Below are 44,005 nucleotides of genomic sequence, written 5' to 3'. Positions count from 1 at the left end.
GGTGGTCCAGAGAAAGTGGAAGGCATTTTACAAGATGTTTCTTGTGACTTCGTTACATTAATTGTAAAAGAAGAAGTTATATTAATTGCAATAAAGCATATTAAAAGTGTTAACTATAATGCATTAGCATGCGGAGAGAGCGATGAGAGCGAAGATAGTAATAGTAAGGAAAGTAGTAGCGATAATTCAGGTCGAGCTCGCGCACAAAGACAGTCAAGTAGAGGAAGATAATAAGAAAGGAGGATACAAATTTGGAAAGTATATTATGCTGTGAGCAAATTAAATGCTTAGTCGGTGAGACTGTAAAAGTAAATCTTCGTGGACCAGAGAGTCGAGTGGGGGTACTTGTATCGTTAGGGAGAGATTACCTTACATTACAACTTCCTCTTGGTGAATTAGTATATTACCAATTGAAACATGTGAAGAGTCTAGCTAAGAAAGTGAAAGAAAGTAAATGTGGCGATTCCTATGTTTCATGTTTCTGCTCTGATGATGATACTTTTGTCGATGTATTACGTGACTTGAAGTATAAGTGGGTAAAGATTAATCGTGGCGGTCCAGAATGTGTGGAAGGATTATTAAGTGAAGTGCATGAAGAATGTATTACACTAGTAAACTGCGATGAAGTCATTTATATCATTAATTATCATATTAAGAGTGTGAGTCAAGTAGTGAAATGTAAAAAGAATGAAGATGAATAATGTTTAATAAATAAGAGGGGCATTATGAGGGAAAGAGAAGAACAATTTCTTATTTCGATAGTATGAAAAGGAATTACTTACTATTAAGACAAAACATTGCCCTGATTATTTTTTTTGAAACGGAAGATAGGAAAGCTGATATTCATAGGAAGGAGGATATAGATGAATGAGTTGAATAAAAGTATTGGAGAAAATATATATGTTAAATTAATCGGTGAAAAAAGATTTAAAGGTGTATTAATTGATGTAGGAAATGATATCGTTGTTCTTTACAATGGACAAGATTACGTATATATATCTTTATATCATGTACAATACTATAAATTTTTAAGACCATATGACGAAGAAATATCAAAACCAGATGTTGATTCTGTAATTAAGAGGGAATCACCTTCAATTTCTTTGAGAAAAGTATTAAGTACTTCTAAAGGTATTTTTACAGAAGTTTATGTAGCAGGAAATGCTCCAATACATGGTTATGTTACAAGTGTGATGAACGATTATATTGTTTTTTATAGTCCGGTTTATAAAACGGTATATATATCTTTAAAGCATTTAAAATGGTTAATTCCGTATAAAGAAAACCAAGTACCGTATGCCCTCAATAAAAATGAACTCCCCGTAAATCCGTTAAATATTACGTTAGCTAGAACGTTTGAAGAACAGCTTATTAAAATGACAGGGAAAATTATGGTGTTCGATTTAGGTGAGGAGTCCAATAAAATTGGAAAAATGGCGAAAATTGATGAAGGTCATATTGAAATATCAAAAGCACGTGATGCAAAAATGTATGTGAATATTCAACATGTAAAATCCGTCCATTGTCCGTAGATTAGTTGGAAGGGCTGGCTTTTTCTTTTATATGCAGAAGAAAAGGTCGAGCCTATTTATTTAGTTTAATTTGGATATGAGGGGAAAAATGAATTGAATATAAATATATTATAGTGCGATCTTTTAAAAATAATTTTGCACTACTTTATAAAGAAATATGTACGAGCTATCTTTTTATGTATTCAATTTATTTTTTGAGGAGGAGCTGCTCAACTAATTTATTAAAGGGGTTTTGTTTGTGGAGCAGTTTCCGAATTCGTTATCAATTACATTGCTTGGTAGTGCTGGTGGAGCAGCAAAAGCAGTTTTAGCAATTTTAAATCAAGCGATAGCAAATGAAAAAGATCCAATTTATGAAGTATTAAAGAATGCCAAATTTCATTTGGTGGATATAAAACAAAAAGATAGGACTTATTATGATGAGTTGTTTTCGAATTTGAAAGGTCGCTTATATTTATATGAAATAAACCTTCAAAATGTAGTGGAATTTAAACAACATTTAAAAGAAAAAAGAACGAGTGTTGTGATTGATGTTTCAGGAGCAGATACAATTAGAGTATTAAGCTGCTGTAATGAACTAGGAATTTGTTATATTAATTCAGCCTTGGAAAATGAGGCCGTAGATCAGGACGATAGCTTAATCGGCTTTCAGCTTACGGAAAGATATACAAGGTTTGAGAAGGAGAAAGAGAAATTTACAAATACAAAAGCGATTATAGGTTCAGGTATGAATCCAGGTGTTGTTCAATGGATGGTTGTTGAACTTATGAAGGAACGACCAAATGAAAGGCCAAGAGCATGTTATATTGTAGAACATGACACGTCGTTTTTGAATGATATAGCGCTTATAAAGCCACATACACTTTATGCTTCATGGGCAGTAGAGCGATTTTTAGATGAAGCAATCTGGAGTTATCCGATGTATATGAGTCAACATCGTCCTCTTTACTTTTATGAAGATGTATATGCTTCAGAGTATAAAGTGAAGTTGGGAGAAAAAGAATTCTATGGTTGTTTAATGCCACATGAGGAAGTATTAATTTTAGGGAAAAACTTTAATATGGAAGTTGGTTTTCTTTACCGAATTAATGAGTATACAACAAATATAATTAGACAGAATTTAGACCAAGTAGAAGATTTATGGAACTGGAATCGTAAAGTGTTTAATCCAGCGGAAGAAGAGGTTGCTGGAGAGGACTTGGTCGGTGTGTTACTCGTTTATGAAAATAGTGAGACATATATGTATAATGTGATGAATAGTAGCCAAGTTTTTCGTAAATATAAAACGAATGCAACGTATTTTCAGGTAGGGTGCGGGATTTATGCGGGCTTGTCCAGTTTACTTTTAGATCGCTTTGAACAAGGTGCTTATTACGTCGAGGAGTTGTTATTAAATACAGAAAGTAAGTACGGTGAGTATTTAAATTTATATATGAAGGATTTTGTAATGGGGCATAATAATTTTACTGATGGATTGTTACATGACAGGGTAAGATGGGTGTAATTTGTTACCAAAAGGAAGGAGAGATCTCCTTCCTTTTAGTATTATAAGGTTAAATATTGCCCTGAAAGCAATTTCATACTTATACTTTAAGGAGATAACAATGAAAGTTTTTTGTATCGATCAAGGGGAGTTTTTATATGAACAAATACAAGAGCTTGATTTATGAAGAAAGAAGAGCCTTAAAGGTATTTATATTATTATTCTATATTATATTCTTTTTATATGACGCTATATATTATTTTGTGTATCCTGCTATGAATATTAGTGGAACAGCGGTAGGTTGGCCAGAAGGTAGTCTTGGGATAGGTGTGCCTATATTTGTAATAGCAATATTTCCTATTTCTATATACCTTCAAAAAAGAGGGTATGTATATTCTGTAAAATATTTATTTTTATTTGGGTACATGTTTATCAATCTTGTTAATAATTTAATGATTTATTTGCGAACGGATAGACCTTTTGAACATGGTAGTATGGTAGAAATGTTATTAATTTTATTTGCCCCAGTTTTCGTGAATAGAAAATACTTTTATTTAGTTTCCTTTAGTGTAATTGGAAAGTACGTATTTTTCACATTGCTATTACAAGATTTAAAAGTGGTAATTCCACTTGTTTTATGTGTATTCTATTTCATTATTTCACATTCTTTATTAAAACGATTTCAATCTTATGTAAGAACAGTGGTTGAAATGATGAACAATATGAAAGAGACGGAAAATTTAGCTGTGATTGGAACTATGTCTACAACAATTGCCCATGAAATTCGAAATCCGTTAACAGCGTTAAAAGGGTTTACGCAAATGCAAAAAGAAAGAAATCCAGCTGATACGATGAGCTACGACATTATGTTACAAGAAATTGAAAGGGTTAATGGATTTGTTAGTGAATTGATGTTGTTAGGAAAACCAAAGCCAACAAATTATGAAAGGTGTAATATACGAGACATCCTTCTATATGTTGTGCATCTAATGGAAAGTTATGCAATGCAATATAGAGTTAAATGTCATTTACAAGTAGATGGGAATTTACCGGCTATAAACGGTGATGATAAGCAATTAAAACAAGTGTTATTAAATATCATTAAAAATGGAATAGAATCAATGCCAGAGGGCGGAGAAATTCATATCCGTGCATATCAAAAAACGCAAGGACATTTGTGTATTTCTGTTGAAGACCAAGGATTTGGTATAGAGAATGAAAAGTTGGAAAAAATCGGCAAGGCATTTTACACAACAAAGGAGACTGGTACAGGACTTGGATTAATGATTACATATAAAATTATTAAGGAACATCAAGGGAGTATCACAATCCAAAGTAGTCTAGGAGTAGGAACGAAAGTAGAAATTTTTCTGCCGACCGTTTAATGTATTGGGAGAAAAGATTTTTCAGAAAAGTGTTCTTGTTGTGTAAATATAAACATTTTATAAAATGTTTCAAGAAGGGTTTTTTTTATAAAATACTTCGTTTATAATGGAGGAAAATATCGACATGAGATTGATTACTCATGTAACGGTTCAGTAGTGTTATGAAAAGATAAGAAGGGGTGCACGCGCATCCTTTTTTCTATGCAGATATTATGAAAGAGGTGGTATGATGGAATTAACATTAAATTCGACTGTATGTTTACACACGATTCAATTTCGAAAAGAGCAAAAGAATTATATTGTAAAAGATACAATTACAGGAGAAAAATATGAAATGCCGCCACTTTGGATTGATGCATTGGCAATGATGCGTGACGGTTTTTTATTGGGAGAAATTGAGGAGAAATTAAAAGAAGAGTATCCATCTGAAGAAGTGAATATGTTAGCATTCACGAGGCAACTGTTAGAACTAGAACTTGTTGAAATGGTAGATGGAGAAGAGATAGCTTGCACAAAGAAGAAAGAGATAGATTGTTTAGCTTGGGTGCGTCCCCGTGTGGAACAATTCTTTCTTAATTTAAATAGAAAATATAGAAGCAAAGACCAGTAGTGGCCTTTGCTTTTTTTAATCCCGCTATTTGCCGGGCAGTAAGACCCCCACCTCAAAATTCAGCGGAAGCAAAGAAGTTAGGTGTGGGATGAACAAAACCCCCACTGATTAAAGGTTCACTTTATAGGTTGTGTTTAAAATATAACAGCAAATGCTCTTGCGAAAGCACCGTCACTATTTTTAATTTTTAAAGGTGCGGATGAGAAAAAGAAACGTTTTGTTTCGATAGCATCTAGATTTGTTAAGTTTTCAATTAAGTAAATATTATTCCCTAGTAATATGTGATGAATCGGTGATGTTTCTGTTGTGACTTCATCAGGAGAAATGAAATCTAAACCGATAGATTTTACTTTTAATTGAACTAATTCTTCAGCTAATTCTTCAGAAAGATAAAATGCTTCTTTCTCATAAGCTTCTGTATTCCATTTGGTGGATAGATTAGAATGAAAAATAACAATATCACCTTCTTTTATGTCAGTATTATGCAATACTGCCTTAGGTAATTTTCGCTCTTGAATATGTGTTACATCTATAAGAACAGCTTCACCTACAAATTGATCCAGCGGTAATTGATCGATGGTCGTTGCGCCTGAAATAAAATGCGCAGGAGCATCACAATGCGTGCCAACATGAACGACAGAATGAAAATCTGTAACTTGATAGCCTGATTCTTCAACACTTGTAACAGCTTCTAGTTGTATTTTAGGTGTTCCAGGAAATTGAGACATATTATTTTCAAATGTTTGCGATAAATCAATTACTTTCATTTTACATACCTCCAATATATATTTTTCAAATAATAAAAAGCTCACCCTTCAATATCAAGAAAGGTGAGCTTTACATGCTAGTTGAGTTTTATCTTCCAAAATGCAATGCATTTTGCAGGAATTAGCACCTATTCAGTTTGTATAAACTGAGGTTGCTGGGCTTCAAAGGGCCGGTCCCTCTGCCTCTCTTGATAAAGAAGTATTCAGTTTTTTTGAAAACGGAATTTTCCGATAGTTAAATTGTAATTCATTTCCTTTTTTCGTGCAATACAAAATAGGTATTCACCCAAATAAAGCTGCTCGCATATTGTAGGTTATGTAAATAGAATGCTGCGAAGGAGTGAGTGCAGTGACAGGAAATGTATTAAATTATTATGCTGGTGGTAATACAGCTAGGGGATTTCACAATTTATACGAAGAGAATTTAAAAGGATTAGACAGATTATTTATCTTAAAGGGTGGCCCAGGAACGGGAAAATCTTCTTTAATAAAGGCAATAGGTCGTGAATGGATTGAAAAAGGATATGATATTGAATTGTTACATTGTTCTTCTGATAATAAATCGGTTGATGGTGTAATTATCCCAAAATTAAAAGTAGGAATTGTTGATGGGACATCGCCGCATGTTATTGAGCCAAAAATGCCAGGAGTTGTTGAAGAGTATATAAATTTAGGAATTGCTTGGGACTCAGATAAACTAAGAAAGCAGAAGTTAGAAATTGAAAGATTTGTTTCAGAAGCAAGCAAAGCTTTTCAGTCTGCTTACGCACGTTTTAAAGAGGCATTGGTTATACATGATGAGTGGGAGAAGATATATATTGATAATATAGATTTTAATAAAGCAAATGAACTAACCAATCAGCTAATCCAGAAATTATTTGCAGATAAAAGCGGGAGACAATCGCTTGTAAAACATCGTTTTTTAGGAGCTGCTACACCGAAAGGAGCAGTTGATTTTGTTCCTAATTTAACAGAAGGGTTACCACATCGTTATTTTATAAAAGGGCGCCCAGGCTCTGGAAAATCAACGATGCTCAAAAAGTTAGCTAAGGCAGCTGAGGAAAAAGGGTTTGAAGTTGAAGTATATCATTGCGGATTTGACCCGAATAGTCTTGATATGGTTATCGTAAGAGAATTAGGATTTGCAATTTTTGATAGCACCGCACCACATGAATATTTTCCAAGTCGCGAGGGTGATGAAATTATTGATATGTATGCCCTTATTGTTACGCCAGGGACGGATGAGAAATATGCGAAGGAAATTCGTGATGTCTCCATTCAGTATAAAGCAAAAATGAATGAGGCGATGTCTTTCTTAGCGAAAGCAAAATCGGTTCGTGATAAATTAGAACGAATTTATATTGCTGCTATGGATTTTTCAATAGTAGATGCATATAAAGAGGAGATTCAAAAAGAGTTTGAACGAATTGCTGCTACTGTAATTGAAAAGCAACAATAGACGTTTTATTAGGCTGTCAGTAATTTCTGACAGTTTTTTTAGTATGTAGTAAAATTAATAGTGTATTGTCGAATTTCCAAGGAAATAATCAAAAAATGGAGTTGTTATGAAATGAGAGAGAAAATCGAGTTGGAGTTAGAAAGAATTGAAAAAGAGAATGATGTGAAAATTTTATTTGCGGTGGAATCAGGGAGTCGTGCTTGGGGGTTTCCATCGAAAGATAGCGATTATGATGTTAGGTTTATTTATATACATCCAGTAGAATGGTATTTATCAATTCATGATAAACGAGATGTAATTGAATATCCAATTAGCGATGATTTAGATATAAGTGGTTGGGATATTAAAAAGGCATTGCAACTATTCGCGAAGTCGAATCCTGCTTTACTTGAGTGGATTCGATCACCAATTTTTTATTCGAAAAACTCTAATTTTCCAGAACTACTTCAACAGATGAGTGAGAAGAATTTTGATCCAAAAGCAACGATATATCATTATTTACATATGGCGTCGAAAAATTATCGTGAATTTTTGCAAGGTGAGAATGTAAAGCTGAAAAAGTACTTTTATGTATTACGTCCCATTTTAGCTTGTAAGTGGCTAGAAGAGAAAACGACTTTACCTCCTGTAGAATTTGACCGATTGATTACAGAATTATCATTAGAACGTAGCGTATTAGATGAAATTGAAAAGTTGTTAATAAAGAAAAAAGCAGGTACTGAATTAGATGTTGGATTGAAAATTAAGGTGCTAAATCAATTTTTAGAAGAACAAATTCATTACTATCAGGAATATGTAAAAGGAATTGAAAAGGGATCAGGAATCGATATTGAGAGTTTAAATACATTGTTTCGAGATATGTTGTTTGAAGCATATGAAAAAGAGCACAAGTAAGTTTGTGCCCTTTTTATTTTGTAGGAATGAAGAAAACAGATATAGCTGCGATAAGACCTGCAAAGGAGAATAAGTAAAAATTCCATGCTAAGTCATATTGCATTGTCATAATAATACCGACAAGAATTGGGCCAGCAATTGCACCAACTCGGCCAAGCCCCAGTCCCCAGCCTAAGGAGGTAGCTCGGATATGTGATGGGAAGTATTGTGTTACATATGCATTTAATATTTGAGTAATACCGACTGATCCAATACCAGCAAGGCCAATTAAAAGATAAATGATTGTAACAGATGGTTTGATTGTTAATAGTCCGATACATATAGCTGCCATAAGATAAGAGATGCTAATAACAATTTTTGCTCCTATACGATCAGCAATTGCTCCAGCGAATAATGCGCCGATAGCTGCGGTAATATTTAGCATAAGTAGAAATGACAGACTAGACCCAAGAGGATATCCTGCCTGGCGCATCATCTGTGGTAACCAAGTGTTTAAACCGTATATTAAAAACATTCCCATTATATAAGTAATCCAAAAAAGTAGCGTTGCTTTTATGTATTCTTTTGAGAATAACGTAGTAAATCCATTTTTCTTTTGTATAGTAGATGGAGCTTGATGAGTTTTATTTTTCACATGAAATTCAATTGGAAAACGATTAAGAATTTGGTTCACTTCTTCTTGGCGATTACGTGATAATAAAAATTGAATGGACTCAGGTAAATAGCGAATAATGAAAGGAATGAGGAGTAGTGGAATCATTCCGATACCAAACATAATTCTCCATCCGAAATCTTCTAACATAAATATAGACAAAATAGCACCTAACACGATACCTAAAGGATAGCCAGTAAACATAAGAGCATAAATAAAAGATTGCCTTTTTTTGGGTGAATATTCAACAGTAAGTGCTGAAGCTGTTGGGATAACACCGCCTAATCCGATTCCTCCTATAAATCGAGATAATCCAAATAACTCAGGAGAAGGAGCGATAGCCGCTAAACCCATTGTGATAGAAAAAAGTGCTAAACAGCATATAAGCGTCCATTTACGTCCAATTAGATCTGTAATCGTTCCAACTAGAATAGCCCCAATAAACATCCCAAATAAAGCATAGCTTGCAATTGTGCCAGCGTGCGATGGTGATAGCGCCCAGCTTTTGTCTTCTAGGAGCTTTGGTAGAACGGCACCGTAAATACCTAAATCATATCCATCAGCTAAAATGGCTAGCCAACAAATAAAAACAACAAGTTTTGTAATAGAGCTTGAAAAGATAGTTTCTGTAGATTCTAGATGAGGTGGAGCTGAAGGTTGCATAATATTCCCCCACTTTTTAATTTGTAGATGAATATATTATTTCATTTAATGTTAATATTTTCCTCCCTGTGTTGAAATTTATCTGAAAAGGTTTTATAACAAATAAAGAAGTTCAACAGTAATTATGTTGAACTTCTTTATTTGTTCACTCATTATCAACTCGTTTTAACGGTTGATCTGCTGGACCTTCAAGAACGTCTCCTTCAATTGAAAAACGAGAACCATGGCAAGGACAATCCCAGGTACAATCACCATTATTCCATTCAACTTCACAGCCGAGATGTGTACAAGTTGTATCGACGATATGTAATTTTCCTTCTTTGTCCTTATAAGCACCTGCTCGTTTACCGTTAACATGTACGACAGATCCTTCACCAACTTCGAGATCTTCTGGCTTACGTAATGCGGTTTCGATCTTTCCTTCAATTAAATGTTTCGCAACATCAATGTTCTGGGAGAGGAACGTTTTTATATCTGGATTTGCATGGAAGCGTGATGGTGCATACAGTTCTTTATAGGGACTGTGGACTTTTAGGATGGAGTCCTTCAGTAGCTGAGCGGCAGCAGTTCCAGTTGTCATTCCCCATTTGCGATATCCAGTTGCAACAAATATATTTGGATTTCTTTCGTTAATATGTCCGATATAAGGAAGCTTATCTAGAGTGATTAAATCTTGTGCTGACCATCTATAAGGAACCTCGTCTATTCCAAAAGTTGCTTCAGCAAAAGAATAGAGTGCTTCATAATGAAGCATCGTATTTATTCCTTGTCCTGTTTTATGACTTTCTCCGCCAATTAAAATTAATTTCTCTCCATTGTTTGTTATATAGCGTAAGGAGCGCTTTGGATCATCAATACTTAAATACATGCCACCTGGATAATCTGTTTTGGCTTTTATTGCAAGAGCGTAGGAGCGTTCTGCGTACATTCGCGTAAAGAAAAAGCTATTCGCATCATAAAAAGGAAAATGTGAACAAGAGACAACATATTCACAAGTGATATGATGGCCCTCTTTTGTAATTATTTGTGGATAATCTCCCTTTTCCACATCCATAGCTGTTGTTTGTTCGTAGACCTTTCCACCCATCTCCACAAACTTTTCTAAAAGTGTTTTTAAATAAAGAAGGGGATGGAATTGTGCTTGATTTTTCATGACAAGTGCAGATTGTACTGGAATAGGAATCGATAGAGATTGAACATAATCACAAGGTATATTTAATTTTTGATAAGCTTCATATTCTTTCGATAAATTTCTTAATCCGTTATCAGTAGTTGTATATAAATATGAATCTTCATTTGAGAAATTACAGTCGATTTTATATGTTTGAACAGTTTCGTTTATGAATTGTAGAGCCTGATTATTTGATTCATAGTAAAGCCCGGCCTTTTCTACACCGAAGTGATTTATTAATTCATCATAAATAAGATCATGTTGTGCTGTTACTTTCGCTGTTGTATGCCCAGTCGTCCCGTTTAAAATACGACCAGAATCAATTAAAACAACATCGATGCCTTCTTTTGCAAGTAAATAGGCAGTAGTAATACCTGTAATACCAGCACCGATAATAGCAACTTTCGCCTTTATATTTTCGGATAAACGAGGGAAAGTAGGAAACTGAGTAGATTCAATCCAATAAGATAGCGGCAGTTGTGGAAATGTATCACTTGTCATTGCTGAAACCTCCTGATTTTAGAACAATTTTCCTTTTAATATTTCCATATTATATGAAATTCATGTGTGTTGTTTTAGAAGAAGTCTATTTTTATTAAAAGAGGTTATAAATTATTTTGATATAATTAATTAGGTGGGGCATTATGAAGAAGTAGGATTTATATAAAACTAAATTCAAGTGATTCTGTTTGTTGATTACATAGAGATTTATTGAATGAGATAGGGTCTATGGCGTTTAAGAAAATGTCTATAGATAGTGGATAAATCCTTATGTAATATATACATTTTCTTTAGTGAAATAAAGTATGATTATAAAAATATAACCAACTTTTATTACTAGGTCATAAAAGTTGTTGACAATATAGAAATTCTATTGTTATGATTCATCATGTGGAAAGGTTGATAGAGAGTAAAAAGAGAAATGTTTTTCATTGATAATAAAAGCGAAAAATAAGTGACGATAGAGTGAGTATATTTTCCTTATAATACATGCTTTTTGGATCATTTAGTAAAATCAATCTGGAAGCAAGAATTGATATATGTAAGTTGCGCAAGGCGCGGCATAAGAAAGGGGCAAAAGGATGAAGGAGCTTCATACATTTGGGTGGTATGCAGCACGTGTATCACCACATTTGCCGAAAAAAGCATTTAAACCAGTGCCTACTCGTTTATTTGGTGGATTGGCTTATTTGCTTGTGGCATTGTCGGGATTAATATCGATTGGTGTATTTGAATTGAATGTGTGGGCGAATCTAGGAATTGCGATTGTTCTTGGATTATGTTTTGCTTCACTAGGATTTTTAGGGCATGAAATTTTACATGGAACTGTTGTAAGAAAGGCATGGCTTCGTGACTTCTTAGGAGCGATTGCATTTATGCCATTATCAACAGGGCCAAAGCTTTGGAGAAAGTGGCATAATGCAACGCATCATGTTCATACACAGCATGAAGAGAATGATCCGGATGCATGGCCGACACTTGAGAAACTTAAGAAGAGTAAGTTTTTGAGTTGGGTATATCGTATGCCTCTACATGTACGTTCATTCTTTAGTTTTCTGTCACTAACAATTCAATTTACATTGCATTCGACTCGAATGTTCTTTCATTTTATAAAAGAGTTCAAGTCATCCAATCAAAAATCTGTATGGCTTCAACTTCTTTTGCCTTGGACAGTTTGGATTAGTTTATTATTTATTATGGGACCTGGAAAATGGTTATTTGCATATGTCATTCCGTTGTTAATTGCTAACTTTATTGTAATGGCATATATCGCAACAAATCACCGCTTAAATCCAATTGTTCCAGTAAATGATCCGTTAGCAAACTGCTTATCAGTAACAGTGCCGCGCTGGGTAGACGTTTTGCATTTCAATTTCTCATATCATACAGAACATCATCTGTTCCCTGCTATGAGCTCTAAATACTATCCGTTAGTAAAAGAGAAGATTAAAGAAATGTGGCCGGAACGTTATCACGAAATGCCGATGACAAAAGCATTGGCAGCACTTTGGAATACACCACGTGTGTATTATCACGGAAGTGAATTAGTTGATCCGCATAGAGAGCATTTCTACGGTTCTTTAGGAAATGGCTTAGACCCTCATAATATTTCATATCGTGAGGAACATATAGAAGAAAAAGAGAGTATTAAAAAAATAAATCAGTAAAAATTAATATATTTTTGCAGTGAAAAAGCAAGCCATCTCAGGCTTGCTTTTTCTTATAAAGAAACTTCCTTTTTGTTCTTTTTATTGACTTGGAAGGAGTTAGTTTCTTTTCGTTGTAATCGTTTTTCTAAAAGATTAACAAAATAAGTAAATAGAAGAACAAGTACGAGATAGTATGCACCAACGATTATGTAAGTATCTAATTGTTGGAAGTTACCTGCTGCAATTGATAAACCCGATCCCCATAATTCGGACATTCCTACATAAGCAACAAGTGAAGAATCTTTTAATCCGATAATAAATTGGTTTCCTAGAGGAGGAAGAGACAGACGAAATGCTTGTGGTAATATAATTCGTCGCATAGCTAAAGGATAAGGCATGCCTAAAGAGCGAGCTGCTTCTAATTGTCCTCGGTCAACGGATTGAATAGATCCACGGAAAATTTCCGTAATATATGCACCGTTATGAATTGCTAAAGCGATTGCTCCTGCCCAAAAAGGGGTGAAAACAACAACAGATGTAATTCCAAAATAGAGAATGGCAATTTGAACAATTAAAGGTGTACCACGAATAATAGCAATGTAGACATGAGCGATACTATTTAAAACTTTATTGTTAGAGATTCGAAAGAAAGCGAATAATAATCCAATTAATGAACCGAGTACTAGGGAAGTTAATGTTAATTGTAATGTGACAATAGTAGCTTTTAAGAGTGTGGGATAGGAAGAGATAAAAATTTCAAACATGCGTTTCACCTCATATTGTATAGATTTTAGTAGAGAATGAAATGCCCCACATAAAATGAACACTTAATCAGTGGGGCACTGTTTATGAATCTTTTGAATGGCTAACTTACTTACTTCGTTTTTTCCTCTTCACCAAGAATATTACGTCCGAACCATTTTTTACTGATCTTATCATACGTACCATCTTTAATGATTTCATCTAACGCTTTATTTACTTTCTCAACCATTTCTTTATTATCTTTGCGAATAGCAATTCCCATTTCATCAAGATTTAATGGTTTTCCGGCTTCTTTTATATTCGATTTTCCTTCTTTTATCATACGTAGACCAACCATTTGATCCGTAATTACTGCGTCAACACGCCCAGGCTCTAAATCCATAAGAGCAGTAATATCACTGTCATATTCTGTGATTTGATCTGTATATTTTGCAACAAGATTTTTAAAGGTACTAGCTTTTACAACACCAATTTTCTTACCTTTTAAATCTTCTGGAGAAGAGATAGCGGTATTCTTTTTAGCTACAAAAATTTGGGCGCCAGAGCGATAGTACGGATTTGAGAAACTAACAGCTTTTAAGCGCTCCTCTGTAATTGCCATACTACCCAGTATTACATCATATTTCTTCGCTTGAAGACCTTGAATTAGCGTTTCCCATGGGTTTGTAACTGGCGTAGCCTTCATGTTCATCTTTTTAGCAAGAGCTTCACCGATTTCTACATCAAAACCGACAAGTTTGCCGTCATTTTCTTTATAGTTAAAAGGTTTGTATAATCCACTCATCGCATAGCGAAATTCTTTTTCACCATTTGATGAAGTAGTAGAACTTTCTTTGCTACAAGCTCCTAGTATGAAGGATGTACATAGTGTAATGCTCGCAACAATGGTTAATAGTTTTCTTTTCATAAAACCCCTCCTATATATTGATCATACGGATGTTTTTCAGTATGTTATTGAAATATTTTATTTGGATGATTAGTTGTGCACCGTATGAATGTATTCCTTTTCGTTTGAAACAGAAGTTACATTATAAAACGTTACGTAAAAATTGTTTTGCTCGTTCATGTGATGGAGCTGAAAAGAATTGTGCTGGCGGAGCATCTTCTACAATCTTTCCATCGTCCATAAAGATGACGCGATCAGCTACATCTTTTGCGAAATTCATTTCATGAGTAACAATAACCATTGTCATCCCTTCTTCAGCAAGTTCTTTCATAACTTGCAATACTTCTCCAACAAGTTCAGGGTCTAAAGCTGAGGTAGGCTCATCAAATAGCATAATCTTAGGGCTCATTGCAAGAGCTCGTGCAATGGCAATGCGCTGTTTTTGACCACCTGAAAGAAGATGAGGAGTTACATCCGCTTTATCTTGAAGGCCGACTTTTTGGAGAAGTTGATTTCCAATATCCTGTGCATTTGCTTTCTCTAATTTTTTTACATGAATAGGTGCTTCTATGATGTTTTCTAGTGAGGTCATATGAGGAAAGAGGTTAAAGTGCTGAAAAACCATACCGACATTTTCACGGACTTTATTTAAATTTGAATGCTTTGGATCAATTCGCTCACCTTGTAAGTGAATTTCGCCTTCATCGTACATTTCTAAAAAGTTAAGACAGCGAAGTAATGTACTTTTACCAGAACCACTGGCACCAATTAAAACAACAACTTCTTTTTCTTTTACTTCTAAATCAATTCCTTTTAACACATCAAGTGAACCGAATGATTTTACTAGATTTCGAACTTGAATCATACAAAACCCCCAGTTAAAAATATATTTTACAAATGTTGCCCCGTATTTCTGTTATTAGTCATAAATTGTCAGAATCCTTTATTTTTTTCGTGCAATTTGATATTCAAAGAAATAATGATTTTTAAAATCTCTATATCCTTCTATAATGAAAATATGGATAATAATATATAGGTAGTATTTATATTGCTTATAAAAAGGGGGAAAGGGAAGATGGAAAAAGAAAGAAAAACATTTTCTTTTGGATTACGTACACAACTTATGCTATTCACTACAGTTTTAGCTTTTATTACATATTCAACAAGTATATTTTTTATTTACGTGATATACGATTATTTTCAAAGTTATGTAAGTCAAACTGTATATAATATTATCGTTATGTTATTAGGGGTAGTATGGTCTGGAATTTTAGCATATGGAGCAGCCGTATTTTTAATTAAACCACTTCGCAAGTTAGAGGAAGCGGCAAGAAAAGCAGCTGAGGGTGATATTCGTGAAGATGTTCCATTACCGAAGACAGATGATGAAATTAAATCTTTAAGTGTTGCATTTAATATGATGTTAGGAAACTTAAGGGGCATGGTAAAAAATATTGATACAACATTTTCTTATACAAACAATCAAGTACAGCAGATTAGAAAACAAACAGGAGAAGCAACGAGACAAGCGCAAGGTGTATCTGAGACTCTTGCAGAGATTTCTTCAGGCGCTGAGCAATCAGCAGCATCAATTCAAGCAATTGTTTCTGCTGTTGATACAACGACGTCTATTGCAAGTGAAGTAGAAGAAAAAGCGAAGCAGTCTGATACGTTGTCTTCAGAAATGGTTCAAGCTTTAGGGCATAGTACTCGTGTCTTTACGTCTTTAATTCAAGGTATTCAAACATTGGCAAAAGAAAATGAAGATTCAATGCAAAATGTACAGAAGTTAGAAGAACGAATGAAACAAGTAGAACATATTGTGTCTGTTGTGAGTGCGATTGCTAGCCAAACGAATTTATTAGCACTAAATGCTTCTATTGAGGCAGCTCGCGCAGGAGAGCATGGAAGAGGTTTTGCGGTTGTTGCGGAAGAAGTACGTAAACTTGCTGATGAAAGTGATCATTCTGCAAGAAACATATCTCAGTTATTACGGAATATGCAAGATGAAGTACAACAAGTTGCAATGAAAATGACAGAACAAGTGAAAATAGCTAAAGAAGAGGCGAAACGTGGGGAAGCTACGGAATTAATTTTAAAAGAAATGTCATCAAGTGTTATGGAAGTAGCCGATGCAACTCAGCAAATTAGTAGTTATATGAATGAACAAGTGAGCCACATTCATCAAACAGGAGCACAAACAAAAGCTGTAGCAGCAATTGCTGAAGAAACGTCAGCTGGTTCGCAAGAAGTGGCGCGTGTGACGCTACAACAGTCTAAAAATATGATAGTAATCGATCAATTATTAAAAGATTTAGAGAAGCAAGCAACTGATTTGAAACAAACAATTGAACGATTTTCAATGTAAAAGGAAGAACAGAATGCTGTTCTTCTCTTTTTTATTTAGTTTGATTTAATATTTACAGTTAAACTATGAACGTTTCCGCAACATTCTTTTCTCTCCCTTTCGGATGAAAATTATAGCGAGCTATAATATTAAAAGGGGTGTCTTTTATGAAAAAAGAAAAAAGACAACGGTTAATTAAACAATTTGTAAAGGAGTATGAAATAGATAAGCAAGAAAGATTAGTAGAATTGTTAGCAAAAAAAGATGTATTAGTAACACAAGCTACGGTTTCTCGCGATATTCGTGAGTTAAACTTAACGAAGGTACCTTCTCAAGAAGGATTAATGATATATAAAGTTTTCTCAGAAGAGCATTTACAAACTGATATAAAGTTAAAGAAAAAATTACGAGAAGTTGTTGTGAAAATTGATTGTGTAGATCAATTAATGGTTATTAAAACATTACCTGGTAATGCACATGTTATTGGTGTTTTATTTGATGAGTTAGATTGGAAAGAAAAAATAGGATGTATATGTGGAAATGATACATGCCTTATAATTTCACAGTCGAAATCAGATAGGGAGATTATAGAAGAAAGATTAAATTTAATTATTTAGATGTAAAAATCCTGTTTTTAATAAAATTAAAAACAGGATTTTTGTTTAAATACGGAAGTTGAATATTCAACATATATGCGTAATATATGTGTTTTTTATTGAAAAAGCGAGAGAGTTTGTTATAAAAATACAAATTCGTATGATTTTAAAAAAATAACTTGTTTAATATTTCACAATGATAATGTGGATGCTTTCACAAAGATGAAAGTGCAGAGCATTTATTATGTACTTGTAAGACATCAAACATATTTAAAAGGAGGTACAACAAATGAAACATCCGATACATGTTACTTCAGAAATTGGGGAATTACAAACGGTTTTATTAAAACGACCGGGTAAAGAAGTGGAAAACTTGACGCCAGATTATTTGCAGCAATTATTATTTGATGATATTCCATACTTACCAATTATTCAAAAAGAGCATGATTATTTTGCACAAACGTTACGCAATCGGGGTGTTGAAGTTCTTTATTTAGAAAAACTAGCCGCTGAGGCGTTAGTAGATAAAAAACTTCGAGAAGAATTTGTTGATCGTATTTTAAAAGAAGGACAGGCTGACGTAAATGTTGCACATCAAACTTTAAAAGAATATTTACTTTCCTTTTCAAATGAAGAATTAATTCAAAAAATTATGGGCGGTGTACGGAAAAACGAAATTGAAACAAGTAAGAAGACACATTTATATGAATTAATGGAAGATCATTATCCGTTTTACTTAGATCCAATGCCTAATTTATATTTTACTCGTGATCCAGCAGCTAGCGTGGGCGATGGCTTAACGATAAATAAGATGAGAGAACCAGCGCGTAGACGTGAATCATTATTCATGGAGTACATCATTAAATATCACCCAAGATTTGCAAAACATAATGTACCAATCTGGTTAGATCGTGATTATAAATTTCCAATTGAAGGTGGCGACGAGCTAATTTTAAATGAAGAAACAATTGCGATTGGAGTGTCTGCTCGTACTTCAGCTAAAGCAATTGAACGTTTAGCTAAAAATCTCTTTAGCCGACAAAATAAAATTAAGAAAGTGTTAGCAATAGAAATTCCAAAATGCCGAGCATTTATGCATTTAGATACAGTATTTACAATGGTTGATTATGACAAGTTTACAATTCATCCAGCCATTCAAGGGCCAAAAGGGAATATGAATATTTATATTTTAGAAAAAGGATCAGATGAGGAAACTCTTAAAATTACACATCGTACTTCTTTAATGGAAGCATTAAAAGAGGTATTAGGCTTAAGTGAATTAGTTCTTATTCCATGTGGAGGAGGAGATGTAATTGCTTCTGCTCGTGAACAATGGAATGATGGCTCGAACACATTAGCAATCGCACCAGGTGTAGTTGTTACATATGATCGCAACTATGTATCCAATACGTTATTACGGGAGCACGGTATAGAAGTAATTGAAGTGCTAAGTTCGGAATTATCTCGTGGTCGTGGGGGTCCACGTTGCATGAGTATGCCAATTGTTCGTAAAGATATTTAGTATAAATAACGGAGAAAGTAGGGATGAAGTATGTTAATGACTAGACCAAATTTAAAAGGAAGAAGCTTTCTAGCAGAAAAAGATTTTACACAAGAAGAATTGTTATATTTTCTAGATTTGGCAGCAGAATTAAAAGAGAAAAAGAAAAATGGTATCCCGCATCATTATTTAGAAGATAAGAATGTAGCGCTCTTATTTGAAAAAACCTCCACTCGTACGCGCTGTGCATTTACAGTAGCATGTACAGACTTAGGGGCGAATCCTGAATATTTAGGGAAAGGTGATATTCAGCTTGGGAAAAAAGAATCCGTAGAGGATACAGCAAAAGTGTTAGGGCGTATGTTTGACGGAATTGAGTTTCGTGGATTTAATCATGAGACTGTAGAATCTTTAGCACAAAATTCTGGTGTGCCAGTTTGGAATGGATTAACAGACATGTGGCATCCAACACAAACACTAGCAGATTTATTAACAATTAGAGAACATGTAGGGAAGTTGAAAAATGTGAAGCTCGTTTACGTTGGAGATGGACGAAATAATGTTGCTAATAGCTTACTAGTTGGTGGAGCAATCGTTGGAATGGATGTACGTATTTGCACACCAGAATCTTTATGGCCTGCACAAGAAGTAATTGATTTAGCAAAAAAATATAATGAACAGGTAATGATAACAAGTAATGTGGAAGAAGCTGTTGCGAATGCAGATGTAATTTATACAGATGTATGGGTGTCTATGGGGGAAGAAGAAAAATTTGCTGAACGTGTCGAGTTATTGAGACCTTATCAAGTAAATATGAAAATGATTAAAGAAACAGGGAATGAAAACGTGATTTTCTTACATTGTTTACCTGCATTTCATGATGTTGAAACGATGTATGGCGAAGAAGTTTACGAGAAATATGGGTTGAAAGAAATGGAGGTAACTGACGAAGTATTCCGCAGTAAACATTCAAAAGTATTTGATCAAGCTGAAAATAGAATGCATACAATTAAAGCGGTTATGGCAGCTACTTTAGGAAACATGGAGTAAAGAAGAAAGGGAGTCTTCCTTTCTTCTTTCTCCTCCTTTAGACACTATCATTCACTGTTGCTTTTGTATTGTTATTGCAATTAAAGAGAGGTGAGTGGAATGGGTGAAGATAAGAAATTAGGGTTGTTTACACTAACGGCTCTTGTAGTTGGGTCTATGATTGGCGGTGGAGCATTTAATTTAGCGAGTGATATGGCAAAAGGTGCTGGTGCGGGGGCCATTATTATTGGCTGGGTTATAACAGGAATTGGGATGATTGCACTTGGATTATCTTTTCAAAATCTAACTGTAAAACGGCCAGATTTAGATGGTGGTATTTTTAGCTATGCAAAAGCAGGATTTGGTAATTTTATGGGATTTAATAGTGCGTGGGGATACTGGCTATCTGCTTGGCTTGGGAATGTAGCTTACGGTACATTATTATTTTCTTCATTAGGATATTTCTTCCCGATCTTTGAAGGCGGTCAAAATGTAGAATCCATTATTGGTGCAAGCGTATTATTGTGGTGTGTTCACATGTTAATTTTACGTGGAGTTCAATCAGCAGCACTTGTGAATTTAGTAACTACAATCGCAAAATTAGTACCTGTATTTGTATTTATTGTCATAGGAATCTTCGCGTTTCATATTGATACATTCTTAGATGGATTTTGGGGGCAAACTGGTTCTTTTTCATGGGGAGCAGTTGGCAGCCAAGTTAAAAGTACAATGCTTGTAACTCTATGGGTATTTATTGGGGTAGAAGGGGCGGTTGTTTTATCCAGTCGAGCAAAAAATAGAAGTGATGTAGGGAAAGCAACGGTTATTGGCTTAATTGGTACACTCATCATTTACATTTTAATCACATTATTGTCTCTTGGACTTATGCAGCAAGCAGATATTGCTGGTTTGAAAAATCCAGCTATGGCTTATTTATTTGAAAGTGTTGTTGGAAAATGGGGTGCTATCTTTATAAATTTAGGTTTGGTCATCTCTGTATTAGGTGCTTGGTTAGGTTGGACTTTGCTCGCTTCTGAAATTCCATATTTAGCGGCTAAAGATGGAGTATTTCCAAAATGGTTCGCAAAAGAAAATAAAAATAAGGCTCCAGTAAATTCATTATGGATAACAAATGGTTTAATTCAAATATTCTTGTTAACATTCGTCGTTTCTGATCAGGCGTATAACTTTGCATTCTCTTTAGCATCTTCAGCCATTTTAATTCCATATGCTTTTTCAGCATTTTATCAACTGAAGCATAGCTTAAAATCTGAAGAAGTAGATCGAAATAAAAATATAATAATTGGTTTGATAGCAAGTATTTATGGTGTGTGGTTAGTTTATGCAGCTGGTTTAGAGTATTTATTATTAACAATGACTTTATATGCGCCAGGTATTTTTATTTTTTACAATGTTCAAAAGCAAAAGAGTTCGAAGCAAATATTTACTCGAGTGGAATTAGCATCATCCGTAGCAATTGGTGCTTTAGCATTCTTTGCGATTTATGGATTAATTACAGGCAGTATTACTTTATAAAGCGCTGTGAAAGCGAAATGAACTGGAGGGCTGAAATATGGCACGAAGAAAAATTGTAGTTGCACTAGGGGGAAATGCGATACAGTCTGGAGAAGCTACTGCGGGAGCGCAGCAAGAAGCGTTGGAAAAAACGGCGGAACAACTTGTGAAAATAATGGAAAATGATGTGGATATAGTAATTGCGCATGGAAATGGCCCACAAGTGGGGAATATTTTATTACAGCAAAAAGCTGCAGAAACGGAAAAGACACCTGCAATGCCATTAGATACTTGTGGGGCAATGAGCCAAGGGATGATTGGATATTGGATGGAAAATGCGATTGAAAAGGCATTAAAAAAACGGAATATACAAAAAGATGTAGCAACGGTTATAACGCGCGTTGTTGTGGACAAAAAAGATGAGGCATTTAAAAATCCAACTAAACCAATTGGTCCTTTTTATACAGAAGAAGAGGCCAGAAGATTAATGGATGAAACAAAAGCAGTGTTTAAAGAAGATGCTGGTAGAGGATGGAGACGTGTTGTTCCATCACCGAAGCCTGTAAGTATTCATGAACATAAAGTGATTAATTCTTTGGTGGAAGATGGAAACATAGTGATAGCTGTTGGCGGGGGTGGAATTCCAGTAATTGATTCCGAAGAAGGGTTAAAAGGAACTGAAGCGGTTATCGATAAAGATTTCGCTGCGCAGAAATTAGCAGAATTAGTAGATGCCGATACGCTCGTTATTTTAACTGCAGTTGATCATGTGTATGTAAATTATAATCAACCGAATCAAAAAAAATTAGAGCATGTCACAGTGAATCAATTAGAAGAATATATTGAAGAACAACAATTTGCTGCGGGAAGCATGCTTCCCAAAATTGAAGCTGCTATTAATTTTGTTAATACAAATCCAAAAAGAAAAACAATTATTACGTCTTTAGAAAAAGTATATGAAGCACTAGAAGAAAAAGCTGGTACTATTATTTCAAAACAGAATGTATGCATGTATGTTTAAATTATTATGTACGCTACTTAGTAGTAAAAAAAAGAATGAGGTTAATAACTTCATTCTTTTTATTTATTAATATTTTTTGTACTCATTGTTCATAAAGTTTTCATGATGAAATCTGAATATATAAGTTAATTATGATAAAATTCAAATTGAATACGCTTTCTTGATTTTTCGCTCCAACATAAAGCAAGAGAGAGGGAATTTTATGAATAGACGGAACGTAGTGAAAGACTTAAAGCAGTTCGAATTATTTGCTCATTTAACAGAAAAAAAATTGAAAGGCTTAACAGAGTTTGTTTATTGGCGAACTTATAAAAAAGGTCAATTTTTATTTTTAGAAGGGGATTCAAGGGAAAGAATTTACTTCATGTTAGATGGTTTTGTAAAGTTAGAGCGGGTTAATCAAAATGGGAACTTATTATACGATGACTATGTAAAGCGGTATTCTATTTTTCCTTATGGTGGTATGTTTACAGACAGAGGATATAACTATACAGCAGAAGCAATGACGGATGTGGAGGTATATTATATTCCAACGGTAATCTTTGAAGATATGGTAAAATCCAGCAGAACGCAATTGATGTACGTTGTTCAGCAATTATCATCTATATTAAAATTGAATGAAAATCGAGTGCAAAATATTACAATTCCTAATGCACAAGATCGTGTTATCCAAACGTTAAATTATTTAATGCAGGATTTAGGAGAACAGAGTGGGGAAAAGATTGTAATTTCATGTCCACTTACAACAATTGAAATATCCAAAATATCTGGAACATCTCGAGAGACAGTTAGCAGCGTATTAAAACAATTAAAAAATGATAGCATTGTTACAATTTTAGATAAAAAAATTACAATACACAATCCAACATATTTTGAAGAAATCTCAATGTGAAAATTGTATATTGATTTTTTAATTCATAATGTATATTAATAAGGTTCTTTATATATTTATAAGGAACTTTTTTACGTTATCCTCTATAAAAAGATTGTATAGTATGGTAATAATAGCTAAAATCGATAATAAAAAACAAAGTGAAGGGGAGAAAGAATGATTCGTATTGAGTATGATCGATTAGTAGCTATTTGTTACAGTATAGGGGTTTTGTTATTATTAAAAATTCCAAATGATAATGAATTAATTGGGGAAAAACTATTCAATGTCTATAAGGTTCCGATACATACGTATGTTTATATGGATTATAAAGTCTCAAATATATTGATTGTTTCTTTCATACTACATGTAATTGCATTTATATTATTTTTAAAATGGCTAGGAAAAAAGGAGTCTAGTACATTTAGAAAAATGAATAAGATAAAAGTAGTAGGCATTAGTATTTTGATTGTAATGATGCCGTTTATTTTAAATACAATCCTCCAGACATTGAATAAAACATGGTACTATGCAGGAAAAACAGGGGTAGAAGCAATAGAATATAAAAAAGAAGATAGCCAGTGTAGAATGGAGAAAAATGGAGATAATATCCAACCGAAGTGCATTGTTACTTTAAAAAATTATCGTAATCATTCACAAGCATTAAAAGTTGTTTTATATGATAATGCAAACGAGAATTCAAAAAGCTATCCAGTACCGAAACCAGTCTATTTACAAAAACATGAGACAAAGCAATTCGAATTTCAAGTTCCTGTTTCTTATAATAGAGGTATGGAAAAAGATAAAGTACCAAATATTAAATTACATTCATTGCATGAAAATGATACGAAATACAATTAATCTGTAAGTAAAAGTTTATGAGTAGGAGCAAGAATTTGAAACGATATAGAAAATCAACTTGAATCATCCAACATACTGTGAGGTAACGGTATATTGGATGATTTTTTTATGTTATCCTCTTTTTCACGTATGAAAAGGAGGAATACTTTGTTGGAAATGAAAAACATCACAAGGATCATACATAGTTTTTACTTTACGCAATCTGTGAAAGTTAGAGCCATAATAACTAGTTTGCCAATTTTTAATGTCGATATCGGGCCAGTTCACATAGTCACCTAGTGTATAAGGATCTAAGCTTTCTCGTAAATCTTTAACCCAGCGTATATTTCGATTTTCTTCATCATCGCATTTCCAAGAGGTAATGTATTCTTGGGCAATAATTGCTTTACGATGAAAATAAGCCGTTTCATTCGGCGAAATATTTTCAACAGCACCTATGAGCGATTGATGCCAAATACTAGCATCTTTATTTGGGGCATGAGAAAGAAAGTATTGCATGAGTTGAATGCCTTTAAGGGGAATAGGTTTATAGACATAGGAACCAGAGCGCTTGAAATTTTCAGGGATGTTACCGCCATTAAAAAATTCGACAGCCTTTATATAAGGAACTTCTTCTATAAAGAGAGAGGGGCTGCCAGTTTCAAGAAGAGGGGATAATAGGGAATGGAGTTCAGAGGGAGAACCGACAAACTCGCCTTGTGCTTCGATTTTATTTCGTTGCTTGGCGAATAATTCGATCGATGAAGTGAGACGTTCATCTATATAAGGTGCCCAGTTTTGCCACGCTTGAAATGCAGCAATAAAGTCTTCCCATTCCCATGTAATTGAGAAAATTGATACATTTTTTACGGGGTGGACTCGAAAAGTTAAGGAAGTGATAATTCCGAAGTTTCCACCACCGCCACCACGGCATGCCCAAAAAAGGTTAGAGTTTTCTTGTTCATTTGCACGAATGGGTTTTGCACCAAATTTTCCACACGCTTGTACCATTTCCACTTCCATTAATTGATCACATGTTAATCCAAATAAGCGTGAAAGCATACCAATACCACCGCCAAGTGCTAATCCAACAATTCCAACGCTTGCACTTGTACCAGCAGGAATTGTAACACCGTAATTCCAAAGTTCTTTATAAACAGTGCCAAGATTTGCACCAGCCTCAATTGTTGCTGTTAATTTCTCTGTATTAACAGTAATGCGATGCATTTCACTCACATCAATAATAAGTCCTCTATTTAAAAGAGAAAAATTTTCATAGCTATGACGTCCACTTCTTAACCGAAATGGTATATGACGTTCACGTGCCCATTTTAAGGCGTTACAGATATCCTTGTTATTTTGACAAAAAACAATAATACAAGGGAGTTTTGGAATACTTAAATTTAAATTCATTCGGGCTACATTGTAGTCAGGATCTGTGGGAACAACGATACGACCTGTTAATTTTGTTTGCTTCAATTTCTTACTCCTTTCCAAAATAATCAGAGCTTTTTATTAATATATGAAAAATGTCTGTAATACGCGTGGACAAGGAGAGGTGGAGAATGAGATTTACCTTTGTGAGAAATAAATAAAGCATAAGAATAAAGAATCTACATAGAGTTCAATGAAAACAGTTGCAAACTGTTCATATTTTGTTATGATAGTGTTACGAAAACGTTTGCATAAAATTCTGATGGGATGCAAAAGGAGAGAAGGACTATGAATAAGACATGGTGGAAAGAAGCAGTTGCTTATCAAATTTATCCACGAAGCTTTATGGATTCAAATGGTGATGGTATTGGAGATTTACAAGGTATTATTGCAAAACTGGATTATTTAAAAGACTTAGGTATAGATGTAATTTGGATTTGTCCAATGTATAAGTCGCCTAATGATGATAATGGTTATGATATTAGTGATTATCAAGATATTATGGATGAGTTTGGTACAATGGCAGACTTTGATGCTTTACTAGATGAAGTTCATAAGCGTGATATGAAGCTTATTATTGATTTAGTTATTAATCATACGAGTGATGAACATCCATGGTTTATTGAATCACGTTCATCTAAAGATAATCCGAAGCGTGATTGGTATATTTGGCATGATGGTAAAGATGGTGCGGAGCCAAACAACTGGGAAAGTATTTTTAATGGTTCGGCATGGGAATATGATGAAGAAACAGAACAATATTATTTACATCTATTCTCACGTAAACAACCAGATTTGAACTGGGAGAATAAAGAAGTTCGCGAAGTACTATATGATACGGTTAATTGGTGGCTTGATAAAGGTATTGATGGTTTCCGCGTTGATGCAATCAGTCATATTAAAAAAGAAGAAGGCTTTAAGGATATGCCAAATCCAAAAGAGTTAAAATATGTGCCATCTTTTGATAAACATATGAATGTGAAAGGTATTCAACCTTTATTAGAAGAGCTAAAAGAAAATACATTCTCTAAGTACGATATTATGACTGTTGGTGAAGCAAATGGCGTTAAGATTGAAGATGCTGAGCTTTGGGTTGGAGAAGAGCAAGGTAAGTTCAATATGGTATTCCAGTTTGAACATTTAAGTTTATGGGATGCAGAGAAGAAGAAAGACCTTGATGTTGTAGGATTGAAAAAAGTATTAACGAAATGGCAAAAAGGATTAGAAAATAAAGGATGGAACGCTTTATATATTGAGAATCACGATAAACCACGTATCGTTTCAACATGGGGAGATGACAAACAATATTGGCGTGAAAGTGCAACAGCTCTAGGGGCGATGTATTTCTTTATGCACGGTACACCGTTTATTTATCAAGGCCAAGAAATTGGTATGACAAATGTTCAGTTACCAAATATTGAAGATTACGATGATGTAGCAATTAAAAATTTATATCGCGAGAAAATTGCAGAGGGCGTACCACATCAAGATATGATGGAGATTATATGGGCTTCTTGCCGCGATAATTCACGTACACCTATGCAGTGGAATGATGAGATGAATGCTGGTTTCACAACAAGTACACCTTGGTTTAGCATGAATCCAAATTACAAAGAAATTAATGTTGAAAAGCAAAAAAATGAAGAAAAGTCTATTTTCAATTTCTATAAGAAAATGATTGCCCTGAAAAAAGAGCACGATGTACTGAACTATGGTACGTACGATTTACTTTTAGAAGACGATCCACAAATTTATGCATATACACGTACGTTACAGGATGAAAAAGTCATTGTAATTAGTAATATCTCAAAAGAGGAAGCTGTGTATAATGAGGGTTCATTTGCACTAGAACGCAAACGTTTGCTTTTAAATAACTATGAAGTTGCGGAACATGAAGAAGTAACAACAATTGCTTTAAAACCTTATGAAACAAGGGTTTATCGCATTTCATAATAAAAAAGGATGCTCTTTGAGCATCTTTTTTTATGAAAAAAAATAAATTTCTATTGCAAAGTGAAAACGCTTTTATTAAAATAGATTTATGAAAACGGTTGCGTAAAGATAAAAATAAAGTAATATAAGGAATCGTTTTCATAAAGGGAACAGAAATTATAATTTAAATCATTATGTTGTTATAAATAAAGGGGAGGAAGAACAGATGAAAATTACGTCTTTTGATTTTTGGCAAAAGTTCGGGAAAGCGTTATTAGTTGTTGTAGCTGTAATGCCAGCAGCCGGTTTAATGATTTCCATCGGTAAGTTAATTGGGATGTCTGCTGGGGATGTTAACGCAGTTCATACAATTGCTCGCGTAATGGAAGACATCGGTTGGGCAATCATTACAAATCTACACATTTTATTCGCAGTAGCAATTGGGGGATCTTGGGCGAAAGATCGCGCGGGTGGTGCATTTGCAGCGCTATTAGCATTCGTCTTAACAAACCGAATTACAGGAGCTATATTTGGGGTAAACGCTGAAATGTTAGCGGATTCAAAAGCGAAAGTTTCTTCAGTAATAGCGGGAGATTTAATTGTAAAAGATTACTTTACTTCTGTACTTGGTGCACCTGCATTAAACATGGGAGTGTTCGTAGGGATCATCACAGGTTTCTTAGGAGCTACTTTATATAACAAATATTATAACTATAATAAACTGCCACAGGCATTAGCATTCTTTAATGGAAAACGATTTGTACCATTCGTTGTAATTCTTTGGTCTACAGTTACTGCGATTGTATTATCACTTCTATGGCCATTCATCCAAAGTGGGTTAAATGAATTTGGTCGCTGGATTGCAGCTTCAAAAGATAGTGCACCAGTTGTTGCACCGTTTGTATATGGAACGGTAGAGCGTTTATTATTACCATTTGGTTTACACCATATGTTAACGATTCCGATGAACTATACAGAGCTAGGCGGAACATATACGATGCTAACTGGTTCAAAAGTTGGACAAGTTGTAGCAGGACAAGATCCATTATGGCTTGCATGGATTACAGATTTAAATAATTTATTAGCAAATGGAGATACGAAGGCATATAACGATTTATTAAATAACGTTGTACCAGCTCGTTTCAAAGCTGGACAAGTTATCGGCTCAACAGCAGCGTTAATGGGGATTGCATTTGCGATGTTCCGTAACGTTGATAAAGAAAAGCGTGCAAAATATAAACCAATGTTTTTATCAGCAGCATTAGCAGTATTCTTAACAGGTGTAACAGAACCAATTGAATTCATGTTCATGTTTATTGCTCCAGTATTATATGTTGTATATGCTATTACAACAGGACTTGCATTCGCACTAGCTGATTTAATTAACTTACGTGTTCATGCATTTGGATTTATTGAGTTAATTACTCGTACACCAATGATGGTTAACGCAGGTTTAACAAGAGACCTAATCAACTTTGTTATTGTTTCATTAGTGTTCTTCGGTCTTAACTTTACACTATTTAATTTCTTAATTAAAAAATTCAACTTACCAACACCAGGGCGTGCAGGTAACTATATTGATAATGAAGATGAGGCATCAGAAGGAACAGGAAATGTACAAGATGGTTCATTAGCAACAAAAGTTATCGATTTATTAGGTGGAAAAGAAAATATTGCTGACGTAGATGCTTGTATGACACGCTTACGTGTAACAGTAAAAGACTTAGATGTTGTTGCACCAGAAGCACAGTGGAAACAAAATGGTGCTTTAGGGCTTATTGTAAAAGATAAAGGTGTACAAGCGGTATATGGTCCGAAAGCTGACGTATTAAAGTCAGACATTCAAGATATGTTAGGTGCGTAATAATATGAAATTGCTAACTTTAAACTGTCATTCTTGGCAAGAAGAGAATCAAATAGAAAAGATACAATACCTTGCTAAAGTAATTCAAGAAGAAGAGTACGATGTCATCGCATTACAAGAAGTAAGTCAGTCCATACAAGCTGAAAATGTATGCGGTAACAAGAAAAAAGATAATTTTGGACTTTTACTATTAGAAGAGTTAAAAGCGCTACATGTAAAAGATTACAATATTACTTGGGATTTCTCTCATATTGGTTATGACGTGTACGAAGAAGGATTAGCGATTATAACGAAGCATAATATTATAAAAGAAGATACGTTCTTTATTTCAGAAAACGAGGATACAACGTATTGGAAAACGCGTAAAATTGTAAGTACAACAATTGCTTATAATGGTAAGGATATAACGTTTTACTCTTGCCATCTCGGTTGGTGGAATGATGAAGAAGAGTCATTCAAAGGTCAATTCGATCGTTTGATGGAGCGTGTAGATAGCAATAAGCTCGCCTTCTTAATGGGGGATTTTAATAACAATGCTCGCTTGGAAGGCGAAGGTTATGAGTATATGATGCAAAAAGGGTTGTATGACACATATGAATTAGCAATAGAGAAGGATGAAGGAACGACTGTCCAAGGCGAGATTGCTGGTTGGGATGAAAATAAACATAATTTGCGAATCGATCTAATATTGTGTAACCAAAGTAAAAAAGTTCATTCTTCAAAAGTTATTTTTAATGGTACAAACAGAAATGTAATTTCAGATCATTTCGGTGTAGAGGTTCAATTGGATATATAATAGAAGAAATCCTCACAGAGAATAAAAGCTGTGAGGATTTTTTTAGGAATACAAGTATTTCCAAGAGAAAATACTTGTATTTTTTATGACATTTCATATATATTTGTTATTATTGAATGTAAAACCGATTCGGTCATTTTGTATTCATACTTTGACTCACTTCGTTATATAATGAAGTAAGTGAAAGTTAATGGGAAAAAATAGTACGTTTTTGGTTAATACACGATGTAGAAAGTGATATAATTGCAAAATGCATGTATCATTTTCTAAAGAAGGAAAAATATATAATTAGGTGATAACTTCTATGAAACAGATTTGGCGTATTTATAAGACAGATTTACGGAATGTAGCCAAACATTGGGCTGCAATTGTTATTGTTTTAGGATTAATGATTTTACCATCGTTATATGCATGGTTTAACATTAAAGCTTCTTGGGATCCGTATGGAAATACAAAAGAGGTTCCCATTGCAGTTTCTAACCAAGATGCAGGTTCTAATTTAAGAGGGAAAGATATTAATATCGGGAAAGAGATTGTAGACTCCCTTAAGAAAAACAAAAATCTTGGCTGGAAATTTGTAGATGAAAAACAAGCAATTTACGGAGTTGAGCGTGGGGATTATTATGCAAGTATTACGATTCCAAAAGACTTCTCTGAAAAAATCGCAACTGTTCTGGATGAAAATCCGAAAAAACCAGAACTGGATTACTATGTGAATGAAAAAGTAAACGCGATCGCACCGAAGATTACAGCAAAAGGTGCATCAGGTATTACAGAAGAAATTAGTAAAAACTTTGTTAAAACAGCAAACGGTGAGATTTTTAAAATTTTCAATGACCTTGGAATCGATTTAGAAACAAACTTACCAAGTATCGAAAAAGTAAAAGATCTTGTATTTAAGTTAGAAGCGCAGTTCCCAGAAATGAATACACTCATGGATAAGGCGTTAGATGATGCGACTCGAGCAGAAGATATTGTGAAAGTGGCGCAAAAAGATTTACCTGTTGTAGAGAGTGTAATAAATGATGGGCAGGAAGCATTGGCGAATTTAGATAAGTTCTTTGCAAGACAAGATCAAACATTAAAAAACGCTCCAGGAACGATAAGAAATGATTTAGTAGTAGCAAAAGGCGTTATGGATAGTGCAGCTGTATTTACTAACTTTTTAATGAATCCAGGTGTGGATTTAAATATTCCTGATTTCTCTGGAATGAATGGATTACCTGAATTCCCTGCAAGACCGGACCTTTCTAAGTTGAATAATGACGGATATAAAAGTATAGCGCAAAATATTAATCAAACAGTAAATAATGTTTTAAGCTCATCACGTGCAGGAACAGCTTATGGGAAAAGTGTTTTAAATGGATTGCAAAATGGTCAGTTTGATCCAGAACAAGCAAAGAAAGATTTAAATGCAGTATCAAATCAATTGCAAGCTCGTACAGAAGGTATTTCGTATCTTATTAATGTATTTACTGAACTTCAAAACTCAGCGACGACTGATTTTGGAAAAAGCTTTTTCCAAGGGCGAGTGGATCGCCTAACTAAGCTGAAAAGTGGTATGGAAAATGCAAACAACGGTATTAAAGATATTGTAAATGTTATCGGTACAGGACAAGAAGTAAAGAAAGATGTAACAGATGTAGCAAATCAAAAATTAGATGCAGCAAATGCATTAATTGATCAAGCTGAAAAAGATTATAATGAAACGTTTGTAGCAGATTATAAAAAAGCAGTTAGCACAGTAGATCAAGCTAAAGCTAATGCGAATGAAATATACGATAATGCAAAAGCTGATTATGATAAAGCGAAAAATGGTCTAGAAAGTACTAAATCTAGTGTCCAAAAAGCACTAGAGGATGTACAAAACAAAGGTATTAATGGTTTAGAAGGTTCGAAGGAAGCCTTGAAAAGCTTAAATGGTCAATTCCAATCTGGAATCGGTTTAATTGATGATATGATTCCAGTTCTAGAAAGTACAAATAAGGTTTTAGCGGATGTAAATAGTGATAAAAACCTTAATAATGGAATCGCAAAATTAAATAAAGCGAAAAGTAGTCTGCAAAAAGGTGTAGATGCAACGAATAAGGGGATTACACTTCTTAACAATGGACAGAAACCTACAAAAGATGTAATTGAAAGTATTAACAATGCTGCGAAGGGCGGATCAGCTCAATTAACAGATGTATTATCGACGTATGATTCAGAGATTGTACCTAACTTCAATACAGCAATTGCTCGTACAAAAGAGATGTCGAAAAATACAACTCAAATTTTAAACGATGCAGACAAAAAGCTTCCAGATGTTAAAAAGTTACTAGAAGATTCATCAAAAGGCTTGGTAGACGGTAGAAAGAAATTAGTAGACATTAAAGCTGAAATGCCGGAGACTGAGAAAAAGATTAAAGATTTAGCAAATAAAATTCGTGATTTTGAATCTGAAGAGGATTTAAAAGACATCATACGCTTATTGAAAAACGATGTTGAGAAGCAAAGTGATTACTTTGCGAATCCAGTAAATTTAAAAGAAAATAAATTATTTGCGATGCCGAACTACGGTTCAGCGATGTCACCATTCTATACAGTGCTTGCATTATGGGTAGGCGCATTATTAATGGTTTCATTATTAACGGTAGAAGTACACGAAGAGGGCGCGAATTATAAGAGCCATGAAATTTACTTCGGACGTTTATTAACATTCTTAACGATAGGTCTTTCACAAGCGTTTATCGTATCGATGGGAGATATATTCTTACTCGGTACGTACGTAGTCGATAAGTTCTGGTTTGTGTTATTTAGTTTATTTATTGGTGGAGTCTTCGTTTGTATCGTATACTCACTCGTTTCTATTTTCGGAAACGTTGGGAAATCGATGGCGATCATTTTACTTGTACTGCAAGTAGCAGGATCGGGCGGAACATTCCCAATTCAAATGACACCAGCGTTCTTCCAAGCAATTTATCCGTTCTTACCGTTCACGTATGCAATTAGTGCAATTCGTGAAACAGTTGGCGGAATGCTTTGGGATATCGTAACACGAGATTTACTTGTGTTAAGTGTTTTCGTAGTAGTTATGATTGTTGCTGCGTTATTACTGAAAACACCAATTAACAAATCAAGTGAAAAATTTGTTGAGAATGCAAAAGGAAGTAAAATCATTCATTAAGAAAAGGTTCCTACCGAGAGCGGTAGGAACCTTTTTGTTTAATCGAACTTTAGTTTTTTTAATGCGTCTGCGAACGGGTTGTTTAATGGTTCTTCTTCTTTTTTCTGTTGTTTCATATATTTTTGAACGTCACGTTTATCAGCTTTGTTTCCAGATTCTTTTTTACGTCGCTCTTGGAATGTTGATAATTTCTCGCGATAGCCACATTTACATGCAAAGATTTGACCTGCACCTTCACCACGTAATTCTAGTTTCTTCTTACATTGCGGACAGCGAGCGTTTGTTGTACGAGATACATTTTTACGATGACCACATTCACGATCTTGGCATACGAGCATTTTTCCCTTTTTGCCGTTTACTTCTAGCATTGGTTTACCGCAGTCTGGACAAGACTTCGTTGAAATGTTGTCATGTTTATATTTTTTATCACTCGATTTAATTTCAGAAACAATTTCTTTCGTATAGTTCTTCATTTCAGAAATGAATACTTCTTTTTTCAGCTTACCTTTTGCGATAGCCTCAAGTTTTTGTTCCCATTCACCAGTTAGTGTAGGGGATTTTAACTCTTCTGGTACTAAATCAAGTAATTGACGACCTTTTGATGTAATGTGAATATCTTTACCACGTTTTTCAATTAAGAAAGAGTTGAAAAGTTTGTCGATAATATCTGCACGTGTCGCTACAGTACCTAATCCACCAGTCGATTTTAACGTATCAGCAAGTTGTTTATTTTGCGTATCCATATATTTTGTAGGATTCTCCATTGCTGAAAGTAAAGTTGCTTCATTAAAGCGTGCAGGTGCTTTCGTTTGACCTGATGTTTGCATAATTAACTTTACAGTTAATGTATCGCCCTTTTCGATGTGGGGTAGAAGCTGCTCTTTTACGTCATCAGTTACATCATCGTCTTCAAATCGATTTTCGTATACTTCCTTCCAACCAGCATGTAAAATTGTTTTTCCGCGTGCAATGAACGTTTCACTACCAACTTTGGTACGTAATGTTAGTTGCTCGTATTCGAATGCTGGGAATAAAACAGCTAAGAAACGTTTTACAACTAAATCATAAATTTTACGTTCTTTATCTGTGAATGCTGAGAAGTTAACGTATCCTTCTGTTGGAATAATCGCATGATGATCGCTTACTTTACTATCATCAACAAATGATTTATTAGCCTTGATAGGCTTTTGTAATACTTTATGTGCTAAAGGACGGTACTCTCCAACGCCACATGCTTTTAAACGTTCTGGAAGTGTTTCAACGATATCAGATGAAATGTAGCGTGAATCTGTACGAGGGTACGTTAGCACTTTATGTTGTTCATATAACTTCTGCATAATGTTTAATGTTTCTTTCGCAGAGTAACCGAACTTTTTATTTGCATCACGTTGTAATTCAGTTAAATCGTAAAGACCAGGAGAGAATGACTTCTTCTGTTTTTTATCAATTTCCACAACAGTAGCATGTTGTTTATCTAAACCTTTTACAATACCATCAATTTTTTCTTTATTAAAACTACGGCTATTGCCATTTGCATCTTGCCAAGTAAGTTTGAGTTTCTCCATCGTTTGAGCTTCGATGCCGTAGTAAGTTTGTGCTTTGAAGTTCTTGATTTCATCTTCACGACTAGCAATCATAGCGACAGTAGGCGTTTGTACACGACCGCAATTTAACTGAGCATTAAAGCGAGTCGTTAAAGCGCGAGTTGCATTAAGACCGATATACCAGTCAGCTTCTGAACGTGCAACTGCTGAAGCGTATAAATTGTCATAGGCTTTACCTGGTTTTAAATTTGCAAAACCATCTTTAATTGCTTTATCGGTTACAGAAGAAATCCATAAACGTTTGATTGGTTTGTTTAGCTTAACTTTATCGATGATCCAGCGTGCGACTAATTCCCCTTCACGTCCAGCGTCTGTTGCTACAATAATTTCATTTACATCTTTTCTAAGTAGCTGACTCTTTACAGCATTAAACTGTTTACCAGTTTGTTTAATAACCGTTAATTTCAAACGCTCTGGTAGCATCGGTAAATCTTCTAAATTCCACTGTTTATATTTCACATCATAGCTTTCTGGATCTGCTAATGTAACGAGATGACCTAAAGCCCAAGTTACAATATATTTACTACCCTCAAGATAGCCGTTTCCTTTTTTATCACACTTCAGTACACGAGCAATATCTCGTGCAACGGAAGGCTTTTCAGCGATTACAACGCTTTTTGACATATTAAAAACATCCTTTCAAATTTCCATAAGTTAAATATAGCATACATCTTCTTGAGATTCAGTTTCGCTTCATATTTGAGCTGTTTTTAGTGGAATGAACAAAATCCTCACTGATTAAAGTTTCACTTTATATAGAAAAGTAAAGAACTTGTTATTTTACTAGAATAAGAGTAGACTTTGAAGTAGATGAATAAGAAACACATGGGAGTTTGTGGATACAAACTGAGAGTATGGCTACTAGTCCGTCATTGACCATTTGAACCTGTTGGATAATGCCAGCGTAGGGAGAGTGTAAAAGCACATGTTCAGGCACTTTGCGTACGCGCGAAGTGCCTTTTTGTGTATCTCCCATCATTATAGTTAGGAGATGAAAAGGATGAATATGAAAGAAATTAGTAAAGTAGTGGATTTGGTGAGAGAATCTAATCCGCTCGTTCATAATATTACAAATGTTGTTGTAACAAATTTTACTGCTAACGGTTTGTTGGCACTTGGGGCATCGCCTGTAATGGCGTATGCAAAAGAAGAAGTAGCAGAAATGGCTAGCATTGCTGGAGCGTTAGTATTAAATATGGGAACACTTCGTCCTGAGGAAGTAGAAGCGATGTTACTTGCTGGTAAATCAGCAAATGTGAACAATGTGCCAGTACTATTTGATCCAGTTGGTGCAGGAGCAACTTCGTATCGAACAGAAGTTGCGAGACATATTCCAGCCGAAATAGATTTAGCAATTATCCGCGGCAATGCGGCTGAAATAGCAAACGTTATTAATGAGAAATGGGAATTTAAAGGGGTAGACGCTGGTACTGGAAATGGCAATGTTGTAAGTATTGCAAGGCAGGCAGCAGATGAACTAAATACAGTTGCTGTCATTACTGGAAAAGAAGATGTTGTTACAGATGGAGAGCGAACTGTTCTTATTCGAAATGGTCATCCTATTTTAACAAAGGTTACGGGAACAGGGTGTTTACTAACTTCGGTAATAGGAGCATTTGTAGCAGTAGAAAAAGATTATGTAAAAGCAGTAGTAGCCGCATTAACGTTTTATGGTGTAGCTGCGGAACTGGCAGCTGTTAAAACAGTAGAAAAAGGGCCAGGTAGTTTCCAAATTGAATTTTTAAATCAATTAGCGAATACAACTTCAGCTGATATTGAGAAGTATGGGAAGATTGAGGAGTTAGAGTAAGGGGGATGAAACATACGATGCGCATTGAAACAAAGAAAATGTCTAAGTTATTACAAGTGTATTTTATTATGGGAAGTAATAACTGCACGAGGGATCCTTTAGCTGTATTGAAAGAAGCGTTAGATGGTGGAGTGACACTTTTTCAGTTTCGCGAGAAGGGGGAAGGTTCTTTAATCGGAGGAGATAGAGTGCGCTTTGCAAAAGAATTGCAGACGCTTTGTAAGGAATATAGTGTTCCTTTCATTGTAAATGATGATGTAGAATTAGCCATTGAATTAGATGCAGATGGTGTTCATGTAGGACAAAATGATGAAGGGATTACATCTGTTCGTGAAAAAATGGGAGATAAAATTATCGGCGTATCTGCTCATACAATTGAAGAAGCACGCTTTGCAATCGAAAATGGAGCAGATTATTTAGGTGTTGGACCTATTTTCCCAACGAGTACGAAAAAAGATACGAAAGCGGTTCAAGGAACGAAAGGATTAGCTTATTTTAGAGAACAAGGAATTACAGTGCCAATCGTTGGTATTGGTGGGATTACAATTGAAAATACAGCGGCAGTTATAGAAGCGGGTGCGGACGGTGTTTCAGTTATTTCAGCAATTAGTTTAGCTGAATCTGCGTATGAAAGTACGAGAAAATTAGCTGAAGAAGTAAAGAGAAGTTTGTAGAAAAGGACATGTAGTATTTTAAGTGCTACATCGAGAAGTAGACTGCCCAAAAAATTTAAACAAACATTTGATTAAAAAAGCACAAACCTTTTTAAATAAGGGTTTGTGCTTTTTCTTTAAAACATAATAGAAATTAAAAGCATTCCAATTCCGATAGAAGTAAATGTTGCAATTAAGCCTGGAATCATAAAGCTATGATTTAATACGTATTTACCGATACCTGTTGTACCAGTACGGTCAAAGTTAATGGCAGCAACGATTGTCCCGTAGTTTGGAATGAAGAAATATCCGTTTACTGCAGGGAACATCGCAATCAGTAGTGCTGGTGGAATACCAAGGGATAGTCCAAGTGGCATTAAGGCACGTACTGTTGCTGCTTGGCTGTACAGTAAAATAGATAGAATGAATAGTGCGATGGCAAATAGCCAAGGTGCACTTGTTACTAAATGCTGAATAGATCCTTGAATCATATTTAAGTTTCCATTAAAGAAAGTATCTCCCATCCAAGCGATACCGAAAATAGCAACAACTGCTGTTGCTCCTGCTTTAAAGACGTTACCAGACACAATGCTTTCTACATTTGGTTTACAGAAAATAATAATAAGAGCCGCGATAGTTAACATAACCATCTCAATTGTGTTCGGCATGGAAAGACGGGCTAACTTCCCATCAACTATCCATCCTGGACGAAGTGCTTCAAATGAACCAAGAAGTACAACAAGGAAGGTTCCTACAAGGAAAAGGATAACTGATAATTTGGCGCCCTTTACACCTACAAATTCTTTTTTCTCTTCAAGCTTAGGAATCATTCCTTCTTTTAATCGTTTTAAGTATTCAGGGTCTTCATTTAATTCTTTTCCCATCTTACTAGCAACGAATGCTGCTAACATACAAGCAATGAAAGTAGAAGGAATACTCACTTTTAAAATATCTAATAAAGTGATTTTATAGTCAGCTAACATTGCTAAAAGAGCAACTGTGGCAGCTGAAATTGGGCTAGCTGTAATTGCTTGTTGAGAAGCGATTACGGCAATCGACATTGGGCGTTCCGGTCTAACCCCTGATTCACGAGAGACTTCTGCAATAACAGGAAGTACAGAATAGGCAACGTGACCAGTACCTGCACATAGTGTGAATAAATAAGTAACAATTGGAGCAAAAAAAGTAATACGCTTTGGATTTTTTCGTAATGCTTTTTCAGCTAGGTGAACAAGATAGTCCATTCCTCCTGCAGCTTGCAAAGCACCAGCGGCTGTAATTACTGCCAAAATCATAAGCATTACATCGATAGGAGGCGCGGTCGGTTGTAAGTGGAAGACAAAAACGAGTATTGCCATACCAACTCCACCCATTACTCCTAAACCAACTCCGCCTAGGCGTGCACCAATAAAAATACAGAGTAACAAGGTAAGAAATTGTAGCCAAAACATGATAAACTACCTCCGAAATTCATTAGTTAAGATATATTCGAATAGTTTAATTTGAATGAAAATTAAATAAATACCCGAAGAAATCCTTGTTATTTATACATTTTTTATTATATAACACAAAAAAAGTAACATTCACGTACTTTTTGAAATTATTTCGAAAAAGCAATTCGTTAAAAATTTGTATTTATATCTCTAAATAAGTAGACATTTTGATTTATATGTTGTAACCTTTGATAGAGAATATATGATTCTCATAGAACTCCCATATCGTTCAACTCGTTCAGCGAGAAAGGCAAACTGATGGAAACATGAGGACGCAAAACTACAGGAGCTAAGGTCGAAAGGCTATGCTAGCCAGTTACCGGACGGATAGGGTTGGTCTTGGCCAATGCTTTTACATTGGCTTTTTTTTATTCTCGAACATATTGAGAAACATCTTTAAACAAAATATTCATATATTTTGTTTTTTTGTTTAGAATCATTAAGGAAGGTGGATATTAATGAAAAAATATTGGCATAAGTTATCGTTCCTTCAAAAGAACGTCTTATTAACCGTATTAGTTATTTTGACACTTGTTGGAAGTATGGGCGCGTTAAGTTTCAACATGTTTCAAAATAGTATGATGTCTTTATTTGAAAGACAGTCTATTGAAACAGGAGAAATAGTGTTGAAAAAATTGGATGTAGAATTAGTTAGAGACATGGCGAAAGATCCTACAGCCGAAAAAGTGAAAAAAGAAAAGTTAACAGAGAAATTAGATGAAGTGTCAAAAGAATTGAAAAGTGTTGGACAAACGTATGTTACAGGAGCAAAGCCGAATGAAAAGCGGGAATTACAACTCGTTGGTTTGACTACAGAGTTAACAAATGCATTCCCTATAAAGCCGGGAGATTATTATGAACAACCCGCTCATTGGATGAAGGCGTACGATAAGGTCATTGATACGAAAAAGGCCCAAATGACAGAAGTATATGAAGATGAAATAGGTTCGTGGGTGACAATATTAGAACCAATTACAGATGGAGAAAACAATATTGTTGCAATTATTGCGGCTGACTTAGATGCTTCCATTGTTCCTATTACAAAAGAGAAGTTTATGATACAGGGCTTACTCTTTATCATTATTTCATTAGCAATTGCGACTATTACTCAATTCTTTATCGTGCGTCACTCGCTAGCTCCATTAAAAGATTTACGAGAAGGATTACGTAAAATTGGTGAAGGTGATTTAAGTATTAAATTAAAAGAAAGACCAGATGATATTGGAATTATTAATGTTTATTTCAATAACACGATTGAAAAATTTAAAGGGATTATAGATAAAGTAAGGCAAACTGCTGAGCAAGTTTCTTCTTCTTCACAAGAATTGTCGGCGAGTACAGAGGAAAACAGTATGGCAGTTCAAGAGATTGCAAGTTCTATTGAAGGTTTAAGAGTAGGGGCACAGTCTCAAAAAACTTCAGTACAACAATGTTTAGGAATTGTACATGGAATGGAAGATAAGGTAGAAGAGATAACTGGGGCTGCAAAACAAGTTGCGGTTGCTTCTGAAGGTATGGAGCAACATTCAATTGAAGGTAATGAAGTGATTGGACAAATTATTAATCAAATGAGTTTAATCCAAAATGCAGTACAGGATTTATCTTCCATCATTTATTCGTTAGAAACAAGGTCAAAAGAAATTAGTGATATCGTAACTGTAATTACAGGTATTTCAAATCAAACAAATTTATTAGCTTTAAATGCTTCTATTGAGGCTTCACGTGCTGGAGCAGCTGGAAGAGGGTTTGCAGTTGTTGCTGATGAAGTACGAAAATTAGCAGAACAAACTGAAGCGTCTGCAAAAGATATAGCGAAATTAATTGGTGAAACACAAGCTGAGACAGAAGATGCTGTAGTTTCAATGCAAAAAGGTTCAAAAGAAGTAGAAACTGGAATTTCACTTGTTCAAAGTAGTGGAGATTTCTTTGAAAAAATTTCAAAATCAGCGCAATCTGTTACAGATCAAGTAAAAGCTGTCTCTGGTAATTCGAGTGACATTTTACAAAATAGCCAGAATATTGTTCAAGTCGTAAATGAATTATCACATATTGCAAATACTTATGCCAACAGCAGTAGTAATGTTGAAGAAAGCATGAAAGAGCAAGAAATATCAGTACAAGATATTGCAGAATTAGCGACTTCTTTAAGTTGGCTTTCTCAGGAATTACAAGAGCTAATTGGTGAGTTTAAAAGTGAATAAGAAGAAAGATCAATTCTAATCGAAGGGGGATCCCCCCTTTGATTATGAATTGAACTAATTTGCCCGTTAATAAGGGATGAAAAAGGTGTGAATTTTCACACCTTTATTATATTTGAGAGAGGAATTTACATAAATATGAAATTAGCAATTTCTTATAATGAGATGGTAAAAGAATTTTTAGGAAAAGTAGAAGGAAGTATTAAAATACCTAAAGATGTTCAAGGAACAGAATTTGGGGTAAAAAGAAAAACTGAACTATTTCCAAATTTGACTCACATTGTAGATTTAATAGGAGCGACTGCAACGTGGTTATATCATATTTCTAAAGAAAAACATATTGTCGTGCTTTATCATGTAAGAGGAAGTTTATTTCCGATTACTATTGAAATTTCTAATTTTCTCTCCTATGAAAGTTTGAATTTACAGATTGAAGAGCAACTGGAACAAATTAAAGAAATGAATGAGGAAGAAATAGAAGAGTTTCAAAACGGTAATACATTATATGAAATGTCACCTATTATTATTGGTGAAACATATTATGAGCTACAAGACACGAATACATTACAATTTGTATTCAGTAAAAATATGCAAAGCGTAGAAATAATATTTAATAGTGTTAATTGGAAAGAGACAACGATTACTCGTTATGCACAACAAATACAAGGTGTTTTAATCAATACATTACAAAATAATAATAATTATATAAATGATTTTAATGTTATTACAGAGGCCGAGATGGCACTTTATAGTCAAGTGAATGATACGACAGCAGTATATCCTGAGAAAAGTATCGTCGATATGTTCTATAATACTGTTACTCAATTTCCAAATCGTATAGCTTTATCTTCAAGGGAAGGTACTTTAACTTATGAGGAGCTAAATAAAAAAAGTAATCAAATAGCTCATATGTTAATTAAAAACGGCGTCCAATTAGGAGACTATGTTGGAATATTTATGAAACGTAGCATAGACACAGTAGTAAGTATGGTAGCTATATTAAAAGCTGGTGCAGCGTATGTTCCGATTGATCCAGATTATCCAGAAAGTAGAATACAGTACATTATTCAAGATAGCCAAGCGAAAGTTATATTGATGAAAGAGACGCCTATAACATGTGATGGGGTTCAAACAGTTTCAATGTATGATAGTGAAACTTGTGAAGATATAGATGTAAAGTTGTCTATTCATTGTGATGATGTAGCTTATATGATTTATACATCTGGTTCAACAGGGAATCCAAAGGGAACGATGTTAGCACATAGAGGCGTTGTTAATCTGTACACTTGGATGCAAAAGCAATATGAATTGACAGAAGAGGATGTATTTGCCCAATTTCCTTCCTTTAGTTTCGATGCTTCTGTATGGGAGTCATTTGCTTCTTTATTCTGCGGAGGAAATTTGTATGTATTATTAGAGGAAGAGCGATTGTCTGTAGAAGCATTTGCAAATGCAATCTATAAAGTGAAAGCAACTTCGATCTTGGCATTAGCAACAATTTTTGTTCGACAAGTAGCAACTTATTTAGCAGAAGAAGATATATATAAGCTAGCTTCCCTAAAAAGAATTGCGATTGGCGGTGAAATGTTGCCTGTAGAGGTTATTAAATTGTGGAGAGAAAGAATAGGTACAAATGTTGAAATTCATAATGTATACGGACCGACAGAATGTACTGTAGTGACGACAACCTATAAAATACCTAGTCAGTTAAATGAGGATGTTGCGAGTATTCCCATTGGTAAACCATGTGCTAATTATCAAGTTATGATTTTGGATGAGAATATGAATCTTTGTCCAATTGGTGTACCTGGTGAATTATATATAGATTCAGTAGGATTAGCAAAAGGGTATTTTAATAAGCCTAATAAAACAATTGAAGCTTTTATTCAGAACCCCTTCAATCCTATAGTTAATATATATAAAACAGGTGATATTGTTAAGTTGTTAGAGGATGGAAATATAGAATTTTTACATCGGAAAGATGATCAAGTAAAGATTAGAGGACATCGTATTGAACTAGGAGAAATCCAAAGTAAAATTTCTCAAAATCATAATATAAAAGAAAATGCTGTTTTTGCTAAGAAGAGTAAGGAAGGTAGCCAATATTTAATCGCGTTCTATACAACTTTAAATAAAAAAGAAATACCAGAATTAGTTTATCAGTTACAAGAGCAATTACCAGATTATATGGTGCCATCTAAACTAATTTATATTAATGAATTGCCACTTACACCTAATAAAAAGATTGATGTTAAGAAGTTAGCTCAGCTAGAAGAAAAGTATGAACCGGTTCGTCTACAAGAATATGTTGCACCTTCTAATAAAGCAGAGAAACAAATAGCGCGCGCTTGGGCGGAAGTATTAGGAATTTCAAAAGTTGGAGTACATGATGATTTCTTTACAATTGGTGGACATTCATTAAAAGTATTACGAGTCTTAACATTGTTAAAAGAAGATTTTTCACATTTAACAATTCAAGATTTCTTTAAAGAAAGAACGATATATGGATTAGCTCGAATTGAGCGAGAAGTAAAAGTAGAGAAAGAAGAAGTATTTCGTGAATATAAAGTGATTCACGAACCAGATACTATTACGTATGCAAACGTTTTGGAAGAAACCCAGATTTCAAATGTCTTTTTAACAGGAGCTACTGGTTATTTAGGATCACACATATTATATGAATTGTTGAGAGATACATCTGCTACTATTTATTGTTTAGTAAGACCAACCAAAGATGTGCAACAAAGAATTATAGATACATTAACAGGCTACTTTAGTGATATATGTGAAGAATGGTTACAGCGTATACAGGCCGTAGCTGGTGATCTGGGGGAAGAGTATCTTGGGATGAGCGAAGAAGAATTTATGTTCATCAGTTCTAAGATGGATACGATAATTCATTGCGGTGCAGATGTAAGACA

Annotated in this window: 32 protein-coding genes, 3 pseudogenes and 3 riboswitches; of the genes and pseudogenes, 26 read left to right on the top strand and 9 right to left on the bottom strand. The window is 34.5% G+C overall.

Going from position 1 to position 44,005, the window contains the following annotated elements:
* The 6 genes and pseudogenes from MR160_RS18275 to MR160_RS18250 all read left to right on the top strand — a co-directional run.
* A pseudogene (locus MR160_RS18275) lies at nt 1–231 on the top strand (DUF2642 domain-containing protein); the annotation flags it as partial.
* A gap of 20 nt (nt 232–251) precedes the next feature.
* The gene (locus tag MR160_RS18270) at nt 252–701 is read left to right on the top strand and encodes a hypothetical protein (protein ID WP_000443833.1); all 450 of its coding nucleotides are present in this window, start codon (nt 252–254) and stop codon (nt 699–701) included.
* 162 nt (nt 702–863) lie between these two features.
* Nucleotides 864–1,532: an LSm family protein gene (locus tag MR160_RS18265; RefSeq protein ID WP_001004281.1), complete on the top strand. Its 669-nt coding sequence runs from the start codon at nt 864–866 to the stop codon at nt 1,530–1,532.
* A 238-nt stretch (nt 1,533–1,770) separates the two neighbouring features.
* Nucleotides 1,771–3,036, top strand: coding sequence for a hypothetical protein (locus MR160_RS18260; RefSeq protein WP_000434723.1), 1,266 nt, complete (start codon nt 1,771–1,773; stop codon nt 3,034–3,036).
* Nucleotides 3,037–3,173: 137 nt separating this feature from the next.
* Entirely contained in the window at nt 3,174–4,400 is a 1,227-nt protein-coding gene (locus tag MR160_RS18255; RefSeq protein WP_001046097.1) for an ATP-binding protein, read from the top strand.
* A 229-nt stretch (nt 4,401–4,629) separates the two neighbouring features.
* Complete coding sequence (locus MR160_RS18250) at nt 4,630–5,010, top strand: hypothetical protein (RefSeq protein ID WP_000424116.1); 381 nt, start codon at nt 4,630–4,632, stop codon at nt 5,008–5,010.
* Nucleotides 5,011–5,144: 134 nt separating this feature from the next.
* Here MR160_RS18250 and MR160_RS18245 read toward each other — a convergent pair whose 3' ends face one another.
* On the bottom strand, nt 5,145–5,777 hold the full coding sequence (locus MR160_RS18245; protein ID WP_242297842.1) for a cyclase family protein: 633 nt from the start codon (nt 5,775–5,777) through the stop codon (nt 5,145–5,147).
* Between the two features lie 85 nt (nt 5,778–5,862).
* A riboswitch (SAM riboswitch) is annotated at nt 5,863–5,975 on the bottom strand.
* 151 nt (nt 5,976–6,126) lie between these two features.
* On the opposite strand from MR160_RS18245, the gene MR160_RS18240 reads away from it, so the two are divergent.
* Complete coding sequence (locus tag MR160_RS18240; RefSeq protein WP_000147466.1) at nt 6,127–7,236, top strand: PRK06851 family protein; 1,110 nt, start codon at nt 6,127–6,129, stop codon at nt 7,234–7,236.
* A gap of 111 nt (nt 7,237–7,347) precedes the next feature.
* On the top strand, nt 7,348–8,130 hold the full coding sequence (locus MR160_RS18235) for a nucleotidyltransferase domain-containing protein (RefSeq protein ID WP_001208229.1): 783 nt from the start codon (nt 7,348–7,350) through the stop codon (nt 8,128–8,130).
* A gap of 13 nt (nt 8,131–8,143) precedes the next feature.
* Here MR160_RS18235 and MR160_RS18230 read toward each other — a convergent pair whose 3' ends face one another.
* Both MR160_RS18230 and MR160_RS18225 read right to left on the bottom strand, forming a co-directional pair.
* On the bottom strand, nt 8,144–9,445 hold the full coding sequence (locus tag MR160_RS18230) for an MFS transporter (protein WP_001183099.1): 1,302 nt from the start codon (nt 9,443–9,445) through the stop codon (nt 8,144–8,146).
* A 145-nt stretch (nt 9,446–9,590) separates the two neighbouring features.
* Nucleotides 9,591–11,117, bottom strand: a complete 1,527-nt coding sequence (locus MR160_RS18225) for an FAD-dependent oxidoreductase (RefSeq protein ID WP_000199973.1) — start codon at nt 11,115–11,117, stop codon at nt 9,591–9,593.
* Between the two features lie 581 nt (nt 11,118–11,698).
* On the opposite strand from MR160_RS18225, the gene desB reads away from it, so the two are divergent.
* Nucleotides 11,699–12,784: a Delta(10) desaturase DesB gene (gene desB / locus MR160_RS18220; RefSeq protein WP_000661228.1), complete on the top strand. Its 1,086-nt coding sequence runs from the start codon at nt 11,699–11,701 to the stop codon at nt 12,782–12,784.
* Nucleotides 12,785–12,837: 53 nt separating this feature from the next.
* Here the strand turns inward: desB and MR160_RS18215 are convergent, their stop codons facing one another.
* The 3 genes from MR160_RS18215 to MR160_RS18205 all read right to left on the bottom strand — a co-directional run bounded on the left by MR160_RS18215 (nt 12,838) and on the right by MR160_RS18205 (nt 15,279).
* Complete coding sequence (locus MR160_RS18215) at nt 12,838–13,593, bottom strand: amino acid ABC transporter permease (RefSeq protein ID WP_003255986.1); 756 nt, start codon at nt 13,591–13,593, stop codon at nt 12,838–12,840.
* Between the two features lie 47 nt (nt 13,594–13,640).
* Nucleotides 13,641–14,435, bottom strand: a complete 795-nt coding sequence (locus MR160_RS18210; protein ID WP_000823756.1) for an ABC transporter substrate-binding protein — start codon at nt 14,433–14,435, stop codon at nt 13,641–13,643.
* A gap of 121 nt (nt 14,436–14,556) precedes the next feature.
* Nucleotides 14,557–15,279 (bottom strand): amino acid ABC transporter ATP-binding protein, encoded by a 723-nt coding sequence (locus MR160_RS18205; RefSeq protein WP_000616926.1) that lies wholly within the window; start codon nt 15,277–15,279, stop codon nt 14,557–14,559.
* Between the two features lie 210 nt (nt 15,280–15,489).
* Here MR160_RS18205 and MR160_RS35340 point away from each other — a divergent pair.
* The 9 genes and pseudogenes from MR160_RS35340 to MR160_RS18165 form a co-directional block, all read left to right on the top strand.
* Nucleotides 15,490–15,840: pseudogene (locus MR160_RS35340) on the top strand (HAMP domain-containing protein); the annotation flags it as partial.
* A gap of 369 nt (nt 15,841–16,209) precedes the next feature.
* A pseudogene (locus MR160_RS35335) lies at nt 16,210–16,782 on the top strand (methyl-accepting chemotaxis protein); the annotation flags it as partial.
* A gap of 146 nt (nt 16,783–16,928) precedes the next feature.
* Entirely contained in the window at nt 16,929–17,378 is a 450-nt protein-coding gene (gene argR, locus MR160_RS18195; protein ID WP_000711826.1) for an arginine repressor, read from the top strand.
* 268 nt (nt 17,379–17,646) lie between these two features.
* Nucleotides 17,647–18,879 carry an arginine deiminase gene (gene arcA, locus MR160_RS18190; protein WP_000682331.1) on the top strand — a complete coding sequence of 411 codons (1,233 nt, stop codon included), beginning with the start codon at nt 17,647–17,649 and terminating at the stop codon, nt 18,877–18,879.
* A gap of 30 nt (nt 18,880–18,909) precedes the next feature.
* The gene (gene argF, locus MR160_RS18185; protein ID WP_000930283.1) at nt 18,910–19,908 is read left to right on the top strand and encodes an ornithine carbamoyltransferase; all 999 of its coding nucleotides are present in this window, start codon (nt 18,910–18,912) and stop codon (nt 19,906–19,908) included.
* 99 nt (nt 19,909–20,007) lie between these two features.
* Nucleotides 20,008–21,423 (top strand): arginine-ornithine antiporter, encoded by a 1,416-nt coding sequence (arcD, locus tag MR160_RS18180; protein WP_000503413.1) that lies wholly within the window; start codon nt 20,008–20,010, stop codon nt 21,421–21,423.
* A 37-nt stretch (nt 21,424–21,460) separates the two neighbouring features.
* The gene (gene arcC, locus MR160_RS18175) at nt 21,461–22,423 is read left to right on the top strand and encodes a carbamate kinase (RefSeq protein WP_000113953.1); all 963 of its coding nucleotides are present in this window, start codon (nt 21,461–21,463) and stop codon (nt 22,421–22,423) included.
* Nucleotides 22,424–22,625: 202 nt separating this feature from the next.
* Nucleotides 22,626–23,315 carry a Crp/Fnr family transcriptional regulator gene (locus MR160_RS18170; RefSeq protein WP_001081906.1) on the top strand — a complete coding sequence of 230 codons (690 nt, stop codon included), beginning with the start codon at nt 22,626–22,628 and terminating at the stop codon, nt 23,313–23,315.
* Between the two features lie 156 nt (nt 23,316–23,471).
* Nucleotides 23,472–24,155, top strand: a complete 684-nt coding sequence (locus tag MR160_RS18165; RefSeq protein ID WP_000619192.1) for a hypothetical protein — start codon at nt 23,472–23,474, stop codon at nt 24,153–24,155.
* A 123-nt stretch (nt 24,156–24,278) separates the two neighbouring features.
* On the opposite strand, the gene MR160_RS18160 is transcribed toward MR160_RS18165, so the two are convergent.
* Nucleotides 24,279–25,613 (bottom strand): FAD-binding oxidoreductase, encoded by a 1,335-nt coding sequence (locus MR160_RS18160; protein ID WP_000814907.1) that lies wholly within the window; start codon nt 25,611–25,613, stop codon nt 24,279–24,281.
* Nucleotides 25,614–25,856: 243 nt separating this feature from the next.
* Here MR160_RS18160 and MR160_RS18155 point away from each other — a divergent pair, with 243 nt between their 5' ends.
* The 4 genes from MR160_RS18155 (at nt 25,857) to MR160_RS18140 (ending at nt 33,326) form a co-directional block, all read left to right on the top strand.
* Complete coding sequence (locus tag MR160_RS18155; RefSeq protein ID WP_001044700.1) at nt 25,857–27,521, top strand: glycoside hydrolase family 13 protein; 1,665 nt, start codon at nt 25,857–25,859, stop codon at nt 27,519–27,521.
* 205 nt (nt 27,522–27,726) lie between these two features.
* Nucleotides 27,727–29,364 carry a PTS transporter subunit IIBC gene (locus MR160_RS18150; RefSeq protein WP_144514460.1) on the top strand — a complete coding sequence of 546 codons (1,638 nt, stop codon included), beginning with the start codon at nt 27,727–27,729 and terminating at the stop codon, nt 29,362–29,364.
* 4 nt (nt 29,365–29,368) lie between these two features.
* Entirely contained in the window at nt 29,369–30,160 is a 792-nt protein-coding gene (locus MR160_RS18145; protein ID WP_000771994.1) for an endonuclease/exonuclease/phosphatase family protein, read from the top strand.
* A gap of 304 nt (nt 30,161–30,464) precedes the next feature.
* Nucleotides 30,465–33,326 (top strand): YhgE/Pip domain-containing protein, encoded by a 2,862-nt coding sequence (locus MR160_RS18140; protein ID WP_000810075.1) that lies wholly within the window; start codon nt 30,465–30,467, stop codon nt 33,324–33,326.
* A gap of 38 nt (nt 33,327–33,364) precedes the next feature.
* Here the strand turns inward: MR160_RS18140 and topB are convergent, their stop codons facing one another.
* Nucleotides 33,365–35,554, bottom strand: a complete 2,190-nt coding sequence (gene topB / locus MR160_RS18135; RefSeq protein ID WP_000047320.1) for a DNA topoisomerase III — start codon at nt 35,552–35,554, stop codon at nt 33,365–33,367.
* Nucleotides 35,555–35,745: 191 nt separating this feature from the next.
* A riboswitch (TPP riboswitch) is annotated at nt 35,746–35,858 on the top strand.
* Between the two features lie 72 nt (nt 35,859–35,930).
* Here topB and thiM point away from each other — a divergent pair.
* Nucleotides 35,931–36,740 carry a hydroxyethylthiazole kinase gene (gene thiM / locus MR160_RS18130; RefSeq protein WP_242297841.1) on the top strand — a complete coding sequence of 270 codons (810 nt, stop codon included), beginning with the start codon at nt 35,931–35,933 and terminating at the stop codon, nt 36,738–36,740.
* A 5-nt stretch (nt 36,741–36,745) separates the two neighbouring features.
* Nucleotides 36,746–37,414: a thiamine phosphate synthase gene (gene thiE / locus MR160_RS18125; protein ID WP_003255464.1), complete on the top strand. Its 669-nt coding sequence runs from the start codon at nt 36,746–36,748 to the stop codon at nt 37,412–37,414.
* Between the two features lie 116 nt (nt 37,415–37,530).
* Here thiE and MR160_RS18120 read toward each other — a convergent pair whose 3' ends face one another.
* Nucleotides 37,531–38,844: an anaerobic C4-dicarboxylate transporter family protein gene (locus tag MR160_RS18120; protein WP_000498722.1), complete on the bottom strand. Its 1,314-nt coding sequence runs from the start codon at nt 38,842–38,844 to the stop codon at nt 37,531–37,533.
* Between the two features lie 281 nt (nt 38,845–39,125).
* A riboswitch (cyclic di-GMP riboswitch) is annotated at nt 39,126–39,210 on the top strand.
* Between the two features lie 134 nt (nt 39,211–39,344).
* On the opposite strand from MR160_RS18120, the gene MR160_RS18115 reads away from it, so the two are divergent.
* Both MR160_RS18115 and MR160_RS18110 read left to right on the top strand, forming a co-directional pair.
* Nucleotides 39,345–41,087, top strand: a complete 1,743-nt coding sequence (locus MR160_RS18115) for a methyl-accepting chemotaxis protein (protein WP_000761081.1) — start codon at nt 39,345–39,347, stop codon at nt 41,085–41,087.
* 135 nt (nt 41,088–41,222) lie between these two features.
* Nucleotides 41,223–44,005 (top strand): amino acid adenylation domain-containing protein (locus tag MR160_RS18110; protein ID WP_242297840.1); only part of this gene is annotated, 2,783 nt, incomplete at its 3' end.

The sequence above is a fragment of the Bacillus cereus group sp. BfR-BA-01382 genome (assembly GCF_022663475.1).
Classification (GTDB): domain Bacteria; phylum Bacillota; class Bacilli; order Bacillales; family Bacillaceae_G; genus Bacillus_A; species Bacillus_A thuringiensis_S.
The sequence above is the reverse complement of the archived record's forward strand: the minus strand, read 5'-3'. Positions and strand labels throughout refer to the sequence as shown.

What these genes read in the sequence shown, in the direction of transcription:
- MR160_RS18265 (WP_001004281.1), top strand. Translation starts at nt 864, where the DNA reads ATGAATGAGTTGAATAAAAGTATTGGAGAAAATATATATGTTAAATTA.
- MR160_RS18255 (WP_001046097.1), top strand. Translation starts at nt 3,174, where the DNA reads ATGAACAAATACAAGAGCTTGATTTATGAAGAAAGAAGAGCCTTAAAG.
- MR160_RS18250 (WP_000424116.1), top strand. Translation starts at nt 4,630, where the DNA reads ATGGAATTAACATTAAATTCGACTGTATGTTTACACACGATTCAATTT.
- MR160_RS18245 (WP_242297842.1), bottom strand. Translation starts at nt 5,777, where the DNA reads ATGAAAGTAATTGATTTATCGCAAACATTTGAAAATAATATGTCTCAA.
- MR160_RS18235 (WP_001208229.1), top strand. Translation starts at nt 7,348, where the DNA reads ATGAGAGAGAAAATCGAGTTGGAGTTAGAAAGAATTGAAAAAGAGAAT.
- MR160_RS18230 (WP_001183099.1), bottom strand. Translation starts at nt 9,445, where the DNA reads ATGCAACCTTCAGCTCCACCTCATCTAGAATCTACAGAAACTATCTTT.
- MR160_RS18225 (WP_000199973.1), bottom strand. Translation starts at nt 11,117, where the DNA reads ATGACAAGTGATACATTTCCACAACTGCCGCTATCTTATTGGATTGAA.
- desB (WP_000661228.1), top strand. Translation starts at nt 11,699, where the DNA reads ATGAAGGAGCTTCATACATTTGGGTGGTATGCAGCACGTGTATCACCA.
- MR160_RS18210 (WP_000823756.1), bottom strand. Translation starts at nt 14,435, where the DNA reads ATGAAAAGAAAACTATTAACCATTGTTGCGAGCATTACACTATGTACA.
- MR160_RS18205 (WP_000616926.1), bottom strand. Translation starts at nt 15,279, where the DNA reads ATGATTCAAGTTCGAAATCTAGTAAAATCATTCGGTTCACTTGATGTG.
- argR (WP_000711826.1), top strand. Translation starts at nt 16,929, where the DNA reads ATGAAAAAAGAAAAAAGACAACGGTTAATTAAACAATTTGTAAAGGAG.
- arcA (WP_000682331.1), top strand. Translation starts at nt 17,647, where the DNA reads ATGAAACATCCGATACATGTTACTTCAGAAATTGGGGAATTACAAACG.
- argF (WP_000930283.1), top strand. Translation starts at nt 18,910, where the DNA reads ATGTTAATGACTAGACCAAATTTAAAAGGAAGAAGCTTTCTAGCAGAA.
- arcD (WP_000503413.1), top strand. Translation starts at nt 20,008, where the DNA reads ATGGGTGAAGATAAGAAATTAGGGTTGTTTACACTAACGGCTCTTGTA.
- arcC (WP_000113953.1), top strand. Translation starts at nt 21,461, where the DNA reads ATGGCACGAAGAAAAATTGTAGTTGCACTAGGGGGAAATGCGATACAG.
- MR160_RS18170 (WP_001081906.1), top strand. Translation starts at nt 22,626, where the DNA reads ATGAATAGACGGAACGTAGTGAAAGACTTAAAGCAGTTCGAATTATTT.
- MR160_RS18165 (WP_000619192.1), top strand. Translation starts at nt 23,472, where the DNA reads ATGATTCGTATTGAGTATGATCGATTAGTAGCTATTTGTTACAGTATA.
- MR160_RS18155 (WP_001044700.1), top strand. Translation starts at nt 25,857, where the DNA reads ATGAATAAGACATGGTGGAAAGAAGCAGTTGCTTATCAAATTTATCCA.
- MR160_RS18150 (WP_144514460.1), top strand. Translation starts at nt 27,727, where the DNA reads ATGAAAATTACGTCTTTTGATTTTTGGCAAAAGTTCGGGAAAGCGTTA.
- MR160_RS18145 (WP_000771994.1), top strand. Translation starts at nt 29,369, where the DNA reads ATGAAATTGCTAACTTTAAACTGTCATTCTTGGCAAGAAGAGAATCAA.
- MR160_RS18140 (WP_000810075.1), top strand. Translation starts at nt 30,465, where the DNA reads ATGAAACAGATTTGGCGTATTTATAAGACAGATTTACGGAATGTAGCC.
- topB (WP_000047320.1), bottom strand. Translation starts at nt 35,554, where the DNA reads ATGTCAAAAAGCGTTGTAATCGCTGAAAAGCCTTCCGTTGCACGAGAT.
- thiM (WP_242297841.1), top strand. Translation starts at nt 35,931, where the DNA reads ATGAATATGAAAGAAATTAGTAAAGTAGTGGATTTGGTGAGAGAATCT.
- thiE (WP_003255464.1), top strand. Translation starts at nt 36,746, where the DNA reads ATGAAACATACGATGCGCATTGAAACAAAGAAAATGTCTAAGTTATTA.
- MR160_RS18120 (WP_000498722.1), bottom strand. Translation starts at nt 38,844, where the DNA reads ATGTTTTGGCTACAATTTCTTACCTTGTTACTCTGTATTTTTATTGGT.
- MR160_RS18115 (WP_000761081.1), top strand. Translation starts at nt 39,345, where the DNA reads ATGAAAAAATATTGGCATAAGTTATCGTTCCTTCAAAAGAACGTCTTA.